Annotated in this window: 49 protein-coding genes and 1 pseudogene; 21 read left to right on the top strand and 29 right to left on the bottom strand. The window is 74.8% G+C overall.

Annotated features, from left to right (window positions below):
• The first annotated feature begins 184 nt into the window (after window positions 1-184).
• Window positions 185-1024 carry an HAD family hydrolase gene (locus ACFVX9_RS19085; protein ID WP_363373571.1) on the top strand — a complete coding sequence of 280 codons (840 nt, stop codon included), beginning with the start codon at window positions 185-187 and terminating at the stop codon, window positions 1022-1024.
• Window positions 1025-1117: 93 nt separating this feature from the next.
• On the opposite strand, the gene ACFVX9_RS19080 is transcribed toward ACFVX9_RS19085, so the two are convergent.
• The gene (locus ACFVX9_RS19080) at window positions 1118-2314 is read right to left on the bottom strand and encodes an alginate lyase family protein (protein ID WP_387982619.1); all 1197 of its coding nucleotides are present in this window, start codon (window positions 2312-2314) and stop codon (window positions 1118-1120) included.
• Between the two features lie 188 nt (window positions 2315-2502).
• Here ACFVX9_RS19080 and ACFVX9_RS19075 point away from each other — a divergent pair, with 188 nt between their 5' ends.
• Window positions 2503-2670: a hypothetical protein gene (locus tag ACFVX9_RS19075; protein ID WP_159398569.1), complete on the top strand. Its 168-nt coding sequence runs from the start codon at window positions 2503-2505 to the stop codon at window positions 2668-2670.
• 181 nt (window positions 2671-2851) lie between these two features.
• Here ACFVX9_RS19075 and ACFVX9_RS19070 read toward each other — a convergent pair whose 3' ends face one another.
• Entirely contained in the window at window positions 2852-4189 is a 1338-nt protein-coding gene (locus ACFVX9_RS19070; RefSeq protein WP_387982618.1) for a DUF5685 family protein, read from the bottom strand.
• Window positions 4190-4497: 308 nt separating this feature from the next.
• On the opposite strand from ACFVX9_RS19070, the gene ACFVX9_RS19065 reads away from it, so the two are divergent.
• From ACFVX9_RS19065 to ACFVX9_RS19055, 3 genes are read left to right on the top strand one after another with little or no spacing between them, the layout of a single operon-like run.
• Window positions 4498-5061, top strand: a complete 564-nt coding sequence (locus tag ACFVX9_RS19065; RefSeq protein ID WP_063350572.1) for a helix-turn-helix domain-containing protein — start codon at window positions 4498-4500, stop codon at window positions 5059-5061.
• The gene (locus ACFVX9_RS19060; protein ID WP_380428888.1) at window positions 5058-6536 is read left to right on the top strand and encodes an MFS transporter; all 1479 of its coding nucleotides are present in this window, start codon (window positions 5058-5060) and stop codon (window positions 6534-6536) included. Before ACFVX9_RS19065 ends, ACFVX9_RS19060 begins: the two co-directional genes overlap by 4 nt.
• 38 nt (window positions 6537-6574) lie before the next feature.
• Window positions 6575-7261, top strand: a complete 687-nt coding sequence (locus ACFVX9_RS19055; protein WP_387982617.1) for an alpha/beta fold hydrolase — start codon at window positions 6575-6577, stop codon at window positions 7259-7261.
• A gap of 42 nt (window positions 7262-7303) precedes the next feature.
• Here the strand turns inward: ACFVX9_RS19055 and ACFVX9_RS19050 are convergent, their stop codons facing one another.
• Window positions 7304-8743 (bottom strand): DUF2252 domain-containing protein, encoded by a 1440-nt coding sequence (locus ACFVX9_RS19050; protein WP_387982635.1) that lies wholly within the window; start codon window positions 8741-8743, stop codon window positions 7304-7306.
• 250 nt (window positions 8744-8993) lie between these two features.
• Here ACFVX9_RS19050 and ACFVX9_RS19045 point away from each other — a divergent pair, with 250 nt between their 5' ends.
• Window positions 8994-10010 carry a LacI family DNA-binding transcriptional regulator gene (locus ACFVX9_RS19045; protein ID WP_387982615.1) on the top strand — a complete coding sequence of 339 codons (1017 nt, stop codon included), beginning with the start codon at window positions 8994-8996 and terminating at the stop codon, window positions 10008-10010.
• A 115-nt stretch (window positions 10011-10125) separates the two neighbouring features.
• Window positions 10126-12576 (top strand): polysaccharide lyase 8 family protein, encoded by a 2451-nt coding sequence (locus ACFVX9_RS19040; protein WP_387982614.1) that lies wholly within the window; start codon window positions 10126-10128, stop codon window positions 12574-12576.
• A 35-nt stretch (window positions 12577-12611) separates the two neighbouring features.
• On the opposite strand, the gene ACFVX9_RS19035 is transcribed toward ACFVX9_RS19040, so the two are convergent.
• Window positions 12612-13181, bottom strand: coding sequence for a DinB family protein (locus tag ACFVX9_RS19035; protein WP_387982613.1), 570 nt, complete (start codon window positions 13179-13181; stop codon window positions 12612-12614).
• A gap of 56 nt (window positions 13182-13237) precedes the next feature.
• Window positions 13238-14227 carry a DUF2690 domain-containing protein gene (locus ACFVX9_RS19030; protein ID WP_387982612.1) on the bottom strand — a complete coding sequence of 330 codons (990 nt, stop codon included), beginning with the start codon at window positions 14225-14227 and terminating at the stop codon, window positions 13238-13240.
• A gap of 199 nt (window positions 14228-14426) precedes the next feature.
• Here ACFVX9_RS19030 and ACFVX9_RS19025 point away from each other — a divergent pair, with 199 nt between their 5' ends.
• Complete coding sequence (locus tag ACFVX9_RS19025) at window positions 14427-15218, top strand: methyltransferase domain-containing protein (RefSeq protein ID WP_380482609.1); 792 nt, start codon at window positions 14427-14429, stop codon at window positions 15216-15218.
• Window positions 15219-15317: 99 nt separating this feature from the next.
• Here ACFVX9_RS19025 and ACFVX9_RS19020 read toward each other — a convergent pair whose 3' ends face one another.
• The 8 genes from ACFVX9_RS19020 to ACFVX9_RS18985 all read right to left on the bottom strand — a co-directional run bounded on the left by ACFVX9_RS19020 (window position 15318) and on the right by ACFVX9_RS18985 (window position 24691).
• The gene (locus tag ACFVX9_RS19020; RefSeq protein WP_387982610.1) at window positions 15318-17123 is read right to left on the bottom strand and encodes a beta-galactosidase; all 1806 of its coding nucleotides are present in this window, start codon (window positions 17121-17123) and stop codon (window positions 15318-15320) included.
• A 52-nt stretch (window positions 17124-17175) separates the two neighbouring features.
• The gene (locus ACFVX9_RS19015) at window positions 17176-18057 is read right to left on the bottom strand and encodes a sugar phosphate isomerase/epimerase family protein (protein WP_380378601.1); all 882 of its coding nucleotides are present in this window, start codon (window positions 18055-18057) and stop codon (window positions 17176-17178) included.
• A complete protein-coding gene (locus ACFVX9_RS19010) occupies window positions 18054-19226 on the bottom strand; it encodes a dihydrodipicolinate synthase family protein (protein WP_387982608.1) in 1173 nt (390 codons plus the stop codon). Before ACFVX9_RS19010 ends, ACFVX9_RS19015 begins: the two co-directional genes overlap by 4 nt.
• Window positions 19226-20329 (bottom strand): Gfo/Idh/MocA family protein, encoded by a 1104-nt coding sequence (locus ACFVX9_RS19005; RefSeq protein ID WP_380433712.1) that lies wholly within the window; start codon window positions 20327-20329, stop codon window positions 19226-19228. Before ACFVX9_RS19005 ends, ACFVX9_RS19010 begins: the two co-directional genes overlap by 1 nt.
• A 132-nt stretch (window positions 20330-20461) precedes the next feature.
• Window positions 20462-21511 (bottom strand): hydroxyacid dehydrogenase, encoded by a 1050-nt coding sequence (locus tag ACFVX9_RS19000; RefSeq protein ID WP_079136126.1) that lies wholly within the window; start codon window positions 21509-21511, stop codon window positions 20462-20464.
• Window positions 21508-22410 carry a carbohydrate ABC transporter permease gene (locus ACFVX9_RS18995; protein ID WP_380378597.1) on the bottom strand — a complete coding sequence of 301 codons (903 nt, stop codon included), beginning with the start codon at window positions 22408-22410 and terminating at the stop codon, window positions 21508-21510. Before ACFVX9_RS18995 ends, ACFVX9_RS19000 begins: the two co-directional genes overlap by 4 nt.
• Window positions 22407-23357: a carbohydrate ABC transporter permease gene (locus ACFVX9_RS18990; RefSeq protein WP_063350583.1), complete on the bottom strand. Its 951-nt coding sequence runs from the start codon at window positions 23355-23357 to the stop codon at window positions 22407-22409. The genes ACFVX9_RS18995 and ACFVX9_RS18990 overlap by 4 nt, the downstream gene beginning before the upstream one ends.
• Complete coding sequence (locus ACFVX9_RS18985; protein ID WP_387982606.1) at window positions 23354-24691, bottom strand: ABC transporter substrate-binding protein; 1338 nt, start codon at window positions 24689-24691, stop codon at window positions 23354-23356. The genes ACFVX9_RS18990 and ACFVX9_RS18985 overlap by 4 nt, the downstream gene beginning before the upstream one ends.
• A gap of 210 nt (window positions 24692-24901) precedes the next feature.
• Here ACFVX9_RS18985 and ACFVX9_RS18980 point away from each other — a divergent pair, with 210 nt between their 5' ends.
• Both ACFVX9_RS18980 and ACFVX9_RS18975 read left to right on the top strand, forming a co-directional pair.
• The gene (locus ACFVX9_RS18980) at window positions 24902-26926 is read left to right on the top strand and encodes a DUF2264 domain-containing protein (protein WP_387982604.1); all 2025 of its coding nucleotides are present in this window, start codon (window positions 24902-24904) and stop codon (window positions 26924-26926) included.
• A 9-nt stretch (window positions 26927-26935) separates the two neighbouring features.
• Window positions 26936-27730 carry a sugar phosphate isomerase/epimerase family protein gene (locus tag ACFVX9_RS18975; protein ID WP_387982602.1) on the top strand — a complete coding sequence of 265 codons (795 nt, stop codon included), beginning with the start codon at window positions 26936-26938 and terminating at the stop codon, window positions 27728-27730.
• A gap of 78 nt (window positions 27731-27808) precedes the next feature.
• Here ACFVX9_RS18975 and ACFVX9_RS18970 read toward each other — a convergent pair whose 3' ends face one another.
• The 6 genes from ACFVX9_RS18970 to ACFVX9_RS18945 all read right to left on the bottom strand — a co-directional run bounded on the left by ACFVX9_RS18970 (window position 27809) and on the right by ACFVX9_RS18945 (window position 34654).
• Window positions 27809-28873, bottom strand: coding sequence for a substrate-binding domain-containing protein (locus ACFVX9_RS18970; protein WP_380381058.1), 1065 nt, complete (start codon window positions 28871-28873; stop codon window positions 27809-27811).
• A gap of 160 nt (window positions 28874-29033) precedes the next feature.
• Window positions 29034-29705: a response regulator gene (locus ACFVX9_RS18965; protein WP_380482590.1), complete on the bottom strand. Its 672-nt coding sequence runs from the start codon at window positions 29703-29705 to the stop codon at window positions 29034-29036.
• Window positions 29702-30859: a sensor histidine kinase gene (locus ACFVX9_RS18960; RefSeq protein WP_387982601.1), complete on the bottom strand. Its 1158-nt coding sequence runs from the start codon at window positions 30857-30859 to the stop codon at window positions 29702-29704. The genes ACFVX9_RS18965 and ACFVX9_RS18960 overlap by 4 nt, the downstream gene beginning before the upstream one ends.
• 94 nt (window positions 30860-30953) lie before the next feature.
• The gene (locus ACFVX9_RS18955) at window positions 30954-32753 is read right to left on the bottom strand and encodes an endo-1,4-beta-xylanase (RefSeq protein WP_380482584.1); all 1800 of its coding nucleotides are present in this window, start codon (window positions 32751-32753) and stop codon (window positions 30954-30956) included.
• Window positions 32754-32893: 140 nt separating this feature from the next.
• The gene (locus ACFVX9_RS18950) at window positions 32894-33565 is read right to left on the bottom strand and encodes a DUF3592 domain-containing protein (protein WP_380377084.1); all 672 of its coding nucleotides are present in this window, start codon (window positions 33563-33565) and stop codon (window positions 32894-32896) included.
• A 69-nt stretch (window positions 33566-33634) separates the two neighbouring features.
• Complete coding sequence (locus ACFVX9_RS18945; protein WP_387982600.1) at window positions 33635-34654, bottom strand: LysR family transcriptional regulator; 1020 nt, start codon at window positions 34652-34654, stop codon at window positions 33635-33637.
• Between the two features lie 197 nt (window positions 34655-34851).
• Here ACFVX9_RS18945 and ACFVX9_RS18940 point away from each other — a divergent pair, with 197 nt between their 5' ends.
• Window positions 34852-35430, top strand: coding sequence for a DUF5994 family protein (locus ACFVX9_RS18940; RefSeq protein WP_380482582.1), 579 nt, complete (start codon window positions 34852-34854; stop codon window positions 35428-35430).
• A gap of 29 nt (window positions 35431-35459) precedes the next feature.
• On the opposite strand, the gene ACFVX9_RS18935 is transcribed toward ACFVX9_RS18940, so the two are convergent.
• Window positions 35460-37319 (bottom strand): APC family permease, encoded by a 1860-nt coding sequence (locus tag ACFVX9_RS18935; protein ID WP_380482651.1) that lies wholly within the window; start codon window positions 37317-37319, stop codon window positions 35460-35462.
• A gap of 596 nt (window positions 37320-37915) precedes the next feature.
• Here ACFVX9_RS18935 and ACFVX9_RS18930 point away from each other — a divergent pair.
• The gene (locus ACFVX9_RS18930) at window positions 37916-38407 is read left to right on the top strand and encodes a DUF5994 family protein (RefSeq protein WP_380377079.1); all 492 of its coding nucleotides are present in this window, start codon (window positions 37916-37918) and stop codon (window positions 38405-38407) included.
• A 57-nt stretch (window positions 38408-38464) separates the two neighbouring features.
• Complete coding sequence (locus ACFVX9_RS18925) at window positions 38465-38716, top strand: hypothetical protein (protein WP_063350590.1); 252 nt, start codon at window positions 38465-38467, stop codon at window positions 38714-38716.
• A gap of 42 nt (window positions 38717-38758) precedes the next feature.
• On the opposite strand, the gene ACFVX9_RS18920 is transcribed toward ACFVX9_RS18925, so the two are convergent.
• Window positions 38759-39187 carry a ribonuclease domain-containing protein gene (locus tag ACFVX9_RS18920; RefSeq protein ID WP_387982597.1) on the bottom strand — a complete coding sequence of 143 codons (429 nt, stop codon included), beginning with the start codon at window positions 39185-39187 and terminating at the stop codon, window positions 38759-38761.
• 134 nt (window positions 39188-39321) lie between these two features.
• On the opposite strand from ACFVX9_RS18920, the gene ACFVX9_RS18915 reads away from it, so the two are divergent.
• Window positions 39322-39771: a DUF2809 domain-containing protein gene (locus ACFVX9_RS18915; RefSeq protein WP_387982595.1), complete on the top strand. Its 450-nt coding sequence runs from the start codon at window positions 39322-39324 to the stop codon at window positions 39769-39771.
• Window positions 39772-39778: 7 nt separating this feature from the next.
• Here the strand turns inward: ACFVX9_RS18915 and ACFVX9_RS18910 are convergent, their stop codons facing one another.
• Complete coding sequence (locus tag ACFVX9_RS18910) at window positions 39779-40561, bottom strand: SGNH/GDSL hydrolase family protein (RefSeq protein WP_363373517.1); 783 nt, start codon at window positions 40559-40561, stop codon at window positions 39779-39781.
• A gap of 220 nt (window positions 40562-40781) precedes the next feature.
• Here ACFVX9_RS18910 and ACFVX9_RS18905 point away from each other — a divergent pair, with 220 nt between their 5' ends.
• From ACFVX9_RS18905 to ACFVX9_RS18895, 3 genes are all read left to right on the top strand, one after another.
• Window positions 40782-41675, top strand: coding sequence for an MBL fold metallo-hydrolase (locus tag ACFVX9_RS18905; RefSeq protein ID WP_380377073.1), 894 nt, complete (start codon window positions 40782-40784; stop codon window positions 41673-41675).
• Window positions 41676-41928: 253 nt separating this feature from the next.
• Window positions 41929-42756, top strand: coding sequence for a dimethylargininase (gene ddaH, locus ACFVX9_RS18900; RefSeq protein WP_387982593.1), 828 nt, complete (start codon window positions 41929-41931; stop codon window positions 42754-42756).
• 121 nt (window positions 42757-42877) lie between these two features.
• Complete coding sequence (locus ACFVX9_RS18895) at window positions 42878-43735, top strand: hypothetical protein (protein ID WP_387982591.1); 858 nt, start codon at window positions 42878-42880, stop codon at window positions 43733-43735.
• Between the two features lie 15 nt (window positions 43736-43750).
• Here ACFVX9_RS18895 and ACFVX9_RS18890 read toward each other — a convergent pair whose 3' ends face one another.
• The 5 genes from ACFVX9_RS18890 to ACFVX9_RS18870 form a co-directional block, all read right to left on the bottom strand.
• Window positions 43751-44428 (bottom strand): lactate utilization protein C, encoded by a 678-nt coding sequence (locus tag ACFVX9_RS18890; RefSeq protein ID WP_380482570.1) that lies wholly within the window; start codon window positions 44426-44428, stop codon window positions 43751-43753.
• Entirely contained in the window at window positions 44425-45870 is a 1446-nt protein-coding gene (locus tag ACFVX9_RS18885; RefSeq protein ID WP_380425714.1) for a lactate utilization protein B, read from the bottom strand. The genes ACFVX9_RS18890 and ACFVX9_RS18885 overlap by 4 nt, the downstream gene beginning before the upstream one ends.
• Entirely contained in the window at window positions 45867-46628 is a 762-nt protein-coding gene (locus ACFVX9_RS18880; RefSeq protein ID WP_380377064.1) for a (Fe-S)-binding protein, read from the bottom strand. The genes ACFVX9_RS18885 and ACFVX9_RS18880 overlap by 4 nt, the downstream gene beginning before the upstream one ends.
• An 86-nt stretch (window positions 46629-46714) precedes the next feature.
• Complete coding sequence (locus ACFVX9_RS18875) at window positions 46715-47893, bottom strand: globin domain-containing protein (RefSeq protein ID WP_363373508.1); 1179 nt, start codon at window positions 47891-47893, stop codon at window positions 46715-46717.
• Between the two features lie 80 nt (window positions 47894-47973).
• A complete protein-coding gene (locus tag ACFVX9_RS18870; protein ID WP_363373506.1) occupies window positions 47974-48417 on the bottom strand; it encodes an Rrf2 family transcriptional regulator in 444 nt (147 codons plus the stop codon).
• Between the two features lie 300 nt (window positions 48418-48717).
• Here ACFVX9_RS18870 and ACFVX9_RS18865 point away from each other — a divergent pair, with 300 nt between their 5' ends.
• The 3 genes from ACFVX9_RS18865 to ACFVX9_RS18855 all read left to right on the top strand — a co-directional run bounded on the left by ACFVX9_RS18865 (window position 48718) and on the right by ACFVX9_RS18855 (window position 52465).
• Entirely contained in the window at window positions 48718-50367 is a 1650-nt protein-coding gene (locus tag ACFVX9_RS18865) for a beta-propeller fold lactonase family protein (protein ID WP_387982589.1), read from the top strand.
• Between the two features lie 168 nt (window positions 50368-50535).
• Entirely contained in the window at window positions 50536-51216 is a 681-nt protein-coding gene (locus tag ACFVX9_RS18860; RefSeq protein WP_380558097.1) for a transcriptional regulator, read from the top strand.
• Between the two features lie 7 nt (window positions 51217-51223).
• Complete coding sequence (locus ACFVX9_RS18855; RefSeq protein WP_387982586.1) at window positions 51224-52465, top strand: aminotransferase class I/II-fold pyridoxal phosphate-dependent enzyme; 1242 nt, start codon at window positions 51224-51226, stop codon at window positions 52463-52465.
• Here the strand turns inward: ACFVX9_RS18855 and ACFVX9_RS18850 are convergent.
• Complete coding sequence (locus tag ACFVX9_RS18850) at window positions 52432-53214, bottom strand: glucosamine-6-phosphate deaminase (RefSeq protein ID WP_063350602.1); 783 nt, start codon at window positions 53212-53214, stop codon at window positions 52432-52434. The two genes, ACFVX9_RS18855 and ACFVX9_RS18850, sit on opposite strands and share 34 nt — an antisense overlap.
• Before the next feature lie 286 nt (window positions 53215-53500).
• Window positions 53501-53908 carry a hypothetical protein gene (locus ACFVX9_RS18845; protein ID WP_380339484.1) on the bottom strand — a complete coding sequence of 136 codons (408 nt, stop codon included), beginning with the start codon at window positions 53906-53908 and terminating at the stop codon, window positions 53501-53503.
• Window positions 53909-54190: 282 nt separating this feature from the next.
• Here ACFVX9_RS18845 and ACFVX9_RS18840 point away from each other — a divergent pair.
• Window positions 54191-54689, top strand: a pseudogene (locus tag ACFVX9_RS18840) (serine/threonine protein kinase); the annotation flags it as partial.

Here is a 54689-nt window from a genome sequence, read left to right as displayed (position 1 = left end):
CTGGCGACCGTCCGCCCGGCCACCGCCGGGCCCGGCCCGCGAGCTCCCTGCACCACCGAATCGGGCGCCCCGCGTGCACGCACACGCCGCGTGCGCACCGCCCGCGCCGTACGCGCGCGTACCGCACACGCCTCCGCGCCCGGCCGCTCCCACCGAAACCCCGACCAGCACGGAGCACCGACCCATGAGCCTCCCGAGCACCACCCCACCCACCGTCACCCCGATACGGCCGCCGCGCCTGGTGGCCACCGACCTCGACGGGACGATCGTGCGCGGCGACCGCACCGTCTCGGCCCGCACCGTCGCCGCGCTCGCCCGGGTCGAACGGGCCGGCGGGCTCGTCGTCCTGGTCACCGGCCGCCCGCCGCGCCTGATGGGCGAGATCGCGGCCGCCTTCGGCCACCGGGGCGTGGCGATCTGCTCCAACGGCGCATTCGGCTACGACATGCGCACCCGCGCGGTGATCGCCGAGAACCCGATCCCGGTCGACGTGCTCGGCGAGAGCGCCCGGCGGCTGCGCGAGGCCGTGCCGGGGATCGGGCTGGCCGTCGAGTACGCCCAGGAGCTGGCCGGGGACGCGCACTACGAGGCGGGCGCCTGGGACGCCGACACCACCGTGCAACGCCTCGACGACGCACGGCTGTTCGGTCGCCCGGCGCCTAAGCTGATCGGCCGTCACCCGGAGCTGTCCGCGGACGAGCTGCTGGCGCTGGCCCGCCCGGTGCTCGGCGAGCTGGTGACGGTCTACCACGCGAACGGCGAGCGGCTGGTCGAGGCCGTCGCGAAGGGCGTCAGCAAGGCCTCCGCGCTCGGCGACCTGGCGCGGCGGCGCGGGATCACCCGCGAGCAGGCGGTCGCGTTCGGCGACATGCCCAACGACCTGCCGATGATGGCCTGGGCGGGCACCTCGTACGGTGTCGCCAACGCCCACCCGGAGGTGCTGGCCACGGTGGACCACGTCATCGGCAGCAACGACGAGGACGGGGTGGCCACCGTCCTGGAGGGCCTGTTCCCCGAGGGGTGAGCCGCGCGGAACGGACGCTCCCGGGAAGGGCGCGGCCGAAACGGCGGCCCCGGGCGGGTGCACTCCCGGAACCGCCGCTTCCCGCCCGCGCCGTCAGGGCGCGCTGGTGTGGGTCAGGGTCTCCCAGCCGATGAAGTGGTCGGCCCCGAACGGGCTGCGCGCGGCCACGTACCGCCCGGTCTGCGGCATCGCCACGCCCTCGCGCAGGTGGTACTCGTTGTACGCGAGCTGGACGGCCGGGCCGAGACCGGTCTTCGGCGAGCCGTCGCAGAGCCAGTTCGGAACTTTCGCGCCGTTCTCGTACGCGGTGTGGAACTCCAGGGCCTTGACCAGCCGTTCGCGTCCCTCGCCCCACAGGTCGAGGCCCTGGAGCCGGGCGGTCTCGGCGGTCTGGGCGGCGGCCTCCAGACCCCAGCCGGTGTGCCCGAAGTCGCGGCAGGTCTCCTGCGACAGCCCGTCCACGAAGGTCGACTGGCCGGACCAGTACTTCACCAGCGCGGTCTTGCCCTCGATCCCGGCTTTGGGCGGCGGCACCGGCAGGGCGCCGTCGGAGGACAGGTAGACGTAGGCGGGCAGGCGCTTGCGCCACATTCCTGCCGCCTGGTCGAACAGGCCGCGGTCGTCGAGGAAGACCGCGACGCCCATCAGGGCGTCGGTCTCGATCAGCTCCCAGTTGCCGTTCTTGCGCGGGCTGCCGGGCGACAGCAGCGGCACGTAGACGGTGCGCAGCATGGTGGCGAAGCGGTCGATCGAGGCGGTCGGCCAGCCCGCCCCGGAGTGGCGGATCAACTCGGCGGCCCGGGACCAGTTGTTGCCCGACCAGCCGGTCTGCAGCGGGGCGTTGCTGTTGGTGTGCTCCTGGATCACGGCCGACCAGGCGTCCATGATCTCGATCGCCTTGTCGGCGTACCGCTGGTCGCGGGTGAGCACCCACTGCAGGGCGTGGGCGTAGGCGGCCATCGCGTCGTTGCGCTCGTCCGAACAGCCGTTGTCGGGGTGGGAGCGGGACCCGCACTCGACGTTCGCGCGCGGCCGGGGCCGCCAGTCCAGCGAGGCGTACGTGCTCGACCGGAGGTCGGCGAAGGCGGACGTCCAGGGTTCGGCCCCGGCCGCCAGCTTGCCCTTGAGGAAGGCGAGTTGCTGGTCGCCGACCAGCACGCCGGGGTGCCGGAAGGCGGCCCGGGCGCCGTGCGCGGCGGGTGCGGCGGCCTCGGCGGGTGCGGAGGCGAGCGGGAGCAGGGCGGCGAGTGCCGCCGCGGCGATCAGTGTCCTGGTGCGGCTACGGCCCATGGGGAGCTGGTCCTCTCGCGGGGGGAGGCGGTCGAGCACTGGTGCCATGTTAGGAAAGTTGCCTAACATGAGAAGTGAACCACCAACCCCCGCGCGCGCCAAGAGGACCGGCTCCGTTCACCGCCGCACCCGTAGGCGTGCGTTCCGCATTTATCGCCTGTTGATCGTCGGGGCGTAACGTCGGACTCATGAACGAGATAACGGCCGAGTGGCCGGGGGCGGCGCCCGAGGGGCGGATGACGGAGCAGGACACCGAGCGGTTCCGGGAGTTGCTGGCGCGCTTGGAGAACTCGCTGGCGGCGGACCGGACGGCGGACCGGGCGAGGCGCCGGGCGGCGGCCGGGTCCGATGCCTGACGGGCCGGAGCGGCGCCCGGTGGTGGTGCTGCCGCTCTGGCGGCGCGGTGAGTCGTACGGGCCGGCGGACCGGCCCGGGGCGCCGCGGGGGCGCTCCGGGCCGGTGGCGGTCGATCAGGTGACGGCGTCGCCGCTGTCGCCGGCGGCGCGGTGGAATCCGGACCGCTGACGGTACGGCACGTCAGCAGCTGCAGTCACAGCAGTCGCAGCCGTCACAACAGCTGCAACCGTCGCAGCCATCGCAACCGTTGCAGCAGTTGCAAGGGTCGCAGCAGTCGCCGCAGTCGCAGTCGTGCCGCTGGCACCAGCCCTCCCGGCGCTCCCGGCTGAACGGGTCGTTGTGGTCGCAGCAGAGCAACTGGCAGGTGCAGGCCATCAGCGCCCACACCGCGCAGCCGGCCAGGAGGTTGCGCGGTCGCGTCGGCTTGCTGCCGATCGGGGTGAAGCCGGGGCCCTGGGGCACCCATGGCGGGAGCGGGGTCCGGCCGGGATCCTGACCGGGGGTCTGCCCGGGCGGCGCCTGGCGCGGCGGCGCGTCGTGCGGGTGCTCCCCGGCGGCGGCGTGCGGGTGCCCGCCGGTCGTTGCGTGCGCGGATCCGTCGGGGGCGGACCCGTCGGCGACGGGTCCGGCGTTTCGGGTGCGGCAGGCGGCCGCGTGGGCGGCCGGGCCGAAGACCCGCTCGACGGCCCGCTCGGTCTCGTGCGCGAGCAGCAGGTGCACCAGGGCCCGGTCGGTCAGTTCGACCTCGCGCAGCGCGAGCCGGATGCCGTGGACGGCGTCGCGGCACAGGCGTTCGGCCTCGGCGCGGTCGGTGCCGGTGGCGGTCAGCGGGTTCCAGGCGCCGCCGGCGGCGTCGGCGGCCTGGTCCTCGGCGGCGTCGAGGAGGTGGGCGAGCCGGCCGAAGAGCCGGCCGGCCTCGGCGAGCGGGGCGGCGTTGCCGGGGCGCCCGGCGAGGACGGCGGTGTGCGCGAACGCGGCCGAGGTGGCGGTCTCGGTGGGCTCGGTGACCAGCAGGACGGAACCGCCGGGCGGCAGTGACCGCTCCAACTCGCCCTGCCGGGAGGCGGCTTCGAGCAGCACGCCGGTGTCGAAGCCGACCGCCGAGGCGCTGCCGGCACTCTTCCGGTCCCACCGCCGGGTGACCGCGCGGGCCCCGACGGCGACCGGGCGGCGGCCGAACACGCCGTCACGGTCCTCGACGTGGTCGCGGATCTTGACCGAGGCGAGGGCGAGCGAGACGGCGGCGGCGAGCCGGGCGCCCTCACCCCGGGCGACGGAGGCGGTGCGCATGCCGCGCAGCGGGCAGGGCCCGGCGGTGCGCCGCCAGGAGGCGTCCTCGCGGGCGGCCTGGGCCTCGACCAGGACCGAGATGATCAGGCCGTCGTAGTTGGTGGCGGTGCGGGCGAGTTGGCCGTGGTCGTCGCGCAGCGCGAGGCAGAGCCCGCACAGGTGCGCCAGCCACGATGCCTGAAGCCGTTCGGACAGCCGGTGCTTGCACGGTCTGATGATGCCGAACATGATTCCCCCTCGCCGGTGGGCCGCTGACCAGCCCTGATCCGCCGAACATCATATGATCACCGCCCCTCCCGGGCCGAGGGGTCGGAGGAGCCGAGGAGCCGAAGCCGAGGAGCCGAAGCCGAGGAGCCGAGGAGTCGAAGGGGCGGAGGAGCCGGAGGAACGGGAGAGGGCGCGAGGAGCGCAGGGGCGCGCAGTCGAACGCAGCGCGCAGTCCCGGCCGAGTCCACGCCGCCCGCCCTTCCCCACGCCCCGCCCGCAGCGTCCCGCGCCCCTGGGAGTGATCTCATATCCGGGATAGCATCGCGAATATGGGAATCGAGACGGCCGCCGACGAGCGGCTCGCCAACCGGCTCGCCGAATTGAGACTGGAACGGGGCTGGACGCTGGAGGAACTGGCCCGGCTGGCGGACGTCAGCCGCTCCACGCTGTCGCGCGTCGAACGGGCCGAAGTCAGCCCGACCGCCGCGCTGCTCGGGCGGCTCTGCGCCGTCTACGGGCGGACCATGTCCCGGCTGCTCGCCGAGGTCGAGTCGGCGCCGGCCCGGCTGGTGCGGGCCGCGGACCAGCGGATCTGGCGGGACGAGACCACCGGCTTCGTCCGCCGCTCCGTCTCCCCGCCGCACGGCTCGCTGCGCGCCGAGATCGTCGAGGGCCGGCTGCCCGCCGGCGCCGACATCGCCTATGACCGCCCCTGCGTGGCGGACCTGGAACACCACCTGTGGGTGTTCGAGGGGGTGTTGGAGCTCACCGTCGACGGCGAGCGGCACCTGCTCGGCCCCGGCGACTGCCTGCGCTACGTCTCCGGGACCAGCCGATTCCGCGCCCCCGGCCCGGACGACGCCCGGTACGCCCTGGTGGTGGTGGAACCGTGAGGCGACCGAAGACCCGGATAGCCGCCGCGCCCCGCGAGCGCTTCGACGCCGCCGGGCGCCGCGTCCTGCTGGTCTGCGTCGCCGGCGGCTTCACCACGCTGCTCGACCAGTCCGTCCTCAACACCTCCATCCCGGCCCTGCGCGAGAGCCTGCACGCCCAGCCCGCCCACCTCCAGTGGATCGTCGCCGGCTACTCGCTCGCCTTCGGCCTGGCGCTGATCCCCGGCGGGCGGCTGGGCGACGTCAGGGGCCGCAAGTGGCTCTTCGTCACCGGCCTCGCCCTGTTCACCCTGGTCAGCCTGGTCTCGGCGACCGCCACCGCGCCCGAGGTGCTGATCGCCGCCCGGCTGCTCCAGGGCGTGGGCGCCGGGCTCGTCAACTCGCAGATGATCGGCACCCTCCAGGACGTGTTCGACGGCCAGCTGCGGGCCCGCGCCCTCGGCATGTACGCCGTCACGGGCGGCCTGGCCTTCGCGCTCGGCCCGCCGATCGGCGGCGCGGTCCTGGCGGCGGCCGGCCCCGAGCACGGCTGGCGGCTGACCTTCCTGCTCAACGTGCCGTTCGGACTTGCCACCGTCGCGCTGGCGGTGCGTCACCTGCCCAGGCCGCGCCCGAGTGCCCGGCACGCCGACCTCGACCTGGTCGGCCTGCTGCTGGTCGCCGCGCTCACCCTCGCCCTGATGCTGCCGTTCGTCCAACCGCCCGGCTGGACCGGCTGGTTGGCCTTCGCCGCCGTCGCCGTCCTGCTGCTCGGCGCGCTCGCCTGGTGGCAGCGCCGCTACGCCCGCTCCGGCGGCCACCCGCTGATCCACCCGGCACTCACCCGCTCCGCGCCGTACGCGCTCGGCACCGTGACCGCGATGGCCCAGTTCGGCTCCTCGCTCGCCGCCGGACTGGTGCTCACCATGTTCCTCCAGGACGGCCTCGGGCTCTCCCCGATGGGCGCCGCACTCGTTGCGCTGCCCTCGGCGGTGGCCATGGGCGTCGCCTCCGCGCTGGCCTGGCGGGTGGTGCAGCGCTTCGGGCGGCGCACCGTCACCGCGGGCATGACCGGCTCCGCCCTGGTCATGCTGGCGAGCGGACTGGTCGCGCACTGGGCGCCCGCCGCCGTCCTGCCCTGGCTGCTGGCGCTGCTGCAACTGTTCGGCGGCGCCTCGATCGGCGTGATGGGCGCCACCAACCAGGCGTACGTGCTGCGCCACGCGCCCGCCGAGGCGGCCGGGGTGAGCGGGGCCATCCTGCAGATGGCGCAGCGGATCGCGGCGGCGGTCGCGGTCTCGGCGCTGTCCGGCGTCTACCTGCGGCAGACCGCCGGGGGCGGCGACCACCGCTCCGCCTACCTGGCCACCAGCGTGGTGTGCGCGGCGGTCGCCGCCCTCGCCGTCCTGGCCTCGGTGTTCGCCGGCCGGCGGGCGGCCCGGGAGGCGGCCGGCGAGCCCGTCGCGGTGAGCCGTGGGCGAACAGCGGTCCGCTGAGTTCTGTCCGGCGCAGGCCCGCAGTTACGGTGGCGGGCATGACCGAGAACCGGATCGTGGACCTGCCCGAGGTGGCGCTCGCCTACCGCGAGAGCGGCCCGCCGGACGGCCCGGCGCTGGTGCTGCTGCACGCCCTCGGGGAGCGCGCCACGGACTGGGACGTCGTCCTGCCCGCCCTCGCCCCCGGGCACCGCGTGTACGCGCTCGACCTGCGCGGCCACGGCGACAGCGGCCGCACCGCCCGGTACGGCCTGGAGGAGATGCGTGACGACGTGCTCGCCTTCCTCGACGCGCTCGGCCTGGCGCGGGTCGACCTGGTCGGCCACTCGATGGGCGGCGTGGTCGGCTACCTGGTCGCCCAGGCCCGGCCGGAGCGGATCGGCCGGCTGGTCCTGGAGGACATCCCGGCACCGCACCCGCGCCCGGCCGGCGCGGTGCCGGACGCGCCGGACGAGCCGGTGCACTTCGACTGGGCCGTGGTGAAGGCCGTCAAGACGCAGGTCGACACCCCCGACCCGGCCTGGCTGGCGGGGATGGCCGGGATCACCGCCCGCACCCTGGTGGTCGCGGGCGGCTCGGCGAGCCACGTCCCGCAGGAGCGGCTCGCCGAGCTCGCCCGGCTGATCCCGGACTGCCGGATGGTCACCATCGAGGCCGGGCACCTCGTGCACAGTGCCCGGCCCGCCGAGTTCGTCGCCGCGGTGGCGCCGTTCCTGTCCGCCTGACGCGGACGTCCTGACGCGGACGCCTCGGGGCGGACGCGCCGGTCAGACGCCGAACTCGGCCGGCAGGCGGCCGGCGCGCACCGCCGTGACCAGGTCGGCGTGGTCGGCCTCGGTCCGGTCCGCGTACGCGACGGCGAAGGCCGCGACCGCCTCGTCCAGCGCCTCGCTCCTGCCGCAGTAGCCGGCCAGCAGGCCGGGGTCGGCGGTGTGCGCGTGCGCCCGGGCCAGCAGGGCGCCGGTGATCCGGGCGTAGTCGTCCAGTTGGCCCGGCAGCAGCGCGGCCGGGTCGACGCTGCCCTTGCGGTTGCGGAACTGCCGGACCTGGTAGGGGAGTCCGTCCACCGTCGTCCAGCCCAGCAGGGTGTCGCTGACCACCTGCATGTGCTTCTGCCCGAGCACCACCCGGCGGCCCTCGTGGCCGTCCTGACCGGCCGCCGGGTGGCCCGCGCGCTCCAGGTACGGCAGCAGCACGGACGGGCGGGCCTCCTTCACCTGGAGCACCAGCGGCTGGTCCCGGTGGTCGGTGAGCAGCACCACGTACGAGCGGGTGCCGACGCTGCCGGTGCCCACCACCCGGAACGCCACGTCCTGGACCCGGTAGCGGGACAGCAGGGTGCGCACCTCGGCGGGCACCGTCGCCACGTACGGGCCGAGCGACTGCGCGACGGCCCGCGCGGTCGCGTCGGTCACCTCGGTGAGCACCGGCGGAGCGGCCGTGAACCGCCGACCGCCGTCCGCCGTACGGGTGGTGCTGCGGGCGGCGAATCTGGCGCTGGTGTTGCCCAGCGCCTTCGCGCCGACCTTGCGCAGCACCTCGGCCAGGTCGTGCGCCTCGGTGAAGGAGACCAACTGCTCGTCCGCGACGGCGTTCCAGGCGTCCAGCGCGGGCAGCTTGGCGAGCGTGCGCATCGTGCGGCGGTAGGAGCCGGCCGCGTGCCGGGCGGCCTCCCGGGCGGTGGTCTCGTCGGCCCCGGTCTCGCGGCCGGCCAGCACCAGGCTCGCGGCCAGCCGCTTGAGGTCCCACTCCCACGGGCCGGGCACGGTCTCGTCGAAGTCGTTGATGTCCATCACCAGTTGCCCGCGGGCGTCCCCGTACAGCCCGAAGTTGGCGGCGTGCGCGTCCCCGCACAGCTGGGCGCCGACCCCGGTGGCCGGGGTGCCCGCCAGGTCGGCGGCCATCAGTCCGGCCGAACCGCGCAGGAACGCGAACGGCGTGGCGGCCATCCGCCCCACCCGGATCGGCACCAACGCGGCGATCCGGCCCGCGTTGGACGCCTCGATCGCCTCGACGGCCGTCGGCCGCCCGGGCACCGGCGAGAACTCCGCGTGCCGCTCCCGGGGGATGCGCCCGCGCAGCGCCTTCCCCCGCTCCCGCGAACGCCCGCCCCGCTCCGACGCGAACCCGGCCACCGCGAACGCCCGCCGCCCCTGCGGCGCGGCTCCGTCCACGTCGGCCACGGCCCCGTCCGCCACCTCGGTCACCTCGGTCACCTGCGTCACCGTTCCCCACCCGTCCCTTCCGGCTCCCACCCGCCCGCGACCTGCGCGAACGGTTCTGCAGGGGGAGTGACGTCCGACGCCTGACGACGGTTCCTGAGCCTGGCGGACGCGAGGCGGCAGCCGCCCGTATCCTCGGGGCACGGCCCGCCGTCGAAGGCCGGGCGCGGAGTCGGTCGGGACCGGGGGGACAGCGGTGAGCGACGGGGGGAGAGCCCGGCGGGGCAGGCCCACGGTGAACGACGTGGCGGCGCTGGCGGGCGTGTCGATGGCGACGGTGTCGCGCGTGCTGGCGGGCGACTACCCGGTGGCCGGGGCCACCCGGGAGCGGGTGCTGCGCGCGGTGCGGGACCTCGACTACGTCGTGAACGCGCAGGCGCGGGCGCTGGCCGGCCGGCGGTCCCGGACGGTGGCGATCCTGCTGGGCAACCTCGCGGCGCCCTTCCACAACCGGGTCGCGCACGGCGTGGAGCGGCAGGCGGTGGACGAGGGCTGCCTCTGCCTGGTGGCGGCGACCGACGACGACCCCGACCGCGAACTGACGCTGGTCGAGGAGATGCGGGCGCGCGACGTGGAGGCCGTCGTGCTGGTGGGCGGGGTGGAGGACAGCCCGGGGTACCGCACCCGGATCGCCCGGCTGGCGGGCATCCTGGACGCGGCCGGCTCCCGGCTGGTGCTCTGCGGCCGGCCCGCCCCGGGGGAGGAACTGCCGTTGACGGCCGTGCACTACGACAACGCGGGCGGCGCGCGGGCGGCCGTCGACCACCTGCTGACGCTGGGCCACCGGCGGATCCTCTTCCTCGGCGGACCGGCCGCGACCACCACCACCCGGGAGCGCCTCGCCGGGTACCAGGCCGCGCTGGCGGCCCAAGGCCTGCGCCACCCGGCCGAATTGACGGTGGAGGGGTGCCACACCCGGGACGGCGCGCGGGCCTGGCTGCGCCGCCGCCTGGCCCAGGGCCCGCCGGACTTCTCGGCGGTCTTCGCGCACGACGACGACGTGGCGGCCGTCGTGCTGACGGTCCTGCGGGAGCACGGGATCTCCGTGCCCGAACAGGTCTCGGTGATCGGCTTCAACGACCTGCCCGGGGCCGAGGACCTCAGGCCCGGCCTGACCACCGTGCGCATCCCGCACCTCGACCTCGGCCGCACGGCGCTGCGCCTCGCGCTGCACCGCCCCGGCCCCGAGCCGCAGCGGGCCGTCCTCGCCACCGAGCTGGTGCCCCGCGGGTCGACGGGGCCGGTCGGGTAGCCGGCCCTCCGGTAGCAGGCTCTCCGGTCGCGGGCCGTGCCGGAAGCGTTGTCCTCGCGATAGAAAGCGCTTACTCTCCCGTCAGACAAGGGAGTTCGCGAGGAAGGACGGCCCGATGGACAGCTCGTGGACGAAGACCGGTGACCCGGCTGCGATACCGGTCCTGAGCAGGCGCGGACTGCTCAGGACCAGCGCCGCCGCCACCGCCGCGGCGGCCGCGTGGTGGCTCGGCGGGCCAACCGAGGCCCGGGCCGCCGACAACTACGACGCGATGCGCGAGGCCTGGTCCGAGCAGCTGACCGGCACCGGGTACGACCCGGCCGCGCCGCCGTTCGCCCGCGCGCTCACCGCGCTGGGCGACCAGGCACGGCGCCACCAGGCCGCGTTGAGCCCGCAGGCCGGGTCGCTCTGGCCCGACCTGCCGGTCGGCTCCGCCTCCGCCGCCGTCACGTCGACGGTCGGGCGGCTGCGGCTCATGGCCCTGGCCCTCACCCGGCCGGCCACCGGCTCGACGGCCGACCCCGGCCTCGGCGCCGCCGTCGCGACCGGCCTGGACTGGGTGCTCCAGCGCGCCTACACCGCCACCACCACGTCGTACGGGAACTGGTGGGACTGGCAGATCGGCGCCCCCCAGGCCCTGCTGGACGTGTGCGTGCTGCTCGGCGACCTCCTGACGGCCGAACGGGCGGCCGCGTGCGGTGCGGCCGTGGACCACTTCGTCCCGTCCTCGGTGGTCGACAAGTACACCGGTACCAGCACCGGGGCCAACCGGGTGGACCTGTGCCGGGTGCTCGCGCTGCGCGGTGTCATCGGCCGCTCGGCGGCCCCGGTCGCCGCCGCGCAGCGGGGGCTGTCACCGGTGTTCCGCTACGTGACCACCGGCGACGGGATCTACGCCGACGGCAGCTTCGTCCAGCACACCTGGGTGCCGTACACCGGCAGCTACGGCGAGGTGCTGCTCGGCAGCCTGAGCCGGCTGCTGCGCCTGCTCGCCGGTACGCCCTGGGCCGTCACCGACCCCGCGCTGCGCAACGTCTTCACCGCCGTGGACCGGGGGTTCCTGCCGTTCCTGTTCAACGGCCTGGTGATGGACGGGGTTTCGGGCCGCGCCGTCAGCCGCGGCGTGCAGGCCGGCGACGCGCGGCGGGCCCGCCTGGACGACCACGTGCGCGGCCACGCCCTGCTCGGGGACGTCCTGCGGCTGGCCGACTCCGGGTCGGTGCCGGCGGCCCAGGCGGCGGCCTGGCGCGCCGCCGTGAAGGGCTCCCTCCAGCGCGACCAGGTGCTCCCCCACCTGTCCAACGCCCTTGCCGACATCCCCGAACTCGCCCGCGCACAGGCCCTCCTGGCGGACTCCGGCACCCGGGCGGCGGACGAGGGCACGGGCAGCCGGGTGTTCACCATGGACCGGGCCGTCCACCGCCGGCCCGGCTGGAGCGCGCAGCTCAGCCTGTCCTCGTCCCGGACCGCCTTCTACGAGTGCGGGAACGGCGAGAACCTGCGGGCCTGGCACAGCGGCAGCGGAATGCTCTACTGGTACGGCGGCGAGCAGGGCGACGAGCAGTACAGCGATTCCTTCTGGCCCACCGCCGACCCCTACCGGCTGCCCGGCACCACCGTGTCGACGCGCCCGCTGGCCGACGGCGCCGGTGGCGACTGGGGCCAGGCCCGCCCGGCGACCGCCTGGGCGGGCGGGGCGAGCGACGGCGACCGGTCGGTGGTCGGCCAGGACGTCCGGGGCCTCGGCTCCACCCTGGTCGGGCGCAAGTCCTGGTTCTGCCTGGACGATTCGATCGTCTGCCTCGGCGCGGGCATCGGCTGCACCGACGGCGTCGCCGTCCGCACGACCGTCGACCACCGCAACCTCGGGGCCCGCGAGGACCGGGAGTTCGTGCTGGACGGCGTCCGCCAGCCCGCCGACCCCGGCTGGAGTCGGCGGGCCGACGGCGTCCGCTGGGCGGCGCTGGCCGGGTCGGGCGCCTGGGTGTTCCCCGACGGCGCCACCCTCGACCTCGCCCGCGAACGGCGGACCGGGGCGTGGGCCGACATCAACCGGGGCGGGGCGCCCGACCCGATCACCCGGACCTACCTGTCGATCGGCCTCGACCACGGCACCGACCCCGTCGACGGGACGTACCACTACGTGCTGATGCCCGGGGCCGGCCCGGACCAGGCGGCGGCCCGCGCGGCGGCCCCGACGGCCACCGTGCTCGCCAACACGGCCGACGCCCAGGCGATCAGCGCGCCCGGACTCGGACTCACCCTCGCCAACTTCTTCGCCCCCGGCACCGTCGGCCCGCTGACCGTCTCCGCCCCCTGCTCCGTCCTGCTCCGCGAGAACGGCGGCGACCTCTCCGTCGCCGTCGCCGACCCCACCCGGAAGGCGGCCACCGTCCAGCTGACGCTGGCGCTGGACGGCTACCGGCTCGCGAGCGGCGGCACCGGCATCACGGTGCTCTCGGACTCCGGGCCGCTGGTGCTGCGCTGCGCGGTGGCGGGCACCGGGGGAGCGAGCCTGTCGGCGGTCTTCCGGCGCAGCGCCGCCTTCCAGCGGGGCGCCGCCTGACGGGGCCGGCCGCCGAGGTCAGCGCACCCCGGGCCTCACTGGCCGACCCGCCCGTCGAGGCACTCGCGCAACAGGTCGGCGTGCCCGCAGTGACGGGCGTACTCGTCGATCCTGTGCACCAGCAGCTCTCGCACCGCGATGCCGCTCTTCCCCAGCCGCGTGCCCAGGTCCGGGTGCGCGGCCAGGGCGGCGTCGGTGGCGGCCTGTTCGCGGGCCAGGTCGGCGAACGCCGCGTCGACCTCGGCCTGCTCGGTGACGGCTCCGTCGAAGTCCGCGTCCCGCTTGCCGTAGAGCTTCGGCAGCGGATCACCGTCGCTGATCCAGCCTCGCCAGTCCCGTTCCACTGCGGCGAGGTGCCGGACGAGACCGAGCAGCGACATCGTCGACGGCGGGACGGACCGGCGGGCCAGCTGCTCCGGGTCCAGGCCTTCGCACTTCATCAGCAGGGTGTGGCGGTAGTTCGTCAGGAAGTCGTTCAGGGTGGGGAGTTCGCCGTCCGGGCAGACTCCCTCGCTGTTGCGGGGGTCGTCGTCCGGGTCGGCCCACATGTCGGGGTAGACGGTTGCCTGGGTCCATCGTTCGGGTTGGTCGCTCATGCGGGCCATGCTCGTTCGTGCGGGCCCGAGCCGCCAGTGGGTTTTGCCGCGACGGTGGCGGCTCCTCAGGGCGTGGGCGTCGGCGTCGGCGTGGGCGTGGGTGTCGGCGTGGGAGCGGCAGCCGGAGGCGGGGGGCTGGGGAGGGCGCTCGCGCGGGCGGCGGGGTCGGTGACGACGCCGGTGCAGTTGTCGCCGTCCTTCTGGTGGCCGCACACCTGCAAGGTGGTGTCGCCGGGGCTCGCGTCGACCATCACGGAGTAGTTGTCGTAGCCCCAGTGGATCAGGGCGGTCTCCTGCCAGCCGTGGTTGGTGGTGATGGTGGCGCTGTCCCCGGGGGAGCCGTCGGTGATCCCTGACCAGGCGGCCCGGCAGCGCGGGCTGTAGTGGACGTAGAGGACCACCTTGCCCACGTTGCCGGTCAGCAGGGTGCGCTGGTCGACGTCGCACCGCATGTCCTGGGGGTCCTTGCCCGCGCAGCCGACGCCCTCGCAGAGCGGCGCCGACCCGGCGGTCGCCGTCGCCGTCGCCGCCGCCGCCGTCTTCGGCGGGAGCGTCGCCGCCGATGCCGTGCCGTTGCCGCCGTGCGGGCCGCGCAGGTACAGGGCCGCGAACAGGATGAGCACGGCGGCCACGGCGGCCCCCACGCCGGCCGCCGGCCGCCGCCACGGGGCGGGCTGCGGCGAGGCGGGGGCGGCGTCGGGCGCTTCGGCCGGCGCTGCGGGCGCGGGCGCCGGGGAGAGCGCCTCGTCCGTGTCGTGCGCGGCCTCGGAGGAGAGCACCTCGTGCGCGTCGCGCGCGGCCTCGGCCTTCCGCAGCAGGGAGGTGAGCAGATCGGCGTCGCACTCGACCGTGGCGATCAGGCCGGCCAGGGCCTGCGGGGTGATCAGGCGCTTCCCGTTCAACCAGCGTTCCCAGGAGGCCTTGCTGAGGTAGGTCCTCCTCCCGAGTTCGGCCAGTGAGATCCGGTGCGCGTCCTTGACCGCGCGCAGTTCCTCGGCCAGACGTCGAGCGGGTTCCGAAAGATCGTCAGGGAGCGGCTTCCAGGACTGACTCATCGCGGTACCTCGGGCGGGTCGGCGGAGGATGCAAACTGATCCACTTTCGGATGATCAGTTTAATCGGTCGACTTCCCTCGGTTCCCACCCGCAGCCCGGGGCGCCTTCGCGCACCCGGCACCGATCGCCTACCATCGCGGTCGGCCGCGTCGAGCGACGGGCGGAGCGACGGGCAAGGGCGATCCGAGAGGCGCGGAGCATGGGCGACGAGCGCGGCTACCTGCTGGACAACCGGCAGCGGGAGGCGGGTCGACGGTTCGAGGGCATCGCCGAGCTGTTCGACCCGTGGACGCTGGAGCACCTGGACCGGCTGGGCCCGGCCGACGGGCACCACTGCTGGGAGGTGGGTGCGGGCGGCCCGGGGATCCCGCTGGCACTGGCCGAGCGGGTCGGGCCGGCGGGCCGGGTCCTGGCCAGCGACCTCGACACCAGCTGGCTGACCGGACTGCCCGCCGACCGCGTCGAGGTCCTGCGGCACGACGTCACCCGCGACCCGCTGCCCGACGGGCTGTTCGACCTGGTGCACGTCCGTCTGGTGCTGGTGCACCTGCCCGACCGGGCCGAGGTGCTGCGGCGGCTGGCGTCGGCGGTACGGCCCGGAGGCTGGCTGGTGGTCGAGGACGCGGACCCGGCCCTGCAACCGCTCGCCTGCCCGGACGCGCACGGACCGGACCAGGAGCTGGCGAACCGGGTGCGCCGGGCGTTCCGGGCCCGGCTCGCCGAGCGCGGCGCCGACCTCGCCTTCGGCCGCACCCTGCCCCGGCTGCTGCGCGAGGCGGGCCTGACGGACGTCGCCGCCGAGGCGTACTTCCCCGTCACCTCCCCGGCCTGCCGGGAGCTGGAGGCGGCGACGGTCCGTCAGCTCCGCGACCAGCTGGTCGGCCCCGACCTCCCCGCCGCCGACCTGGACCGGCACCTGGCCAACCTCCGCGACACCGAACTGGACGTGACCACCGCCCCGCTGATCACCTGCTGGGGCCGGCGCCGGTAGGTGGCCACCGCAGGACGCTCAGTCCCCGGCCGGCCGGCCGGGTCGAGGCGACGGCGTAGCCGGTGAGCAGGGCGGTCACGATGTCGGTGAGGCGGAGTTTCAGAACTCGGAGCTGGGGGCGTCCGTGACGGGGCCGAGGTCGGGTCGGTCGCGCAGGTCGAGGGCTTCGCCGTGGCGGGTGAGTTCGAGGAGGACGAGGGTGTTGGTGCCCGGGTGCCAGAGCGGGGCGGGGGCGTAGAGGGTGCGCTGCGGGCCCTCGTCGGTGTAGCGGCCGAGGAGGAAGCCGTTGAGCCAGAGCAGGCCGCGGCCCCAGCCGGGGAGGGCGAGGAAGGCGTCGGCGGGGGTGTCGAGGTCGGTCTCGAAGCGGTGGAAGGCTGGGTCGCCGTCGGTGGCGGCGGTGGCCGGGTCGAAGGCCAGGCCGCTCAGGTCGGTGAGGGGGAGCGGGCGGATCTCCCAGTCGTGGAGGCGCTGGCGTTCGTGCGAGACGCCCCGCCGGATGCCCTTGCGGTCGTCGAGCTGGGGGCCGTAGTTGGTGCGGCCGAGCGCCTCGACCAGGATGTCCAGGGTGGTGCCGGCCGGCGCGGTGGCCAGCGGGAGGGTGGCGCCGGGGTCGTTGCGGTCGAGGGTGCCGAGGGGGCGGCCGTCGGCGAAGACCTGGGCGCGGTCGCCGAGGCCGTCGATGCGCAGCGGCAGGGTGGGGCGGGGGCCGGGGACGCGGGTGCGGTAGTGGATGAGGCCGAGGGACTGGCCGAGGTTCTCCATGGGTTCCGGGACGGGCCGGTGGTGCGGGGTGGCCAGCGCGTCCAGGGAGTCGAACAGGCGGGCCCGGCCGGTCCTGCGGTCGATGCAGCGTGGGGCCAGGCGGGGCGGCTCGGCGGGGAGTTCGCCGTCGGGCAGGGGGAGGTACCGGCCGATGACGTCGCGCAGGGCGTGGAACTTGGCGGTGAGTTCGCCGGCCTCGCCGATGGGGGCGTCGTAGTCGTAGCTGGTGGTGGTGGGCTCGTAGCCCGGGGTGTCGGGGCTGGTGCCGGTGTGGTTGGCACCGGACCAGAGGCCGAAGTTGGTGCCGCCGTGGGCCATGTAGAGGTTGACGGAGGCGCCGGTGGCGAGGAGCGCGTCCAGGGAGCGGGCGGACTCCTGCGGGTCGCGGACGTGGTGGGGCCCGCCGACGCGGTCGAACCAGCCGATCCAGAACTCCATGGCGGCCAGCGGCCCCTTGGGCTGCTGGCGGCGCAGCACCTCGAAGCGCTCGGGGGCGCGGGAGCCGAAGGTCGCGGTGGCGAGCAGGCCGGGGATCGCGCCGCCCTGCTGCATGAAGTCCTCGGCACCGTCGGCGGTGAACAGCAGGCAGTCCACGCCGCGCGCGAGGAGGCCGTCGCGCAGGTGGGCGAGGTAGCCGGCGTCGGTGCCGTAGCTGCCGTACTCGTTCTCGACCTGGACGGCCACGACGGGGCCGCCGCGGCTCGCCAGCAGCGGCAGCAGCTCGGGCACGAGGGCGTCGAACCAGCCGTCCACGGCGGCCAGGAAGGCGGGGTCGGCGCAGCGCAGGCGCAGGCCGTCGACGGCGAGGAGGCGGGCGGGCAGGCCGCCGAACTCCCATTCGGCGCAGATGTAGGGGCCGGGCCGCAGGATGACGTCCAGTCCGTGCTGCTGGGTCAGCCGGACGAACCGGGCCACGTCCCGCCAGCCGGTGAAGTCGATCTCGCCGGTGGGCAGTTCGTGGAAGTTCCAGGGGATGTAGGTGTCCACGGTGTTGACGCCGAGGGCGCGCAGGCGGCGCAGCCGGTCGTCCCAGAGCTCGGGGTGGACGCGGAAGTAGTGCAGGGCGCCGGCGACGATCCGGTGCGGGGCCCCGTTGCGGCGGAATCCGGAGTCGTCGTAGTCGAGTTCGATCGTTTCGATCATCGCGTGACCAGCTTTCGAGGGTGTGGCACGGGCTGCCAGGGTAGGCCAACGGCTACCGGTGTGGCGCGGCGACCACGTGGGTGCGGTGGCGGTCGGCCACGGTGGCGAGGGTCTGTGCGCCGGGGGTGGCCCAGATCCGCTCGTTGAAGATCTCCACCTCGATCCAGCCGGTGTAGCCCGCCGCCGTGACCTGGTCGGTGAGGGAGCGGAAGTCGATGTGGCCGTCGCCGACGTGGCCGCGCCCGAGCAGGACGTCGGCGGGCAGCGGCAGCGTCCAGTCGCACACCTGGTAGGCGGCGATGCGGCCGTCCCGGCCCGCCCGGGTGAGTTGCTCGGGCAGCGCCGGATCCCACCAGACGTGGTAGCTGTCGACGACCACGCCGACCTGGGCGGCGGGGTGCGGCGCGGCGAGGTCGAGCGCCTGGCCGAGGGTGGAGACCACGGCGCGGTCGGCGCAGAACATCGGATGCAGCGGTTCGATGGCCAGTCGTACGCCGAACTGCCCGGCGTACGGAGCGAGTTCGGCGAGCAGGTCGGCGATCCGGGCGCGCGCGCCGGGCAGGTCGCGGCTGCCCTCGGGCAGGCCTCCGACGACCAGCACCAGGGTGTCGGTGCCGAGTTCGGCGGCCTCCTCGACGGCCCGCCGGTTGTCGTCGAGCGCGGCGCGGCGGCCCTCGGCCCCGGCGGCGGTGAGGAAGCCGCCCCGGCAGAGGCTGCTGACGGTCAGGCCGCTGTCGCGGACCAGCCGGGCGGCGCGGGCCGTTCCGGTCTCGGCGACCTTGTCCCGCCACAGGCCGATCGCCGGGATGCCCGCCTGCGCGCAGCCCCGGACGGCCTCGGGCAGGGACCAGTGCTTGGTGGTGATCTGGTTGAGCGAGAGCCGTTCCAGCCCGGGGGCGGCGGTACCCCGTTCGGCGGGGTGAGGTGCGGTCATGCCGACCACCCGGCCAGGGCGAGGTAGCGGCGCATCCGGTCGGCCGCGAGCTCGGGGTCGGGGAGCACCCCGGCGGCGTCGGCGAGCCGGAACAGTTCGACGAGGTGCGGTACGGACCGGCCGCTCTGGGCGCCGGCCACCATGGTGAAGTGCTCCTGGTGGCCGGCCAGGTAGGCGAGGAAGACCACGCCGGTCTTGTACTGGAAGGTCGGCGCCGCGAAGAGGTGCCGGGCCAGCGGCAGCGTCGGGCCGAGCAGCGCGTCGTAGCGGGCGGTGTCGCCGGCGTCCAGGGCGTGCAGGGCTGCCGCGGCGTGGCCGGCGATCGGGTCGAAGACGCCGAGCAGGGCGTCGCTGTGGCCGAGTTCGTCGCCCTTGATCAGTGCGGGGTAGTGGAAGTCGTCGCCGGTGTAGAGCCGCACCCCGGCGGGCAGGGCGCGGCGCAGCGCGACCTCCCGGTCGGCGTCCAGCAGCGACACCTTGATGCCGTCGATCCGACCGGGGTGTTCGCGGATGAGGGTGAGGACGGTGTCGGTGGCCGCGTCGAGGTCGGCGGAGCCCCAGTAGCCGGCCAGTGCCGGGTCGAAGGCGGCGCCGAGCCAGTGCAGGATCACCGGCCGGGCGGACTGCCGGATCAGCCCGTCGTAGACGCGGAGGAAGTCCTCCGGGCCGCGGGCGCGGGAGTTGAGGGCCCGGCTGGCCATCAGGACGGGCTGCGCGCCGGCCGCCTCGACCACGGCGAGCTGCGCCTCGTAGGCGTCTGCGACCTCGCTCAGGGCGGCGGCCGTGATGTCGCTCAAGGAGCTTGCCGGGTCGGTGAGTTGGTCGGTGCCGACGCCGCAGGCGAGCCGGCCGCCGACGGCGCGGGCCGCCGCGCCGGAGCGGGTGATGAGTTCGCGGGTGGCGGCCCAGTCCAGGCCCATGCCGCGCTGGGCGGTGTCCATGGCGTCGGCGACGCCGAGGCCGAGCGACCAGAGGTGGTGGCGGAAGGCGAGGGTGGCGTCCCAGTCCAGGGCGGCCGGGGCGCCGGCGGCGTTGGCGCCGAGCGGGTCGGCGACGACGTGGGCGGCCGCGAAGGCCGTGCGGGCGGCGGGCGGGTGTGCGGGCAGGTCGAGCGGTGCTGGCTCGCGCAGCCGCAGCCGGCCGTGTCCGGGCAGGTCGAGTTCGGCCATCAGAGCACCAGCTCGGGGACGTCGAGCCGGCGGCCCTCGCGCGCCGAGCGCAGGCCGAGTTCGGCGAGCTGGACGCCCTTGGCGCCTTCCAGGAGGTCCCACGGGTAGGCGGAGCCGGTCGCCACGTGGCGCAGGAACAGCTCCCACTGCACCTTGAAGCCGTTGTCGTACTCCTCGTTGGCGGGCACCGGCTGCCACTGGGCGCGGAAGGGGTCGGTGGCCGGGAGGTCCGGGTTCCAGACCGGCCGGGGGGTGGTGGCGCGGTGCTGGATGCGGCACTCGCGCAGCCCGGCGACGGCGCTGCCCTCGGTGCCGTCGACCTGGAACTCGACCAGTTCGTCCCGGTCGACCCGCACCGCCCAGGAGGAGTTGATCTGTGCGACGACGCCGCCGGCCAGCTCGAAGACGCCGTACGCGGCGTCGTCGGCGGTGGCGGGGTAGGCCCGGCCCTGTTCGTCGACGCGGCGGGGGATGTGGGTGGAGGCGTGCGCGTACACCGTGCGGACGGGCCCGAAGAGGTTGTCCAGCACGTAGCGCCAGTGCGGGAACATGTCGAGGATCACGCCGCCGCCGTCCTCGGCGCGGTAGTTCCAGGACGGGCGCTGGGCGCTCTGCCAGTCGCCCTCGAAGACCCAGTAGCCGAACTCGCCGCGCACGGACAGGATCCGGCCGAAGAACCCGCCGTCGATCAGCCGCTTGAGCTTGCGCAGCCCGGGCAGGAACAGCTTGTCCTGGACGACGCCGTTGCGGACGCCGGCCGCCCGGGCGAGGCGGGCCAGCTCCAGGGCGGCGTCGAGGGATTCGGCGGTCGGCTTCTCGGTGTAGACGTGCTTGCCGGCAGCGATCGCGGCGCGCAGGGCGGCCTCCCGGGCGGGGGTCACCTGGGCGTCGAAGTACACCTCGGTGAGCGGGTGGGCGAGCGCCTCGTCGAGCGAGGTGGTCCAGTGCTCCAGGCCGTGGCGTTCGGCCAGGGCGCGCAGCTTGGCCTCGTTGCGGCCGAGCAGGATGGGTTCGGGCCAGAGCACCCGGCCGTCGTCGAGGTCGAGGCCGCCCTGCTCGCGGATGGCGAGGATCGAGCGGACGAGGTGCTGGCGGTGGCCCATGCGGCCGGTGACGCCGTTCAGGACGACGCCGATCACCTTGCGGTCCACGGGTGTTCTCCTTGCAGCTGGTGGTGTTGGTGTTGGTGCTGGCGGGGGCGCGGTCAGGCCGTGCAGCTGGTGACGGGGGCGCGGTCAGGCCGTGCGGTGGATGCCTTCGGGGTGGACGGCGTGGGCGAACGGCAGGCCCCGCGCGTAGCGGGCGAGTTCGTCGGCCGCGGCGGCGGCCATCCGGTGCAGCTCGCCGCCGAGCGAGCCGGCCACGTGCGGGGTGAGCAGGACGTTCGGCAGCTCGTACAGCGGTGAGTCGGCGGGCAGGACCTCGGGGACGGTGACGTCGAGGACGGCGTCCAGGCGGCCGGCGACGAGTTCGTCGGTGAGCGCCTGCTGGTCGACCAGCGAGCCGCGGGAGGTGTTGACCAGGGTGGCGCCGTCGCGCATCAGGGCGAGCCGGCGGCGGTCCACCAGGTGGTGGGTCTCCGGCAGTTCGGGGGCGTGCACGGTGACCACGTCGGAGGAGGCGCACAGGTCGTCCAGGCCGACGGCCCGGGCGCCGAGCGCGGCGGCCTCGGCGGCCTCCACGTACGGGTCGTACAGCAGCAGGTCGAGGTCGTGCGGGCCGAGCAGTTCGAGCACCCGGCGCCCGATCCGGGAGGCGCCGACGACGCCGACCGTGCGCCGGTAGTTCCCGGCGGCGGCGTAGGCACCCTGCCAGTCGTGCGGGGCACGCCGGTGCCGGTAGTCCTCGCGGATCGCCAGCAGCCGCTTGTTGGCGAGCAGCACGGCGGCGACGGTGTACTCGGCGACGGGCAGCGCGTTGGCCCAGGCCGCCGAGGTCACCTGGAGGCCGCGCCGCCAGCAGGCGTCGGTGACGTGGTGCTTGACCGAGCCGGCGGCGTGGATGACGGCGCGCAGCCGGGGCGCGGCGGCCAGTACGGCCTCGTCCAGCGGCGGGCAGCCCCAGCCGCTGATGATGACCTCGGTGCGGGCCAGCGCGGCGGCGGCCTCGGGGGTGGCGAAGTCGTCCACGACCAGGTCGGGGTCGAGGTCGGCGAGGTCGGTGAGCCGCTGGACGGCGTGCCGGTCGAGCAGCCGGGCGGGCAGGGCGCGGTCCATCGCGAGCAGGGCGCGGGGCCGGCGGGCCGGGGCGGCGGGGGAGCGGATGTCGGCTGTGGTGGTGGTCATTTGACGCTTCCTGCGGTCAGGCCGGCCCGCCAGTGGCGTTGCAGGCCGACGAAGGCCGCCACCAGCGGGAGGACGGCGAGCAGCGAGCCGCTGACGACGAGGGGGTAGTACTCGGGGAAGGCGTGGGTCTGGGCGTTCCAGCTGAACAGGCCGAGGCTGACCGGGAAGAGCCGGTTGTCCGAGAGCATCACCAGGGGGAGGAAGAAGTTGTTCCAGATCGCGGTGAACTGGAAGAGGAACACCGTGACGAAGCCGGGCGTCATCATCCGCAGGCCGATCGACCAGAAGGTGCGCAGTTCGCCCGCGCCGTCCATCCGGGCCGCCTCCAGCACCTCCCCGGGGACGTAGCCCGCGCAGAACACCCGGGCGAGGTAGACGCCGAAGGGGTTGACCAGGGAGGGCACGAAGACCGCCCAGAAGGTGTTGACCACGCCGAGGTCCGAGGCGAGCAGGTACATCGGCAGGGCCAGCGTGGTGGTGGGCACCAGCACGCCGAGCAGCACCAGGCCGAACAGCTTCTCCTTGCCGGGGAAGGAGTGGACGTGGAACGCGTACCCGGCGCAGACGCAGACCAGGGCGCAGGCCAGTGCGCCGAGCCCGGCGTACAGCAGGGAGTTGAGGTACCAGCGGAAGTAGATGCCGTCCCCGGTGGTGGCCAGCGCGTGCAGGTTCTCGCCGAGGTGCCAGGTGGCGGGGGAGAGGGCGCGCCCGCCGAGCAGGTCGCCGGTGTTCTTGGCGGCGGCGGTCACCAGCCACAGCAGCGGCAGCAGGGTGTAGGCGGTGGCGAGGACGAGGGCGCCGTTGACGGCGGCCTTGGAGAGGCTCCACGGCCGGCGGGGCGGGTGGCTGCGGGCGGCGGAGCGCTGCCGGGGGCGGCGTCCGGGGGCGAGCGTGGTCATCCGGTGGCCTCCGTCCGGCGGTCCGGGCGCGGGCGGGTGGCCCGGGTGACGAGGAAGGACAGCGCGGCGGCGGCGAGCGCGAGCAGCACCGAGGCGGCGGCGGCCAGGCCGTAGTCGCCCCGGTCGAAGGCGGCGGTGTAGGCGTACATGCTGGGTGTCCAGGTGGAGACGACGCCGGGGGAGGCGCCGTGCAGGATCATCGGTTCGGTGAAGAGCTGGAGCGAGCCGATCAGGGTGAACAGGCCGACCAGCACGATCGAGGCGCGGATGAGCGGGATCTTGACGCTGACGGCGGTCCGCAGCGGTCCGGCGCCGTCGACGACGGCCGCTTCGAGGACTTCGCGCGGGACGGCCTGGAGCGCGGCGTAGAAGATGACCATGTTGTAGCCGGTCCACTCCCAGAGTGCGATGTTGACCACGGCGGGCAGTGGCGCGCCGAACGGGTCGGGGTGGGCGCCGCCGGCGTTCAGCAGGTCGATGACCGGGCTGATGCCGGGCGTGTACAGGTAGACCCAGATCAGCGCGGCGATGATGCCGGGCACCGCGTGCGGCAGGAACAGCGCCAGCTGGAAGAACCGGCGGGCGCGGGCCAGCGCGGAGTCCAGCAGCAGCGCGAGGAGCAGCGCCAGCCCCGTCATCAGCGGGATGTAGAGCAGGCAGTACTGCGCGGTGGTCCAGAAGCCCGAGCGGAACGCCTGGTCGCCGAGCGCCCGGGCGTAGTTGCCGAGGCCGGTGAAGACCGTCTCGCCGCCGCCGAAGCCGAGCCCGGAGCGGTGCTCGGTGTACAGGCTGAGGTGGACGGCGTAGCCGATCGGGACGAGCGTGCAGGCGGTGAACAGGAGCACGAACGGGGCGAGCAGGACGGCCGGCGCCCCGTACCGCCCGCGCCGGCGGGCGCGGGCGGCGACGGCGGGCCCGGGCCCGGTGCGGGGCGGCTGGGCGGTCACTGCTTGACCTTGAGGCCGCGGTTCTTCAGCTCGGCCAGGGTGGACTGCTGCGCGGCGTCGAGGGCCGCCTGGACGGTGCCGCCCTGGGTGAGTTTGCCGAACGCGTCCTTGAGCGCGTTGTTGGTCGCGTTCATCGTCGGGCCCCACTGCCAGTTCGGCTTGATCGACTTCGCGGCGTCCGTGTAGAGCGCGTACACGTCCTGGCCGCCGTAGAAGTCGGCCTTGAAGGCCTCCTCGGCCACCGGGACGAGCGCGGGCGCGGCCGGGAAGGCGGAGGAGGTGCCGGAGGCGATCCGGGCCTTGATGCCCTCCGGCGTGGTGGTCGCCCAGGTGGCGAACTCGACCGCCGCCTTGGCCTTCCTGCTGTTCTTGGAGACGGCGAAGGTGGTGCCGCCGACCATGCCGCTGGCCGGGGCGCCGTCCCAGCTGGGCACCGGGGCGACGGCCCACGTGCCGGCCGCGTCGGGCAGGGTGCCCTTCAGCACCCCGCCGCCCCAGGAGGCGCCGAGGTAGCCGGCGGTCTCGCCCTTCTGCAGCGAGGCCGTCCACGGCTGGCTGAACGAGGGCTGGACGCGGACCAGGTCCTCGGCGATCAGCTGCTGCCAGTAGTCCGCGGTCTGCTTGGTCCCGGCGCCGTTGAGGTCGACGCTCCAGGCGTCGTCGCGGCCGGTGAACCAGTGGGCGCCGGCCTGCCAGGCCATCGCCTGGAAGGTGGCCGGGTCGTCGGGGAAGAAGGTGGCGATCCGGGTGTCCGGCTGGGCCTGCTTCAGTTTCTGCGCGGCGGTGCGGAATTCGTCCCAGGTCTTCGGCGGGGTGAGGCCGGCCCGGTCGAAGAGGTCCTTGCGGTAGTAGAAGGCCTGCGGCGAGGCGTCCAGCGGCAGCGCCCAGGTGCGGCCGCCGAGGGTGGTCAGGTCCATGGTCTGCGGCAGGTACTTCGCCTTGAGCTCGCCGGGCACGAGCCCGGAGATGTCCTGGACGGCGCCCTGGCTGACGAAGTCCGGCAGTTGGGCGTACTCGACGTTGAACACGTCGGGGGCGTTGCCGGCCTTCACCGCGTTGGAGATCTTGGCGTACCCGCCGGCCGTGCCGGACGGTATCTCTTCGTAGACCACGTTGACGTCGGGGTGGGAGGCGTTGAAGGCGGCGACGACCTCCTTCGTGCCCTTGGACCAGGCCCAGAAGGTCAGCGTGACCGGCTTGCCGTCGTCGGCCTTCGGGGCCCCGCCGCCGCTGCCGGCGCAGGCGGCGAGGAGGACGGTGGACAGCAGGCCGCCGGCGGCGGCGCGGAGGAGTCTGCGCCGGGGGTGGGGGAGCGGGAGCGGGAGTGAGGGCATGCACGACTCCGGGAGAGGGGGGCGCGGCCGGGGGGTCAGTGGGGCTGCCGGTGGCCGCGACCGGGCGGGCAAGTGGTCGCCATCCTGGGCGGGCGCTCGATCGAAGTCAAGAGATCTGGATCAAATGATCCGTTGCGATCAAAAGCCTTGACGAACGATCAACCGCTTTCTAGATTCCCCGCACGGGGCACGACTCCCGAGCCCCGGGCCATGGAGGACACCGCCGTGCTGCTGCCCCCGGAAGACCACGCCCTCAGCCCCCGCACCGGCTGGACCAGAGCCCACTGGGAGGCCGCCGCCGACGGGCTGCTCGACGCCGTCCTCCCCTGGGCCGGCCCCGGACATGCGCTGATCGACCTCCCCGGCCCCCGGCCGAGCTGGTCCGGCCGCCGCTCCGACGCCCTCGAAGGCTTCGCCCGCACCTTCCTCCTCGCCGCCCTGCGCATCGCCGGCGCCGGCGGCGCCGACCCGCACGGCCTGCTCGACCGCTACGCCGCCGGACTCGACGCCGGCACCCGCCACCCCACCACCGCACGCGACCTCACCGACGACGACCCGGCGTCCTGGCCCGTCGTCACCGACCGCGGCCAGGCCATGGTCGAGGCCGCCGCCATCGCGTTCGCCCTGCGGCTGACCCGCCCCTGGCTCTGGGACCGCCTCCCCGCCGACGTCCGGACCAGAACCGCACGGTGGCTCGCCGGGACCCTCCACCGCACGCCCAACGACAACAACTGGTGGCTCTTCCCGCTCGCCGTCGGCGGCTTCCTCGCCGAGGCCGGCATCGAGGAGCACGCCGCCCGCGCCGCCGTCCGGCGCGGCCTCGAACGCATCGACCGCTTCTACCTCGGCGACGGCTGGTACACCGACGGCCGCCCCCGCGCCTTCGACCACTACAACGGCTGGGCCCTGCACCTCTACCCCGTGCTGCACGCCCATCTCGCCGACGACCGCGCCCTGCTCGCCGAGTACGGCCCCCGGCTCGCCGCCCACCTCGCCGACTACGCCCACCTGTTCGGCGGCGACGGCGCGCCGGTGCACCAGGGCCGCTCGCTGATCTACCGGTTCGCCGCCGCCGCCCCGCTCTGGGCCGGCACCCTCACCGGCCACACCCCGCTCACCCCCGGCACCACCCGCCGACTCGCCTCCGGCGCCCTGCGCCACTTCCTCGACCGCGGCGCCACCGGCCCCGACGGCCTGCTCACCCTCGGCTGGTACGGCCCCCACCCTCCGCTCGTCCAGCCCTACTCCGGCCCCGCCTCGCCCTACTGGGCGGCCTCCGGCTTCCTCGGCCTGCTGCTGCCCGCCGACCACCCCGCCTGGACCGACCGCGAGGAGCCCGCGCCCGCCGAACGCCGCGACACCGTCCGGGCGCTGCCCGGCCCCGGCTGGCTGGTCCAGTCCACCGCGGCCGACGGCCTGGTCCGCCTCCACAACCACGGCAGCGACGACCAGCCCGCCGACCGCGTCCACCCCGACGACCCGCACTACGCGCGGCTCGCCCACTCCACCGCCACCGGCCCCGTCCACACCGGCCCGGCCGACAACCACCTCGCCCTACTGGTCGACGGCGAACCCACCGAACGCGGCCCCATCACCCCGCTCGCCACCGGCGACGGCTGGGCGGCCTCCACCCACCGCCCCCGGGCCGCCGGACACCCCCTGCCCGGTGTCACCGTCACCTCGCTGACCCTCGCCCACGGCGCCGACGAGGTCCGCGCCCACCTGGTCGTCGGCGCCCCGCCCGGCACCCCGCTGCGCGAGGGCGGCTGGGCCGTCGCCGGAGACCACCTGCCGCCCGCCAGGCCCGGCACCGGTACTGCCGCCGCCGCCACTGCCACCGCCCACACGCTGGACGGCCGGCTGCTGACCAGTGAACTGTGCGCCCTGTACGGCTACACCGCCGCCCGCACCAGCGCCGTCCCGGACGGTACGGCCTTCGGAGCGGCCGGCGCCCTGCCGGTCCTGACCGGCGCCACCGGCGGGGCCGCCCACCTGCTGGTGTGCGCCGCCCGCCTCACCACCGCCCGCCTTGCCGCCGCTCACCTCACCGCAGCCCGTCTCACCGCCGCCGCGGACGAACTCCCGCCGCTCGACGGCCTGACGGCGGACGTGGCGGCCGCCCCCGACGGGGCCTACCGGCTGCGGGTGCGGTGGCCCGACGGCGCCGTCCACGAGGCGGAGCTGTCGCCGGGAGCGGCCTTCGCCCGCCGGCTTCCGCCCGGCGCCCGGACCTGAGGAGCACCCGTGCCACTCGCCCTCTCCACCCTCGGCCTGCCCGACCTGCCGCTCGCCGCCGCCGCGCGCCTCGCCGCCGACCACGGCTGGCACGGGCTGGAACTGCGCTGCGCCCCGGGCCAGCCGGTCCACCCCGGACTGACCGCCGACGAGCGGCGCGCCGCCGTGCGCGCACTGGCGTCCACCGGGACGGTTCCGCTCGCGCTGGCCTCCTACCTCGGCATCGCCGCCCCGGGCGCGGACGCCCCGCTGCTCGCCGACCTCGGCGGACACCTGGAACTCGCCGCCGACCTGGGCTGCCCGGCCGTCCGGGTCTTCCCGCACGGCGGCGCCGCGCCCGGCCCGGCGGCGGCCGACGAACGGGCTGACGAACGCGCCGCCCGGCGGCTGGCCGCCGTCGCCGGCCGCGCGGCCGCGCTCGGCGTCCGGGTCCTGGTCGAGACGCACGACTCGCACCCGACCGGCCGCGACCTCGCCCGGCTGCTCGCCCCCGTCGACCACCCGGCCGTCGGCGCCCTGTGGGACCTCCAGCACACCGTCCTCGGCGGGGAGCCGCCGCAGGCCACCCACCGGGCGCTGGCCGGCCGGCTGGGCCACGTCCAGGTCAAGGACGTCGCCTCGGCCGCCGACCGCACGCCACTGCCGCTCGGCGCCGGCACCCTGCCGATCGCCGCCTGCCTCGCCCTGCTGCCAGCCGACGCCTGGGTCTGCTGGGAGTACGAGGTGCCGTGGTACCCCGAGGCCGCCCCGCTGGCTCCGCTGCTCGGCGCGGCCGCCGCCTGGCTGGCGGGACTGCGGCGGTAGCGCTCCCCGGCCCGCCCCATGGGCGGGCCGGGTTACGAGGGTGGCAGCTGGACGGGCTCTCCGGCCGGGGCTGGGGGTTCAGCCGCCGCAGGAGGTGCGGATGCGCAGGGCCGGGAGCAGGGAGATCCGGTGCACCGGCAGGTCGGGCCCGGCGGTGAGGCGGCGCAGCAGGAGGCCGACGGCGGTCTCGCCGACCGCGCGGGTCGGCGGGGCGACGGCGGTCAGCGGCGGGGCCGCCAGGGCGGCGAACACGTCGTCGTAGGCGATCAGCGCGAGGTCGTCGGGTACCGCGAGGCCGCGGGCGCGGAGCAGCGGGAGCAGCTGGATCGCGTCCTGGTCGTTGTGGATGAGGGCGGCGCGGACGCCGTCGGACACGGCGTCGGCGATCAGCCCGGCGAGCCGGTCGGAGTCGGCGGGGCGGCCGTCGTCATCGAGGGTGTCCAGGACGGGCAGGGCGGCCAGTCCGAGCAGTCGGGTGCCGTGCTGGTAGCCGGCCCGGACCTCCCGGGCCGTCCAGGAGTCGCCGCGGGCTGCGAGCAGGACCCGGTCGTGGCCGAGGTCGGCGAAGTGGCGCAGCGCGAGGAGGACGCCCTGCCGGTGGTCCGAGCCGACGGAGTCCAGGCCGGCGCCGGGGCCCCCGTACTCGGGCGCGCCGCGTTCGACCAGGATGGCGGGCACCGGCAGGTCGTCCAGCCAGTCGTGGGCCTGCGCGGGCCGGCCCGGCAGGAGGTTGGGTGCGAGCAGCAGCCCGTCGAGGCCGGACTCCAGCAGCCGTTCGGCCTGCGTGCGGTCGTCGCGGGCCTCGTAGGGGGCGATGCCGAGGACGAGTCGGGCGCCCGCCGCCGTCGCGGCGGCCCGGGCGCCGTTGATCAGCTCGTCGAAGTACGACCCGACGGAGGGCACCAGCAGCCCGAGGGTGCGGGTCCCGCCCTCGGAGTCCGTCGGCTTCTCCGGTGTGCGCCGTACGACGAACCCGTGCGAGCGCCCCACCCGGCCGGCCTCGGCCAGCGCGGCGACGTCCCGCCGCACGGTCACCGCCGGAATGGCGAGCCGCGCCGCGAGGTCGGCGAGCCGCAGGGGCCCGCTCGCCTCGCCGACGGCCTTGAGGATCAGGTCCCGACGTTCCTCGGCCGAGATGGTCATCGCCTGTCCCCCGTACTGCTCCGAACCGCCGCTGGTTGATCGGACCATATCTTTCGATCGACTTCCGATCAAGTATGACCGCGATGCCGCACCCCGGTACCCCACCGGCCTGCCCGCGCGGGCCCGCCGTCCCCGCGGCCGCCCCGGCGTTGAGCGGTGCTCAGGCCCCCTGCCCGCCCGTGCGCAGCCGTTGGAGCAGCAGGGCCGCCTGGAGTCTGCTGGCCACACCGAGCTTGGTGTTGATCCGGCTCGCGTAGGTCTTGACGGTGGAGACGGACAGCGCCAGCCGTTCGGCGACGGCCGCGTTGGGCAGGCCCTCGGCGAGGAGGTCGAGCACGGCCCGTTCCTGGTGGGTGAGGCCGGCCAGCGCCGATTCGGCGGAGGCGGGGGTGTGTCCGGCAAGGGCGCTGTCCTGTTGGAGCATCCGGGCCACCACCCGTCCGGCGACCCGGGAGGAGAGCACCGTCTCGCCGGCCGCGCAGGCCCGGATGCCCCGCAGGAGTTCGTCCGGCGGCGCGGATTTGAGCAGGTACCCGCTCGCCCCGGCGTGGAGGGCCGGGAACAGGTGCTCGTCACTGTCGAAGGTGGTGAGGATCAGGACCTTCGGTGCGCAGTCGGCGTCCGCCAGCGCGTGGAGCACGGCCGGGCCGTTGCGCCGGGGCATGTGCAGGTCGAGCAGCAGCACGTCGGGCCGGTGGTCGGCGACGGCGGCCAGCGCCTGGTCGCCGTCGGCGGCCTCCGCGACGACGGTGATGTCGGCCTCGGCCCGCAGCAGCAGTTTCAGCCCGGTGCGGACCATGGTCTCGTCGTCGGCGAGCAGGACGGTGATCACGCGGCGGCCTCGGCGGTCGTCTTCGCGGCGGTCAGCGGTAGGCGGGCCCGGACGGCGAAGCCGCCCTCGGTGGTGGGGCCGGCGTGCAGGGTGCCGCCGAGGTCGTCGGCGCGGGTGCGCATGCCGTCCAGGCCGTGGCCGCCGGAGGGCAGCCGGGGCCCGTCCGGGTCGGCTGCCGTGGCGGGGGAGTTGACGATGTCCAGGCGCAGCCCGTCCGGGTGGACCTCGACGGTGACGGCGACCTCGGCGGCCGGGGCGTGCTTGTGGGCGTTGGTCAGGGCTTCCTGGACGATCCGGTAGGTGGCGTACTGCACGGCCGGTCCGGGGGCGGGCAGTCCTTCGGCGGGGCCGGTGAGGGTGAGGTCGACGGCGAGTCCGGCCTGGCGGGACTCCTCGACCAGGGCGGGCAGTCCGTGCAGTGAGGGGCCCTGGTCGGAGGCCGGGGTGAGGACGCCGAGCAGGCCGCGCAGTTCGGTGAGGGCCTGGAGGCCGAGGGCGCGGATCAGGCCGAGGGTCTCCCGGACGGTGGCCGGGTCGTCGGCGGCCGCGTGCTCGCAGGCGCCGGCGTGCAGGGTGATGAGGGAGACGCGGTTGGAGACGACGTCGTGCATCTCCCGGGCGAGCCGGGCGCGTTCGGCGGCGGCGGCGCGTTCCTCGGCGTGCCGGCGGGCCGCCTCCAGCAGCCGGTTGCGTTCGGCGAGCGCGGTGACGGCGCGGGCGCGCTGGTGGGCGGTGAGGCCGAGGGCGAGCGGGACGGCGCCGAAGACCAGCGGGTCCTCGATCACCGTGGCGAGGGCCGAGAGTTCGGTGAGGTCCCCCGGGTCGAACGGGTACGCCAGCCGGGCCCCGGCGAGCACCGCGAACACGGCCGGCACCCGGGTGGCGCCCCGGCGGGCGGCCAGCCCGTAGAGGGCGACGGCGAGCGGGAGCTGGCCGCCGAGCAGGGCGATCGCCGCGACCGCTGCCGGGTACCGCCGCCGGACGGCGAGGGCGAGGGCCCCGGTCGCCAGCAGCGCCGCGTTGACCGTCGGCGAGGCGGTCGGGCCGACGTCGGGGTCGTCGGCAGCGAGCGGGACGAGCACCAGGAGCGCGAGCGCGGCGGGTGCGAGGTCGGTGACCGGTCGGGGCATGCGGACGGAGAGGCTCAGCAGCATCGCTGCGAGGTTCGATTCGGACGGCTGAGCGGTTTCCCGGCTGGTCGGACGAGGCATGGGGGCATGCTTCCACACCCCGGTGACGCGGAGATGATCACCCGGCGGCCGTGAGTGCGCCCCGGACCGCAGCGACGGCGGGCTTCGGCTTCAGCCCGGTGTCCCACATCAGCTCGTCCCCCGGGGCGATCGGGTAGCTGTCGTGAGCGGCGGTCGAACCGTACCGGTCGGTCACGCCCCAGGTGCCGTACGAGGTGCACGAGGGGGTCTGTGCGCAGACCTTGGCGACCAGGGCGAACTGCCCGGCCTGCGCCTCGCGGTCCTCACCGTGCACGTCGATCTCGGAGATCCTTACGGACAGCCCGAGTTCGGCGAGTGCCCGGAAGTGGCCGGCCAGCACGGCGGGATCGACGTGGTCGTCGGTCTCGTGGACGTGCGCCTGGAAGCCGACCCCGTCCAGCGGGACGCCGCGCTGCTTGAGCCGCTTGACCAGGGCGAGGAAGGCGTCCCAGCGGGGGCCGTCGCTCTCCAGGCCGAACTCGTTGACGTACAGCTTGGCGTCGGGGTCGGCGGTGCGAGCGGCCCGGAACGCCTTGTCGATGTACTGCTCGCCCATCGCCTGCTGCCACACGTGCCGGCGCAGGCCGCTCCGGCCCGGGCCGTAGTCCTCGTCCTGGACGGACATCGGCTCGTTGACCACGTCCCACTCGGCCACCCGGCCCTTGAAGTGCCCGGCGACACCGGTGACATGGCTCGTCATCACCTCCTCGCGCCGTTCGGTGGGAGTCTCCCGCATCCAGCGCGGGAGCGCCTCGCCGAAGACCAGGGTGTGGGCGTGCACCCGCATGCCGTTGGCGTCGGCGAACTCCACCAGGCTGTCGCCCCCGGTGAAGTCGAAGACGCCGGGCTGCGGCTGGACGAACTGCGGCTTCAGGTCGTTCTCGGGAGTCAGCACGGAGAACTGCCCGGCCACCAGCTCCCGGTAGGCGGGGTCGGCGGCCAGCGGCGCCGAGGCGACGGCCGTGCCGACGCCGAGCGGGCGGGGGCGGGCGGCGGCGAGGGCGCGCAGGGAGTCGGGGGCGGCGGCGCGCCGGTCCGTGGGCCGGGCGGTGTCCACGACGGTGACCTCTCCGCCGTCCAGCGGGCGCGCCCGGAGGGCGGCGAGCCGCCAGCCCTGGCCGCCGAGCGCCGCGTCCGCGCCGAACCAGACCTGCGAGGAGGCGAACGCGCCGGAGGCGGGCAGCTCGCCGAGTGCCGTGTCACCGGCGCGGAAGGACAGGACGTCGCCGTGCCGGGCCAGGACGAGCGTGAAGTCGTCCGGCAGTCCGGAGCCGAACGTCCGGGTCACGGCCGGAGCGGCCTTGGCGCCGTCGAACACGGCCACCTCCAGCCGGCCGTCGACCACGCCGAGTCGGACGCTGCGCCGCTCTTGGCGCCACTCGTCGTAGACGACCGGCAGCTCGCCGTACAGCTGGAGGTAGGCGGCGGCGTGCGCGGTGCCGCGCAGTTCCGCGGTGAGTTCGAAGTCGCCGCCCACCTCCAGGTGCGGGCCGTGCAGGTTGACCGGCGGGTTGGGCTGTCCGCCGGTGCCGTCCTGTTTGACGATCATCCGGCCGAGCGGCCGGATGCGAACCCCGTCGGCCCCGGCGGTGGCCCCGGCGAAGTGCGACCAGTCGTGGCCGCCGAGCAGGTCTGCGCCTCGGACCGGATCGGCCGGGGCCGCCGGATCCGTGGTCGGGCCCGCTGCCGGCCTGGTGGCGCCCGTCGTGGCGCCCGTCGTCGCGCCGTCGCGGTTCTCGACGCCGGGTTCGCAACCGATCAGGACGAGGACACCCGAGAGGGCGAGCGAGGTGAGAGCGGCGACCCGGATGGGAACGTCGGCGGGCTTCACGGACACGGGAACTCCTGACGGGGCTTTCGACTGGTTCGTCTTCGACCCTAGGAGGCGGAAGAGGGCGTTCCGGTCGGCTCGGAGGCGGAGATCGGGATGGTCCTTTGGTTGACACCCGTACCCGCCGGGCCCGCCTCGGCGCGGCGTCAGTAGTTCGCGGCCTCCTCCAGGACCCACCAGACGCACAGGCTGAACGGGATGCCGAGCCCGCCCACGACGACCGCGATCCACAGTGGCCAGTAGCCGCCGTCGGTGACGGGATCCCGTTGCGGGTGGGCGGGATCGATCCGTACGTCGACCCGGTGCCCGTCGGGCCACTGCACGTCCGTGCCCTCGGCGGCGCGGTACTCGTGCCCGTCCGCCGTCCAGAGGAAGGTGCACTCGGTGCTGGTGTCACCGCTGCTGTGGCAGCCGGTGACGGTGGCGGACACCCGCAGCGTGGCGTGCAGGTCGCGGTCGTGCTCGTGGAACCAGCCGCTGAGGGAGAAGGCGAAGCAGCCGGCGAAGGCGCAGACCATCAGGGCGAGCATGGCGGCGTGGAACAGGGCGGAGGCGGAGCCGGAGCGCGGGCTCTCGCCCAGGGCCAGCCGCACCGGCGAGGCCAGCGCCGCGAGTGCCGCCGCACCGGCCGCGCCGATCCAGCCGGCGTACCAGGGCGTGGATCCCCACGACGTGCAGGCCGTCGTCACCGCGCCGACCAGCGTGGTGGCCCAGGCCGCCCGTTGGAGCAGGCGCGTGGCGGCGCGCGCCCGGCGGCGCAGCCCGCCGGAGGGGGTAGGAGGAGGGGCGGGGGGTCGCTCGTCCGCGATGGTGGTCACCCGGCCACGCTGGCAGAGGGCCGGGCCGGGCACCAGCAAGCGGCGCTCACCCCCGGCGTTCAGCAGTGCTTACGGCGTTGCGACGGGCGGGCCGGCGTGCGGGCCGGCGGGTGCGCTCGGCTCGCTGGGGTCGACCAGGTGGCCGTTCACGCGCGGCTCACTCTCGGTCAGGCCCTGGGCCGCCAGCCGCTCGCTCGCCGCCAGCAGTGCGCTCTGCAGCGCCTCGGCCGCCACCCGCACCGCCGGCGGCGCCCCCCACGGTCCGGTGCGGCGCAGCAGGCGCACCAGGTAGGCGCCCGGCACCGGCAGCGTGGTGACGGTGCCGGCGGCCGGGCCGATCAGGGCGGCGGCGTTCGCGGGCAGGATCGCCGCGCCCAGACGGGCGGCGAGCATGGTGTAGACGGCGAAGCGGTAGCGGGCGGTGTGCTCGACCAGGGGCACGATGTCGTGCCGGGCGGCCAGGCGTCGGAAGGCCAGCTGCCGGGGTGAGCCGGCCGGGGCGGCGATCCAGGGGCGGCCGGACAGCTGGGCGGGGTCGGTGGGCGGGGTCCAGTCGGAGGGGACGACCAGGCGGTAGGCGTCCTCGAACATGACGCTCGCCTCGACGCCGGGCGGCAGCGGGGTGGGCTCCTGCCGGTCGTCCTCGATGACCAGGACGTCCAGTTCGCCCAGGCGCAGCGCGCGCAGGCCCTCCTGCCGTCCGGTCTCCACCAGGCGGGGGGCCAGGTCGGGGTGGGTGCGGGCGAGCAGGTGGACGGCGGTGGTGGCGAAGAACGTGATGGCGGGCGGCGGCACGCCGATGGCGACCGGGCCGGCGGCGGCGGCGCCGAGTGCGCGCAGGTCGCGGGCGGCGTCCTGGAGCGCCTGGCCGATCCGGTCGCCGTAGCCCGCCAACAGGCGGCCGGCGGCGGTCAGTTCGGCCCGTCCGCCGGTGCGGTCCACCAGGGGGACGCCGACCTCGCGTTCCAGCCGGCCCAGTTGCTGGGACACCGCGGAGGGGGTGTGGCCCAGCGCACGCGAGGCGCCCGCCACGCTGCCGGCGTCGGCGATCCGGCGCAGGATCAGCAGCCTCTTCGGGTCGAGTTCCACCGCTGTGCCGCCCTTTCGCCGCGCCCGGGGTCGAGGACGCCCATCCTGGCAGACCATACGAGGTCCGGGCCTGGCGGAGAGTAGCCTGGACATCACCGAAGGCACCTCGCATGCCGGGCAAGACAACTGGCGTCGTCTCCGGCGAACGGCGATGCCGGATCCGGCCCGAGGCCGGGTCCGGGGACAGGTCTTCGATCATGACCACGACCCTCGATCGCGCGATGACGCCCACCGCCCCGGAACCCGCAGCACGGCTCTCCCGGGTACCCGAGGGCACCCGGCCCGGTCGGCTGGACGGCGCCTGGTGGCCCCGCTCGCGTGACCTTCTCCTCGAACTCCCCTCCCTCGCCGCCGCATTGGACGGTCCGTGGGGGCGGGTCACCCGGGTCACCGTGAACCCCGCGCAGTGGCCGATCGTCCCGCACCGGGCCCCGGTCGCCGGGCACACCGTCCACGTGGGCTGGTTCACCATCGAGCAGGACGAGCACCTGATCGTGGTCTGCTCGTACGCCCCGTTGCGGCTGAACCTGCTGGTCGTACCGCCGGAGACGGACGCCGTCACCGCCGAGCGGCTGATGTCGCGGGCGGCCGACCCCGCCGACATCCGGACCGCGAGCGAACTGCTCGCCCCGGAGCCGGGCCGCGGCGCGACCGGACCGGAACCCGGTACCGACGTCCTGCCCTCGGCGCTCGTGCCCGCCACCGGCGAGGGCGAGGTCGGCCGGCGGGCGGACGTCGCCCGAAGCCGCGCCGCCTCCTGGCCCGCCGGCGCGTAGCGGTCCGGGTGCGGACACCCGGACAGGCCTCAGACGTGGAAGGGGACGGTGGTGACGACGATCTTCGGCAGTGGGCGGAGCGCCCTGCGCAGGCGGGGTGCGAGTCGGTTGTGCAGGAGGCGGTGGCGCCGGTGCCGCACGACGATCTCCGGGAGGACGACGGTCAGGGTGAGGTCCGGGCGCTGGTCGTGCAGGGACTCGATGTAGTTGACCAGGGGCGCGACGATCGTGCGGTAGGGGGAGAGGAGGATCTTCAGGGGCAGGTGGTCGCCCCACAGGTTCCAGTACGCGCGGAAGCGCCGGGCCTCCTCCTCGCTGGCGCTGATGTGCAGGGCGAGGACGGGCTGGCGGAGCGAGGCGGCGTAGGCGAGGGCGCGCATGCCGGCCAGGTCCAGTGCGGCGATCGGCACGATCAGCAGGGGGTGGATCTCCTCGGGAGTCTCCTCGCTCTCGGCCTCGCTCTCCGCCTCGCGCTCACCCTCCGCTTTCGCCTCCGCGGAGGGTGCGGGCGCGCCGTCCCGTGGGCGCGGCCGGGTGAGGGCCCGGCCGGGGACCTCGACGGCGTGCGGGTGCAGGGCGAGCGCCGCGGCGACCTGCTCGTAGTGGTGCCGGATCCTGGTGGCCACCAGGATGAACAGGCCCACCACGAGCGCGGCGAACCAGGCGCCCGAGGTGAACTTCGTGATCGCGGCGGTGACGAGCACGATCGCCGAGAGCAGCGCGCCGACGGCGTTGAAGATCAGACTCTTGCGCCAGTGGCGGTCGCGCAGGCGCCACCAGTGCACGACCATCCCGGTCTGCGACAGCGTGAAGGCGAGGAACACGCCGACCGCGTACAGCGGGATCAGCGGCGCCGTCATGCCGTCGAACGCCGCGTAGATCGCGGCCGCGGCGACCGAGAGCACGACGATGCCGTTGCTGAAGGCCAGCCGGTCGCCCAGCCGCAGGAAGATCCGCGGCGCCTGGTTGTCGCGTGCCAGGAGGTAGAGGACGCGGGGGAAGTCGTTGTAGGCGGTGTTGGCCGCCAGGAGCAGGATCGCGGCCGTGGCGGCCTGGGTGAAGACGTAGCCGAAGCCCGGGCCGAAGGCGCGGTGGGCGAGTTGCGACAGCACTGTCTCCTGGGCGTCGGGGACGACGCCGTCGAGGTGGACCAGCGCGACCGTGCCGGCGAAGAGCACGATCAGCAGGCCGACCATCCAGGTCAGGGTGGTACGGGCGTTGCGCCACTCGGTGGGCTGGAAGGCCGGGACGGCGTTGGAGATCGCCTCGATGCCGGTCATCGCCGTCGAGCCGGAGGCGAAGGCGCGCAGGACCAGGAGCACGCCGACCTCCTCGGTCGCGGTCGACTGCGGAGTCGCGGTGGGCTGGAAGCCGTGGCCGGCCGCGTCGTACAGGCCGAAGGCGATGAGGGCGAGGACGGCGACGACGAAGGCGTAGGTCGGTGCGGCGAACAGGACGCCCGCCTGCCGTACGCCGCGCAGGTTCCCGGCGAGCAGCACGCCGATCACGGCGAGGCCGATCGGCACGGCGTCGCCCCGCAGCGAGGGGATCGCCGAGGTGACGGCCTCCATGCCGGAGGCGATCGAGACCGCGACCGTGAGGATGTAGTCCGTCATCAGACCGGCGGCCGCCGCCAGCCCGGGGAGGCGGCCGAGGTTCGCGGTGGCGACGATGTACGAGCCGCCGCCGTGCGGGTAGGCGCGGATCGTCTGACGGTAGGACACCCCGACCGCCAGCATCAGGAACGCGATCGTCGCGGCGATGGGGACCGAGTAGCGCAGGCCGGCGGTGCCCGCCAGGACCAGGACGGCCAGCATCGCCTCGGGCCCGTAGGCGACGGACGAGAGCGCGTCGGCGGAGAGCACCGGCAGCGCCACCAGCTTGCGCATCCGCTCGTGCGCGATCGCGGTACTGCGCAGCGGGGCCCCGAGCAGCACGTGCCTGACCCCGGCGCCCGCCCGGCCGAGTCGGGAGGTCGGGGTGTCCTTTCCGCCCGCCTCGACCGGCGGCTGCCCGCCGACCGTGGCCACCCGCACGAAGCGGCCGAAGCGCACCGGCCGGATCTCGGAGGAGGCCGGAAAGCGGCCGAGCTCCGGGTCCACCGGCAGCGCCCGGCGCCACGCCTGCGGATCCCCGGCCGCCCGGCCCCATTCCCGGCCCACCCGGCGCAGTACCCCGACCTGTTGCCGGTCGAGGACCGGCAGCGTGGCGTCGGGACTGGGTGCGCCGCCCGCCCCGGCGCCACCGTCGTCATTCTTCGTATTCGACACGACACACAGTGTTATGCATCGCGGCTCCCGGTGGCGCAGGACCGCCGCCGGGTCGTCGAGCAGGACCGCGCCCTCCCGCGCGGGCGTCCGCCGGCGCCCGTTCGGCCCCGGTGCGGTCGGAGTACCGTGGGAGGGCGGGGCGGCCCAGTTGCCGGAACCGAAGAGTCGGCCCCGTTCAGCGGGCCCGATCCGCGCCCGCGGAGAGGCGGCGAGCCATGTCGGACGATGCCGGTGCCCCGCACTCAGGGCTTCTGCCGGACCGCTTCCGGCAGGCGGTGAAACCGGGGACGGTCCTGCTGCGCCTGGAGACCACGCGGTCCCGCGAGGGCGCACTCGATGGCGCCTGGTGGCCGCGGTCACGGAACATCGGCGCCGAACTGCCCGGCCTGGTCGGCGCGTTGACCGAACATCTCGGCCCCGTGGTGAGCGTGGGCCTGGACGCGGACGCCTGGGACGAGGTGCCGGCCCGGATCGTCGTCGACGGCCGGTCGGTGCGCATCGACCGGTATCCGGTCGGCGACGACACGGTGATCGTCACGCGGGGCGACCGCGATCACTTCAGTCTGCTCGTGGTTCCGCCGCAGGCGGGCCGGGAAGCGGCCCTGGCCTCGATGGCCCGCGCGGTCCGGGCCGGCGGCACCGACTCGGCGCGGCAGATCCTCCTGGACACCGGCATCGGTTCCGAGCCCACGACCGAACTGCACTGACCGGACTGCACAGACCGGACAGCACCGAGGATCGGCCCCGGGCCGGAGGAGGTCAGGATGCGGCACTACCGATGGGTCCTGGAGACCCAGAACGACGACGGCCACTGGGCCCGGCAGGGCGGCGAGCCCATGCCGAACCCCCTGGAGTACGACGGGCCGCCCCAGCAGGCCGCCAACCACGTCCGCGAGGTGTTCGTGCGCACGCTGTCCCGACCGGCCCCGGGGCCCCGGGCGGTCAGGGTCCGGGTCTGGGGCGGGTCCGACGCCGTCGGCGAGCCCGAGGCCGAGACCGAGTGGTCACGCGAGTGACGTGCCCGGGCCCGGCCTGCGGGCGGTGTCCGTGGGGTCGGATCAGGAGCATCCCGAGCCGATCTCGCGGAAGTTGGCGTAGTGGTCGTCGCTGTACCAGACGTGCTGGGCGGCGGGGTCGCGCACCAGGCGTTCGGCGTCGCGGTGCTGGCCGGGCGAGCGCGGGTTGACGTCGTACTCGCGGTAGTGGCCGTCCTGGGGGAGGTCGCCACTGCGGTTGCCGTAGACGTTGCTGCCGCGGATCACGAAGGGGGAGTCGGCCACCGGGTAGTCCCGAGGAGCGTTCGCGGTCGGCCAGTGCAGGTCGTGCCAGATCTGGCACGCCTCCTCGACCTGGGGCGGGAACTGGTCGACGGCCACCGGGGGTTCGAGGATGCCGCGGACGATCCGCGGCGCGGGGTGGGCCGCGGGGGCGGCGGCGCCGGCGGAGGGAGCGGCGGCGGCCGTCAGGAACAGGGCGGCGGCGGCCATGCGGAGCAGGCTTCGGTGTGCGGTCACGCAGCGGCCAACGACGCCCGGGCGTCACGGATGCGCGAAGTCACCCGTCCGGGCCAGCCCCGGCACCGGACGCCGGTGGCCGGCGGTCGGGTCGTAGGGTGGGGCGGGTGGATGATCTCTGGGGGCGCCTGCGGGTGCGGGCGGTGCCGCTGCTGGCGGCCGGGGCGACGGTGGCGGCCGGGCTGGGCGTGCGGGCCGGGCTGGGCGGGGACGTCGCCAAGTACGCCGGGGACGCGCTCTACACGGTGCTGGTGTACGCGCTGGTGGTGCTGGTCGCGCCCAGGGTGCGGCCGGGGCGGGCGGTGGTGGTGGCGGCGGGACTGAGCTGGGCGGTGGAGCTGTTCCAGATCACTGGTGTGCCCGACGAGTTGGGGCGGCGCAGCGGGCTGGCCCGGCTGGTGCTGGGGTCGACGTTCAACCCGCCGGACCTGTTCTGGTACCTGGTCGGCGCCGCGTTCGCCGCGCTGGTGCACCGGGTGCTGCGGACCGCGAAGGCCGCGTGGACCGCAAGGGCCGCAAGGGCTGCGAGGAGGACCGCAGCGCCCGGTGCCGCCTGACGCGACGTCAGAGCGGAAGCAGATCAGGCCGCTTGGCCTCGACGTGGTCCCCCGAGGACTCCCCGCGCAGCCGTCGGCCGACCCAGGGCAGCAGGTACTCGCGGGCCCACTGGAGGTTCTCGCGCCGCTGGTCGGCGGCGGACAGCTCCGGGGTGGTCGGCCAGGGCGCCTCCGGGTCCTGCTCGGTGCGCAGCCCCAGGGAACGGGCGGCCAGCAGGGCGACCCGCTGGTGGCCTTCGGGGGAGAGGTGCAGCCGGTCCTCGCTCCAGGCCCGGCGGTCCTGGACGGCGCGCAGCGACCACAGGTCGGCCACCTTGCAGCCGTTGCGGTCGGCGACCGCCCGCATGTGCCCGTTGTACGTGGCGATCTTGCCGCGCAGGTGCTTGAACAGCGGCACGTCCCGGGTGTCGAAGCCGGTGCAGATCAGCACCGTCCCGGCGGAGGCGGTGAGTTGGACGATGGCCGCCTCGAAGCGCTCGGCGACCTCGTCCGGGTCGCTGCCGGGCCGCAGGATGTCGTTGCCGCCGGCGCAGAAGGTGGCCAGGTCGGGCTGGAGCCGGCGGACCTGCGGCACCTGCTCGGCCATGATCTGGTCCAGCAGTCGGCCGCGCACCGCCAGGTTGGCGTAGCGGAACCCGCCCGGCGGCCGTCCGTCGGCGAGCAGCCCGGCCAGGCGGTCGGCCCAGCCGGCGAAGGCGCCGTCGGCACCGGGGTCGTTCAGGCCCTCGGTGAAGCTGTCGCCGAGGGCGGCATACGAACTGAGGTCAAGGGTCTCCTGGAGGTTCGGCATGAAGGAGATAGTTCACCCATTCAAGTGACCTACGCCACCGTAGGTGACCCCGGCGGTACGTGAGATGGGCCACGTGCCCCACCCGGAATACAGCCGGAGTGCAGAGCGGCGGCCCCCGGAAACCACAAGATCCCGCCCCCCTTCCGCTTTTGGGCCCGCCCGGCCGATGCTCGAAGGGCGCGGCCGGCCCGGCCGCCGTCCTTCCAGGGGGAAGACATCCATGGCTCTGAATCCGACCTCCGGCCTGCCCGGGCAGTGGTCCGTCGACGACCGCTGCACCAACTGCGACGTGGCCCGGCAGCTCGCGCCAGGACTGATCCGTGAGCGCGCCGGCCGCTCCGAGCTGGTCCGCCAGCCGCGCGACGAGGCCGAGCACGGCCAGCTGCTCGCCGCCGCCCACGCCTGCCCCACCCGCTCCATCCGGCCGGGCACCGGCCCGCTCGACCCGGCCACCGACCCCTTCCCGCTGGCCCTCGACGACGGCCTGCTGCTGCTCGGCCACAACTCCCGCCACAACGCCGGGGCCAACTCCTACCTCTGCCGCCGACCCACGGGCTGGCTGATGGTCGACACGCCCCGCTACGCCGAGCCGCTCGCGGCCCGGTACGAGGCCCTCGGCCCGGTCACCGACATCCTGCTGACGCACCGCGACCACGCGGCGCACGGCCGGGCGTACGCCGACCGGCTCGGCGCCCGGCTCTGGATCCACGAGGGCGACCTGGACGCCGCGCCCGACGCCGACCGGGTGCTGCACGGCGTCGAACCGGTGGAGGTCGCCCCCGGCGTCACCGCCCACCCCTTCCCGGGCCACACCCGCGGCAGCGTGCTCTACCTGGTCGACGAGCGGTACTGCTTCACCGGCGACACCCTGTACTGGTCCCGCACCACCGGTGACCTGGAGGTGTACGACACCGTCACCTGGTACTCGATCGAGGAGCTCTCCGCCTCGCTGGACCGCAGCCTGGACGCGCTGCGCTTCGAGTGGCTGCTGCCCGGCCACGGCCAGCGGCACCGGATGCCCGCCGAGGAGGCGGCGGCCCGGCTGCGGGCGCTCGCCGACCGCTGTCGGGGCCTGCGGCCCGCGCCGGTGGACTTCGGCGCGGTCCGCTGGTGACGGTCTGCTGGTGACGGCCCGCTCGTGACGTTCGGCGCGGCCTGCCGGTGACGCTCGACGCGGTCCGCCCCGATGGTGCTCGACGCGGTCCGTCCCCATGGCGCTCGGCCGCGCGTGCGCCGGAGCCCGCGCCGGGTGCGCGGGGGCCTGCGCCCGCCGGGGGCGCCCGCGCGGGTGTGCGAACAGCCCTGCCGGGGCAGCGGCCTGGGGAACGGAATCCCCGAACTCCCCTGCACCCGAGGACGGTTGAGGAATGCCCACGCAGACCCCGGAGCGCACCGCCAGGCCGCGGCGCTACCTGATGTGCCGGCCGACGTACTTCACCGTCGACTACGCGATCAACCCGTGGATGGACCCGGCACAGCCCACCGACACCGCGCTCGCCGTCCGCCAGTGGGAGCGGCTGTACTGGCTGTACCGCCGCCTCGGCCACACCGTCGAGCTGATCGACCCGGTGCCCGGCCTGCCCGACATGGTCTACGCCGCCAACGGCGCGACCGTGCTGGACGGCCGGGCGCTGGTCGCGACCTTCCGCTACCCGGAGCGGGCCGCCGAGTCCGAGGCCTACCAGGCCTGGTTCCGCTCGCACGGCTACCGCGAGGTGCAGCGCGCCGGGCACGTCAACGAGGGCGAGGGCGACCACCTGGTGGCCGGCGGCCGGGTGCTCGCCGGGACGGGCTTTCGCACCTCCCGGGCCGCGCACGCCGAGGCGGGCGAGTTCTTCGGCGTCCCGGTGGTCGGCCTGACCCTGGTCGACCCGCGCTTCTACCACCTGGACACGGCGCTGGCCGTGCTCGCCGACGACCACGTCATGTACTACCCGGAGGCCTTCGACGCCGACAGCCGGGCCGTGCTGCGCACCCTGTACCCGGACGCGATCCTCGCCGACCGGGCCGACGCCGAGGTGTTCGGCCTCAACGCGGTCTCGGACGGGCGCCGGGTGCTGCTGCCCGAGGCGGCGAAACACCTGGCCGGGCGGCTCGTCGAGCACGGCTACCAGCCGGTCCCGGTGGACGTCTCGGAGCTGTTGAAGGGCGGCGGCGGAGCCAAGTGCTGCACGCTGGAGCTGCGGCAGGCCTGAGCCCGGCCCTGCCGTCGGCGCTGCCCTCCGCACTGCCCTCGCGGACCTTCCCGGCCGCCCCGCCGTCCGGTAGAGCTTGGTCAGGGCATCCGGGGCGGTGCCGTGCCGACGGGAGGGCCACATGCGCGATCAGGCGTCCACATCCGAGGACGAGGCGGCGCGGCGGCGCAGGGCGGCGCCCGAGCGCCGGAGCGCGGACCTCCCGGCCGAGGGCACCCGGGAGGCCGCGGTCGCCGGCCCGCTGTCCCCTTCGACGGCCCTGCCCCTGCAACGCACCCTCGGCAACGCCGCGGTGGCCCGGCTGGTCGAGCAGCAGCGGCACGGCCAGGAGGCCTCCGGCGGCGCGGGGGTGCCGGTCCAGCGGGCCCCCACACCCGGGGCCGGGCCGGCGACGCAGATCGCGCTCACCCACCTGACGGCCGACGACCTGGAAGGCGAGTGCGGCTACTTCGAGCGCAGGCGGCAGTTGAGCGTCGCCGCGCCCCAGCAGGGCGTCATCATCCAGGAGATCAACCGCGTCTTCGCCGTGGAGGAGTGGGACGGCACAAACTGGAACGCGATGTCGGGCAGCCGGATCGACTCGTACATCACCGCGAAGGGGTCGAGCGCCCACGCCACGGTCGCCCGTTACTGGGAGCTGTGGACGGTGGACGCGGCGGGCAACGTCTCGGACGGCGCCGAGGACACCTTCTCGCTGTGCTCGGTCATCCCCGGACGCAAGCGCAAGGACACCACCCGGGGGACGTACACGATCACGGGCCGGGCGGTGTTCTACCCCACGGCCGTCGCGCCCGCGGACCTGGGCTTCGCACCGGGCGGCGCCCCGCCGGCGGGCGGCCTGTTCAGCACGCTGGCCGACCCGACGGCGGCCATCGCGGGGCAGGGGCTGGCCGCTTCCGGGCGGCCGGTCGACTGCCGGGTGCAGGTCGCCTGGGACAGCTCGCAGGACGACAGGTACAGCGTCGTGACGATGAGCTGAGCCGCGGCGGTCCGGTCAGCCCTCGACCAGCAGCACCTCCAGGGTGCGCGGGCCGTGCACGCCCTCGACCCGGTCGAGCTCGATGTCGCTGGTCGCGGACGGCCCGGAGATCCAGGTCTGCGGGCGGGCCGGGTCGAGCCGGGGCAGTGCGAGCGGCACGGAGGCGACGACCTGCCCGGGCGCCCGGACGACGCACACGTGGTGGTCCGGGACGAGGGTGAGCAGCCGCCGCCCCTGGCCCGGTCCGGCGTCCAGCACGATCGTCCCGGTCTCGGCGATCGCGAGCGCGCAGCCGGTGACGACGCTGTCCACGGCGTCGAGCCGGGCGGCGGTGAGCGTGCCGTCGTCGGGGACGGCCGTGACGGCGGTGGCACTGAGCCAGGCGGGCGGCAGGCCGTGCGGCACGGCGACCGTGCGGCTGCCGCGTTCGGCCAGCAACCGGGCCAGGACGGCGGGCAGTTCGGCCTCGGTGCAGCGGTGTACCCGGGCCCGGTAGTCGGCCAGGTTGTGGTGCAGCAGGTCGAGCAGGGCCGCCGGATCGTCCGGACTGTGCGTACGCAGGTAGTCCCGGGCGACCGGCTCCTCCGCTGCCCGGTCCCGATCGGGGTCCCGGTCCGGGCCAGGGTCAGGGCCGGGGGCGGGGTCGGCGAGTGCGGCGCGGATCCGGGCGAGGATGAACTCCCGTGCGGTCATGAGCGGTTCCTTCGCCACCAGTCGCGGAACGGTTCGGCGGGCACCTCCGGGAGGTCCCGGGTGTCGGTCCAGGCCCGGCCCGGGCCGGGCAGCCGACGCGGGTGCAGCGCGCGGGTGCGCCCGGCGAGCCGCTCGGCGGCCGCGAGCGCCGCCGGGTGGTCGAGCACGTACCCGGCGGCCGCGATCGCGGCCCGCTCCAGCGGGTGTCCGCCCTGCTCGGCGACCCGCTCGCGCAGGTGCACCAGCACCTCGGGGATGTCGATCGCCACCGGGCAGACCTGGTAGCAGGCCCCGCAGAGCGAGGAGGCGTACGGCAGCGAGGCGTCCAAGGGGCTGGTGGTGCCGCGCAGTTGGGGTGTCAGGATGGCGCCGATCGGGCCCGGGTAGACCGAGCCGTAGGCGTGGCCGCCGGCCCGCTCGTACACCGGGCAGACGTTGAGGCAGGCCGAGCAGCGGATGCAGCGCAGCGCCTGGCGGCCGACCTGGTCGGCGAGCGCGGCGGTGCGCCCGTTGTCGAGCAGCACGAGGTGGAAGGCGGACGGGCCGTCGCCTTCCGTGGTGCCGGTCCACAGCGAGGTGTACGGGTTCATCCGCTCGGCGGTGGAGGAGCGGGGGAGCAGTTGCAGGAAGACCTCCAGGTCCTGCCAGGTCGGCACGACCTTCTCGATCCCGACGACGGAGATCAGCGTGCGCGGCAGGGTGAGGCACATCCGGCCGTTGCCCTCGGACTCGACGACCACCAGGGTGCCGGTCTCGGCGACCATGAAGTTGGCGCCGGAGACCGCGACCCGGGCGCGCAGGAACTTCTCCCGCAGGTGCAGCCGGGCCGCTTCGGCGAGTTCGGCGGGGGAGTCGGTCAGGCCCTCGGGCGCGGGGCGGCCCCAGGCGGCCATCCGCTCGGCGAAGATCTCCCGGATCTCGGCGCGGTTGCGGTGGATCGCGGGCACCAGGATGTGCGAGGGCCGGTCGTCGCCCAACTGCACGATGAGCTCGGCGAGATCGGTCTCGTAGGCGGTGATCCCCTCGGCGGCGAGCGCCTCGTTGAGTCCGATCTCCTGGGTGGCCATCGACTTGACCTTGACGACCTCCGTTTCGCCGGTGGCACGGACCAGGTCGGCGACGATCCGGTTGGCCTCCTCGGCGTCGGCCGCCCAGTGCACGATGCCGCCGGCCGCGGTGACGGCCTCCTCCAACTGGACGAGGTAGCGGTCGAGATGGCGCAGCGTGTGGTCCTTGATCGCCTTGCCGGCGGCGCGCAGTTCGGCCCAGTCGTCGAGTTCGGCGACGGCGCGGGCCCGCTTGTCCCGGATGGTGTGGGTGGCGTGCCGCAGGTTGGCGCGCAGCCGCTCGTCCTGGACGGCCTCCGCCGCGGCCTGCGGGAAGGTCGCCTGCGCAGAGGTCGCCTGCGGGAAGGCGGGCATGCCGAGGAAGGTGCCGGTCATGCGGGCCTCCACGGGTGTTCCTCGGTGCTGGCGAGGATCTCCGCCAGGTGCAGCGGGCGCAGTGCCGCGCCCCGGCGGCGCAGCGTGCCGCCGAGGTGCAGCAGGCAGGAGTTGTCGGCGCCGCACAGGACTTGGGCGCCGGTGCCGAGCGCGTGGGCGATCTTGTCCTCGGCCATGGCCGCCGAGACGGCCGCGTTCTTGACGGCGAAGGTGCCGCCGAAGCCGCAGCACTCCTCGGCGCCGGGCAGTTCGACCAGTTCCAGTCCCCGGACGGCGCGCAGCAGCCGCAGCGGCCGTTCGCCGAGGCCGAGCACCCGCAGGCCGTGGCAGGAGGGGTGGTAGGTGACGGTGTGCGGGAAGTGCGCGCCGACGTCCTCGACGCCGAGCACATCGGTGAGGAACTCGGTCAGTTCGTACACCCGGGGCGTCAACGAGGCGGCCATGGAGTCGAGTTCGCCGCCCCGGCCGTCGGCGGCGGCCCGGGCTCCGATCCGCGGGTAGTTGTCCCGGACCATGGCCACGCACGATCCGGAGGGCGTCACCACGTGCTCGTACCCGGCGAAGGCCCGTGCGGTGCGCCGCAGCAGCGGCTCGCACGCCCGCCGGTAGCCGGTGTTGTACTGCGGCTGCCCGCAGCAGGTCTGCCCGGCGGGGAAGTCCACGGTCACGCCGAGGCGTTCGAGCAGCCGGACGGTGGCGACCGCCGTGGCGGGGAACAGCGCGTCGTTGACGCAGGTGGCGAACAGTGCGACCCGCATCGGCCCTCCTTTCGTCCGGCGACACCGGCCGGCCCGCTCGTGATCGTACCGAGCGGGCCGGGGGATGTCGGGGACCTCAGGGGGTCTCAGGCGAGCCAGAGGTCGGGGCCGAACACCTCGTAGTGGATGTCCGCCGCCGGGACGCCCGCGGTGAGGAGCTGCTCGCGGACGGCGCGCAGGAAGGGCAGCGGGCCGCACAGGTAGGCGGTGGTGCCGGCCGGGACGTCGACGGTGGAGAGGTCGACCAGGCCGGTGCGCTCGGCGGGCCAGTCGCCGAGCGGCCGCTCGTAGAAGACGTGGGCGGTGGCGTTCGGCAGCTTGGCGGTGAGCTGGGCGAGGTCGGCGCGGAAGGCGTGGGTGAGCTGGTCGCGGTCGCCGTGCACCGAGACGACCTGCCGGGGGGAGCCGGTGGCGGCGAGGTGGTCGAGCATGGCGGTCATCGGGGTGTTGCCGATGCCGGCGGAGGCGAGCAGCACCGGCCCGTCGCCGTCGGCGAGGGCGATGTCGCCGAGCGGGGGCGCGAGGTGGACGAGGCCGCCGGTGTGCAGGTGGTCGTGCAGGTGGGCGGAGACCTCGCCGCCGGGCTCGCGCTTGACGGTGAAGCGCAGCGCGCCGTCGGCGGTGCCGGAGAGGCTGTACTGGCGGATCTGCCGGGCGCCGTCGGGCAGTTCGGTGCGCACCGAGACGTACTGGCCGGGTCGGGCGGCGGGGACGGGGCCGCCGTCGGCGGGGCGCACCAGGAAGGTGGTGACGGTGTCGGTCTCCTGGTAGCGGGCGACGACGGTGTAGGGGCGCCAGAGGTCGGCCTGGTCGCCGCCGGCGGCGGCCTCGGCGCGCAGCCGGTCCTCGACGGCGACGAGGGCGTTGGCCATCAGCCAGTACACCTCGTCCCAGGCGGCGGCGACCTCGGGGGTGACGGCTTCGCCGAGCACGTCGACGATGGCGGCGAAGAGGTGCTCGTGGACGATCCGGTACTGGCTGCTGTCGATTCCGACGGAGACGTGCTTGTGGGCGATCCGGGCGAGCATCGCGTCCGGCCGCTGGTCGGGGTGCGCGACCAGTGCGCCGGCGAAGGCGGCTATCGACCCGGCGAGCGCCTGCCGCTGGGTGCCGTTGGCCTGGTTGCCGCGGTTGAACAGGTCGCGCAGCAGCTCCGGGTGGGCGGCGAACAGCCGGTCGTAGAAGAGCGGGGTGATGTCCCCGATGGCGCCGCCCACGACGGGCAGGGTGGCCTCGATGACCTCGGCGGACTTGGCGGACAGCATCAGTCCGGCTCCTAATTGGTATGTGAGATTCGCATTAAAGGCCGTGCGTGAGCCCGGCCCCGGGGATGGGGAGTGGGGGATCAGGCGGTGGGTCTGGTGGTGAGGCCGAGCAGTACGGGCCCGGTGGGCGCGGCCACCAGGTCGTCGATGCTGAGCGGGTCGAGCGCGGCGAAGAACGCCTCCTGGGCGGTCCGCAGCGCACCGCGCAGGCGGCACGCGGCCCGCAGCGGGCACGGCGGGTCGTCCTCGCAGCCGACCACGTCGCCGACCCCCTCCAGCTCGCGCAGGAGCAGGCCGAGCGAGCCGGTCCGGCCGGCGAAGGTGAGCAGCAGCCCGCCGCCGCGTCCGCGCCGGGCCTCCACCACCCCGAGGTGCTGCAGGCGGCTGACCACCTTCGCCGCGTGGGTGTACGGCACGCCGACCGCCTCGGCCACCTCGCGGGTGGTCGGGTTGGCGTCCTCGCTCAGGACGGCCAGCCGCATGGCGATCCGCAGGGCGATGTCGGTGCTCTTGGTCAGCCTCACGTTCGAAACGCTATCGAATACGACTCCACAACTCCAATTTCCTGCACGCCCCGCCCCCGACCGGTCCCGACCAGCCCACGCCCGGCCCGCGCCCGGCCCCAGGCCGACCCCCGGTCGCGACGGGGAGGGGGGCGGGGCTGCTGCTGTCCGAATCTCGGTCGAATCTGAACAGTTGGCGACATTACCGATCAGTCCCTGACGGATGGTCATACCGGCTTCTACGCTTCGTGCGGCTCCGGATCCGCAGGGGGCTGGAGCGACCGGCGTTGCATCCCTTGACCGACCATGCTGGAGAGACTCGTGAGAACACGTCGCGCACCCGGGCGCACCTGGACGGCCGTGACCGCGATAGCCGCGGTCACGGCCGCACTGCTGTCGCAGCCCGCCACCGCCGAGGCCGCCACACCGCCGCCGACCGTCAAGGCGCACGTGCCGGTGGCGCCCTACCCGGCGGGCGTGGCGCTCACGCCGGACGGCGGCCACGCCTACGTGACCAGCCAGAGCAGCGGCACCGTGAGCGTGCTGGACACCACGAGCAACACGGTGGCCGCCACCTTCACCGCCGGCACCGGCTCCTACGCGGTCGCCCTGTCCCCCGACGGGCACCGGGCGTACCTGACCCACCACCTCGACGGCACCGTCAGCGTCGTGGACACCACGAGCAACACCGTGACGGCCACCGTCCCGGTCGGCGCCCAGCCGTGGGGCCTCGCGCTCTCCGCGGACGGCTCGCGCGCCTACGTCGGCAACGCCGGGGCCAACACGGTGAGCGTGCTGGACACCACCACCAACACGGTCACCGCCACCGTCCCGGTCGGCGCCGAACCGCACGGGCTGGCCGTCTCGGCGGACGGCAAGCGGCTCTACGTCGCCGCCTCCGGTGCGAAGGCGGTGAACGTGATCGACACCGCGAGCAGCACGGTGAGCGCCACCGTTCCCGTCGGCCACAGCGTCTTCGGCCTCGCGCTCAGCCCGGACGGCACCCGGCTGTGGGCCGCCGACGCCGACGACGCCACCGCGAGCGTGGTCGACACCACCGGCAACACGCTCGTCGGCACCGTCGCCGTCGGCGCCGGCCCGTACGCCGTCTCGCTCGCCCCGGACGGCAGCGCGGCGTACGTCTCCAACTACGCCGACAACACGGTCAGCGTGGTGGACACCGCCAGCCGGACGGTCACCGCGACCGTCCCGGTCGGCGCGAGCCCGTACAGCCTGGCGATCACCGGCGACGGTCGGCGCGGCTACCTCACCGACTTCACCGGCGGCGCCGTCGACGTGCTCGACTTCCCGCTGCCCGTCCCGGCCGTCACCGGGATCAGCCCGTCCGGCGGCTCGGGGGTCGGCGGCACGACGGTGACCGTCACCGGCACCGACCTGAACGGCGCCACCGCCGTGACCTTCGGCGCGGCGGGCGCCGCCACCGCCTTCAACTGCACCAAGACCAGCTGCACCGCCACCGCCCCCGCCACCACGGTGACCGGGCCGGTGGACGTCCGGGTCACCGCGCCCGGCGGCACCAGCGCCGCCGTCGCCGCCGACCGCTTCAGCTACACGGCCCCCAGCGCCCACCTCGGCGTCGCCCTGACCGCCACGCCGGTGTCCAACCTGCTGAGCGGCCGGGTCGACTACACCGTCACGCTGACCGGCCAGGGCCCCGACACGCTGACCTCGGGCACCGTCTCCGCCGACCTCCCGGCCGGCCTCGCGGCGACCTCCAGCGACTGCACCATCGCGGGCACCAAGCTCACCTGCAAGCTCACCGGGCCGCTCGCCAAGGGGGCGAGCACCACCCGGCACTTCTCGATCTCGGTCGGCCTGCTCAGCCTGATCCGCAGCTTCGACGTCACGGTGGCCCGCACCGCGGGCGTGCCCGCCGACCCGACCCCGGCCACCAGCCGGGACACCCGCAGCTGCACCGCCGTCCTCGGACTGCTGATCACCTGCCACTGACCCTCCCCGAGCTCCGAGGGCCCCGCCGGCGTCACGGCGGGGCCTTCGTCGTCGCCGCAGGCGCCGGATGCCCGGACGGCCGGACGAAACGTCTGAAGGAAACGCCTCAAGGAAACGCCTGAACGAAAGATCTGGACCAAACGTCTGGTCTGGACGTACAGTCCGAACATGACCACCGAAACCCCCGACCCGCGCGTCCGGACCTGGACACCGGTCTGCCGCGCCGTGGCCCTGCTGCTCGGGCCGTACGCCGAGGTGGTGCTGCACGACGCCACCGCCGACCAGGTGCTGGCCATCTGGAACCCGATGACCCCCCGCACCCCCGGCGACCCGTCGCTGCTCGGCGAACTGGACACCCTCGACCCGTCCGCCCCCGACGTCTACGGGCCCTACGAGAAGCTGCTGCCCGACGGGCGCCGGCTCTCCTCCGTCAGCGCCGTGCTGCGCGACGATGCCGGACGGCCCTCGGCGGTGCTCTGCGTCAACCTCGACCGGGGCCCGCTGGAGCACGCCGCCGCCCTGCTGGCGGGTTTCGCCGCGCCCACCGCGCCCCGCCCCGAACCGCTCTTCGAACGCGACTGGACGGAGCGGATGAACGACGTGATCGGCGGCTACGTCCGCGCGCACGGCCGCCCGCTCGAACGCTTCGGCCGCGAGGACCGGCTCGCCGTCCTGCGCGAACTCGACCAGGCCGGGGTGTTCGCCGTCCGCCGCGCCGTCCCGGCCGTCGCCACCGCACTGCGGGTCTCCCGTTCGACCGCCTACACCCTGCTCGCCGAGCTCAAGCAGGCCCCCGAGCCCCGGCACCCCGACACAGACGCCGACGCCGGCGCCGACGAGAGCGAGTGACAGAGAGATGACCAGGCTCCCCGACTTCCGGCTCGAAACCTACTTCTCGCGCTGGGAGTTCAGCGCCCGCCACCACCTCGCCGCCTCCGACGCCCAGACCATGACGATGGCCGAACTCCTCGCCCTGGCCGGCCCCGAGGACCGCCGGGCCTGGGACGGCCTCGCCCTCGGCTACACCGATACCTACGGCGATCCGGAGCTGCGCCGCGCCATCGCCGGGATGTATCAGGAGGTCGACGCCGACGACGTGCTCTGCTTCGGTGGCGCGCAGGAGGGCCTCAACCTCGCCATGCAGGTGCTCCTCGACCGGGGCGACCACGCCGTGGTGGTGACCCCCAACTACCAGTCCGCCGAGACCATCCCGCTCTCGCTCTGCGAGGTGACCGGCGTCGCCCTGGACGAGAAGGACGACTGGGCGCTCGACCTCGACGCGGTCACGGCCGCACTGCGCCCGAACACCCGGGTGCTGTCGGTGAACTTCCCGCACAACCCGACCGGCAAGGTCATCGACGCGGCCGACTTCACGCGGCTGGTGGAGCTGTGCGACGAGCGCGGCATCCGGCTCTTCTCCGACGAGGTCTACCGCGGTCTGGAGCGCGACCCGGCCCGTGCGCTGCCGCAGGCCGCCGACCTCTCCGCGCGCGCCCTCTCGCTCAACGTCACCTCGAAGTCGCTCGGCCTGCCCGGCCTGCGGATCGGCTGGATCGCCTGCCGCGACCGGGAGTTGCGCTCCCGGCTGGAGCGGGCCAAGCACTACACCACGATCTGCAACTCGGCGCCGAGCGAGGTGCTGGCCCGGATCGCGATCAACGCCCGCGAGCAGGTCCTGGCGCGCAACCGCGCGATCATCGCGGAGAACCTGCCGCGGTTCGACGCGTTCTTCGCCGAGTTCGGCGACCTCTTCGAGTGGCGCGCCCCGGACGGCGGCTGCGTCGCCTACCCGCGCTACCTCGGGGCGGACGGGGTCGAGGACTTCTGCACCGCGCTGGTCGAGCAGGCGGGCGTCCTGCTGCTGCCCGCGAGCATGTTCCACTCCGACCTGACGCCCGCCCCCGCCGACCGCTTCCGGATCGGCCTGGGGCGCCGCGATCCGGGCCCCGCCCTGGCGGCCTTCGGCGACTGGCTAAGGGGGCGCGGACCGGGGGGTGGGGGGGAAAGGGAGGGTGGTTGGGGCCTGTGGGAAAGGCGCCTCCCCCCAAAACGGCCCCGCCGACCTCAGAGCTTCTGCCAGGCCGGCTTGGCGGCGTAGGTGTCGCGGAAGTAGTCGGCGAGCTTGAGGCCGGAGGCGGCGGCCTCGTCGACCACCACGGTGGCGTGGGGGTGGAGCTGCAGCGCCGAGGCGGGGACGGCGGCGGACAGCGGCCCCTCGACGGAGAGGGCGACGGCCTCGGCCTTGGCCTCGCCGGTGGCGAGCAGGACGAGGTGGCGCGCCTCCAGGATGGTCCCGATGCCCTGGGTGATGACGTGGTGCGGGACCTCGTCGAGGCTGTCGAAGAACCGGGCGTTGTCCTCGCGGGTCTGCCGGGTGAGCGTCTTGATCCGGGTCCGGGAGGCCAGCGAGGAGCAGGGCTCGTTGAAGCCGATGTGACCGTCGGTGCCGATGCCGAGCAGCTGGAGGTCCACGCCGCCGGCCGCGGCCAGCGCGCGGTCGTAGGCGGCGGCCGCCGCGGCGATGTCCGTCGCGTTGCCGTCCGGGCCGAGGAAGGAGTCCTCGGTCAGGCCCAGCGGCTCGACGACCTCGCGCAGCACCACCGAGCGGTAGGACTCGGGGTGGCCGGCGGGCAGGCCGACGTACTCGTCGAGCTGGCAGATGCGCGCCCGGGAGGCGTCGAGCCGGCCGTCGCGGACCCGTTCGGCGAGGGCCTGGTAGATCGGCAGCGGCGTCGAGCCGGTCGCCACGCCGAGCAGGGCCTCGGGCTTGCCGGTCAGCAGATCGGTGATCGCCGCGGCGATGAGTTCGCCGGCCGCTGAGGCGTCAGGGACGATCACGATTTCCATACTGGTCCACCGTTCTGAGCCGGGTGCTTGGTCTAGACCCTTGAGGTCTAGACCAGTTTGCCGTGAACGGGTGCCCCAGGTCCACTCGGGCCCTGGTCGGAGCCGCTCTGCGGGGCTGCACATGCCGACGGGCCGGCCGCCGGGTGCGCTGGCGGCCGGCCCTAGGCCCTGCCCGGGAGCCGGGGCGCGGACGCCCCGGCGGGTGGGGTGGATCGGGTCGGGTCGATCGAGGACCTCGGTGCTGGTGGAGCGGCGCAGTCCGTCAGGACGGGTCGGGAGCCGCCCGTCAGAACGGGTTGGTACAGGTAGTGACCTGCCGGGTCGCCTCCAGCGCCGGGCCGGCGGTGGCGCAGATGATCCGCAGGTCGGTGGTGACGACGCGCGGGGTGACCGCCTTCGCGGAGCCCAGGCGCACGGTGGTCGCGGAGGCGACCGTCTCCCACGGGCTGCCCCAGGCCTTCTGGGTCCGCACCTCGACCTGAACCATCGTCAACTGGCGCGAGTCGGCGGAGACCTGGGCGACGCCGAAGAAGCCCTCGCCGTCGTGCTGGTGCGAGATGCAGGGCGTGTTGAGCACGGCGGCGCAGGCCACCGCTTCGTTCTCGGTCGTCGCCGGGGCCGCGATGGCCGGTCCGGCCGCCAGGCCTGCTATCCCTGCCACCATCATCGTCACAGCTGCGATCCGAGCGCGCATGATATGAACCTCCTTGGAAATTAAGGGGATCTCACTCCTTGAGATGAGTCTTGCACAGAACGTGGTCATGTCGTGTGTGTGTTGCGTCACACTCAAGGTGACCATTCAACTACGTGCTGCAACCGCCTGTCGGGCGGTCGACGGACCGCCAGGTGGGAGGCCTGCGGGCAACTCGGCGACGCCCGGCCCGGGTTGGCGGTGTCCCTTCACTCGTCCGAGTGGCGAACTGCCGTCGGGGTGAATCGGGCCGTTAGCATCGACCCGAACCACGGAGGTGTCTGCGTGGACACGGTCATCGTGCAACTGCCCGACCGGGGGCCCGTGATGGCACCCGGCGAACCGCCCGGCCTGCTGTGGATGGGCCCCGGCGAGGTCGCGGTGTTCGGGCGCGGCGAGCCCGGCCGCCCGGCCCCCATCCCGCTGCCCGACCAGGGCGTCTCCCGGCGCGCGGGGGAGGTCACCGCCGCCGAGGACTACTGGCGGCTGTCCAACTTCAGCACCTCCGCCACCTACGTGGTGGAGAACCTGGAGGGCGCGGGCGAGCACGTCAAGGTGGCGCCCGGCCGGCTCGGCGCGCCCGTCCCGTTCGAGTTCTCCCGGGTGCTGCTGCCCGCCCTCGGCGAACCCGCCTCGTTCAAGGTCTTCGCCCCGCAACACGCCTACCTGGAGGGTCGGCCAGGCGGCGTCGAGGGGGAAAGCCCCCTCCCCCCCTTTCCCCCCCCCCCCCCCCCCCAACGCCTCCTCGTTCTTTTTCCCCCTTCTTCAGCCCCCCCCCCCCCTC

The organism is Kitasatospora sp. NPDC058243, assembly GCF_042882025.1.
Lineage (GTDB): Bacteria > Actinomycetota > Actinomycetes > Streptomycetales > Streptomycetaceae > Kitasatospora.
The sequence above is the reverse complement of the archived record's forward strand: the minus strand, read 5'-3'. Positions and strand labels throughout refer to the sequence as shown.

What these genes read in the sequence shown, in the direction of transcription:
- ACFVX9_RS19085 (WP_363373571.1), top strand. Translation starts at nt 185, where the DNA reads ATGAGCCTCCCGAGCACCACCCCACCCACCGTCACCCCGATACGGCCG.
- ACFVX9_RS19080 (WP_387982619.1), bottom strand. Translation starts at nt 2,314, where the DNA reads ATGGGCCGTAGCCGCACCAGGACACTGATCGCCGCGGCGGCACTCGCC.
- ACFVX9_RS19075 (WP_159398569.1), top strand. Translation starts at nt 2,503, where the DNA reads ATGAACGAGATAACGGCCGAGTGGCCGGGGGCGGCGCCCGAGGGGCGG.
- ACFVX9_RS19070 (WP_387982618.1), bottom strand. Translation starts at nt 4,189, where the DNA reads ATGTTCGGCATCATCAGACCGTGCAAGCACCGGCTGTCCGAACGGCTT.
- ACFVX9_RS19065 (WP_063350572.1), top strand. Translation starts at nt 4,498, where the DNA reads ATGGGAATCGAGACGGCCGCCGACGAGCGGCTCGCCAACCGGCTCGCC.
- ACFVX9_RS19055 (WP_387982617.1), top strand. Translation starts at nt 6,575, where the DNA reads ATGACCGAGAACCGGATCGTGGACCTGCCCGAGGTGGCGCTCGCCTAC.
- ACFVX9_RS19040 (WP_387982614.1), top strand. Translation starts at nt 10,126, where the DNA reads ATGGACAGCTCGTGGACGAAGACCGGTGACCCGGCTGCGATACCGGTC.
- ACFVX9_RS19035 (WP_387982613.1), bottom strand. Translation starts at nt 13,181, where the DNA reads ATGGCCCGCATGAGCGACCAACCCGAACGATGGACCCAGGCAACCGTC.
- ACFVX9_RS19030 (WP_387982612.1), bottom strand. Translation starts at nt 14,227, where the DNA reads ATGAGTCAGTCCTGGAAGCCGCTCCCTGACGATCTTTCGGAACCCGCT.
- ACFVX9_RS19025 (WP_380482609.1), top strand. Translation starts at nt 14,427, where the DNA reads ATGGGCGACGAGCGCGGCTACCTGCTGGACAACCGGCAGCGGGAGGCG.
- ACFVX9_RS19020 (WP_387982610.1), bottom strand. Translation starts at nt 17,123, where the DNA reads ATGATCGAAACGATCGAACTCGACTACGACGACTCCGGATTCCGCCGC.
- ACFVX9_RS19015 (WP_380378601.1), bottom strand. Translation starts at nt 18,057, where the DNA reads ATGACCGCACCTCACCCCGCCGAACGGGGTACCGCCGCCCCCGGGCTG.
- ACFVX9_RS19010 (WP_387982608.1), bottom strand. Translation starts at nt 19,226, where the DNA reads ATGGCCGAACTCGACCTGCCCGGACACGGCCGGCTGCGGCTGCGCGAG.
- ACFVX9_RS19005 (WP_380433712.1), bottom strand. Translation starts at nt 20,329, where the DNA reads ATGGGCCACCGCCAGCACCTCGTCCGCTCGATCCTCGCCATCCGCGAG.
- ACFVX9_RS19000 (WP_079136126.1), bottom strand. Translation starts at nt 21,511, where the DNA reads ATGACCACCACCACAGCCGACATCCGCTCCCCCGCCGCCCCGGCCCGC.
- ACFVX9_RS18995 (WP_380378597.1), bottom strand. Translation starts at nt 22,410, where the DNA reads ATGACCACGCTCGCCCCCGGACGCCGCCCCCGGCAGCGCTCCGCCGCC.
- ACFVX9_RS18985 (WP_387982606.1), bottom strand. Translation starts at nt 24,691, where the DNA reads ATGCCCTCACTCCCGCTCCCGCTCCCCCACCCCCGGCGCAGACTCCTC.
- ACFVX9_RS18980 (WP_387982604.1), top strand. Translation starts at nt 24,902, where the DNA reads ATGGAGGACACCGCCGTGCTGCTGCCCCCGGAAGACCACGCCCTCAGC.
- ACFVX9_RS18970 (WP_380381058.1), bottom strand. Translation starts at nt 28,873, where the DNA reads ATGACCATCTCGGCCGAGGAACGTCGGGACCTGATCCTCAAGGCCGTC.
- ACFVX9_RS18960 (WP_387982601.1), bottom strand. Translation starts at nt 30,859, where the DNA reads ATGCTGCTGAGCCTCTCCGTCCGCATGCCCCGACCGGTCACCGACCTC.
- ACFVX9_RS18940 (WP_380482582.1), top strand. Translation starts at nt 34,852, where the DNA reads ATGACCACGACCCTCGATCGCGCGATGACGCCCACCGCCCCGGAACCC.
- ACFVX9_RS18935 (WP_380482651.1), bottom strand. Translation starts at nt 37,319, where the DNA reads ATGCGCAAGCTGGTGGCGCTGCCGGTGCTCTCCGCCGACGCGCTCTCG.
- ACFVX9_RS18930 (WP_380377079.1), top strand. Translation starts at nt 37,916, where the DNA reads ATGTCGGACGATGCCGGTGCCCCGCACTCAGGGCTTCTGCCGGACCGC.
- ACFVX9_RS18925 (WP_063350590.1), top strand. Translation starts at nt 38,465, where the DNA reads ATGCGGCACTACCGATGGGTCCTGGAGACCCAGAACGACGACGGCCAC.
- ACFVX9_RS18920 (WP_387982597.1), bottom strand. Translation starts at nt 39,187, where the DNA reads ATGGCCGCCGCCGCCCTGTTCCTGACGGCCGCCGCCGCTCCCTCCGCC.
- ACFVX9_RS18910 (WP_363373517.1), bottom strand. Translation starts at nt 40,561, where the DNA reads ATGCCGAACCTCCAGGAGACCCTTGACCTCAGTTCGTATGCCGCCCTC.
- ACFVX9_RS18905 (WP_380377073.1), top strand. Translation starts at nt 40,782, where the DNA reads ATGGCTCTGAATCCGACCTCCGGCCTGCCCGGGCAGTGGTCCGTCGAC.
- ddaH (WP_387982593.1), top strand. Translation starts at nt 41,929, where the DNA reads ATGCCCACGCAGACCCCGGAGCGCACCGCCAGGCCGCGGCGCTACCTG.
- ACFVX9_RS18895 (WP_387982591.1), top strand. Translation starts at nt 42,878, where the DNA reads ATGCGCGATCAGGCGTCCACATCCGAGGACGAGGCGGCGCGGCGGCGC.
- ACFVX9_RS18890 (WP_380482570.1), bottom strand. Translation starts at nt 44,428, where the DNA reads ATGACCGCACGGGAGTTCATCCTCGCCCGGATCCGCGCCGCACTCGCC.
- ACFVX9_RS18885 (WP_380425714.1), bottom strand. Translation starts at nt 45,870, where the DNA reads ATGACCGGCACCTTCCTCGGCATGCCCGCCTTCCCGCAGGCGACCTCT.
- ACFVX9_RS18880 (WP_380377064.1), bottom strand. Translation starts at nt 46,628, where the DNA reads ATGCGGGTCGCACTGTTCGCCACCTGCGTCAACGACGCGCTGTTCCCC.
- ACFVX9_RS18875 (WP_363373508.1), bottom strand. Translation starts at nt 47,893, where the DNA reads ATGCTGTCCGCCAAGTCCGCCGAGGTCATCGAGGCCACCCTGCCCGTC.
- ACFVX9_RS18860 (WP_380558097.1), top strand. Translation starts at nt 50,536, where the DNA reads ATGACCACCGAAACCCCCGACCCGCGCGTCCGGACCTGGACACCGGTC.
- ACFVX9_RS18855 (WP_387982586.1), top strand. Translation starts at nt 51,224, where the DNA reads ATGACCAGGCTCCCCGACTTCCGGCTCGAAACCTACTTCTCGCGCTGG.
- ACFVX9_RS18850 (WP_063350602.1), bottom strand. Translation starts at nt 53,214, where the DNA reads ATGGAAATCGTGATCGTCCCTGACGCCTCAGCGGCCGGCGAACTCATC.
- ACFVX9_RS18845 (WP_380339484.1), bottom strand. Translation starts at nt 53,908, where the DNA reads ATGCGCGCTCGGATCGCAGCTGTGACGATGATGGTGGCAGGGATAGCA.